Annotated in this window: 53 protein-coding genes and 1 tRNA gene (2 of these 54 running past the window's edge); 20 read left to right on the top strand and 34 right to left on the bottom strand. The window is 48.9% G+C overall.

Annotated features, from left to right (window positions below):
- Positions 1–637 carry the beginning of a S9 family peptidase gene (locus tag HWI92_RS18585; RefSeq protein ID WP_204658059.1) on the bottom strand. The gene continues 1547 nt to the left of window position 1, outside the view, so only the first 637 of its 2184 coding nucleotides appear in the window; its start codon is at positions 635–637; its stop codon lies beyond the left edge, outside the window.
- A 45-nt stretch (positions 638–682) separates the two neighbouring features.
- Complete coding sequence (locus HWI92_RS18580) at positions 683–2083, bottom strand: energy transducer TonB (RefSeq protein ID WP_204658057.1); 1401 nt, start codon at positions 2081–2083, stop codon at positions 683–685.
- Positions 2084–2171: 88 nt separating this feature from the next.
- On the opposite strand from HWI92_RS18580, the gene HWI92_RS18575 reads away from it, so the two are divergent.
- From HWI92_RS18575 to HWI92_RS18565, 3 genes are read left to right on the top strand one after another with little or no spacing between them, the layout of a single operon-like run.
- Positions 2172–3035 carry a UDP-2,3-diacylglucosamine diphosphatase gene (locus HWI92_RS18575; protein WP_204658055.1) on the top strand — a complete coding sequence of 288 codons (864 nt, stop codon included), beginning with the start codon at positions 2172–2174 and terminating at the stop codon, positions 3033–3035.
- Between the two features lies 1 nt (position 3036).
- Complete coding sequence (locus HWI92_RS18570) at positions 3037–4161, top strand: glycosyltransferase family protein (RefSeq protein WP_204658053.1); 1125 nt, start codon at positions 3037–3039, stop codon at positions 4159–4161.
- 53 nt (positions 4162–4214) lie between these two features.
- Positions 4215–4718, top strand: coding sequence for a DUF6265 family protein (locus HWI92_RS18565; RefSeq protein WP_204658050.1), 504 nt, complete (start codon positions 4215–4217; stop codon positions 4716–4718).
- 54 nt (positions 4719–4772) lie between these two features.
- Here HWI92_RS18565 and HWI92_RS18560 read toward each other — a convergent pair whose 3' ends face one another.
- The 7 genes from HWI92_RS18560 to HWI92_RS18530 all read right to left on the bottom strand — a co-directional run bounded on the left by HWI92_RS18560 (position 4773) and on the right by HWI92_RS18530 (position 12755).
- Entirely contained in the window at positions 4773–5219 is a 447-nt protein-coding gene (locus HWI92_RS18560) for a DMT family transporter (RefSeq protein ID WP_204658048.1), read from the bottom strand.
- On the bottom strand, positions 5216–5521 hold the full coding sequence (nuoK, locus tag HWI92_RS18555; RefSeq protein WP_310589485.1) for an NADH-quinone oxidoreductase subunit NuoK: 306 nt from the start codon (positions 5519–5521) through the stop codon (positions 5216–5218). Before nuoK (HWI92_RS18555) ends, HWI92_RS18560 begins: the two co-directional genes overlap by 4 nt.
- Entirely contained in the window at positions 5518–6039 is a 522-nt protein-coding gene (locus HWI92_RS18550) for an NADH-quinone oxidoreductase subunit J family protein (RefSeq protein ID WP_204658046.1), read from the bottom strand. The genes nuoK (HWI92_RS18555) and HWI92_RS18550 overlap by 4 nt, the downstream gene beginning before the upstream one ends.
- Position 6040: 1 nt before the next feature.
- The gene (locus HWI92_RS18545) at positions 6041–7414 is read right to left on the bottom strand and encodes a 4Fe-4S binding protein (RefSeq protein ID WP_229248289.1); all 1374 of its coding nucleotides are present in this window, start codon (positions 7412–7414) and stop codon (positions 6041–6043) included.
- Positions 7415–7508: 94 nt separating this feature from the next.
- On the bottom strand, positions 7509–8774 hold the full coding sequence (locus tag HWI92_RS18540) for a glycosyltransferase family 4 protein (RefSeq protein WP_204658044.1): 1266 nt from the start codon (positions 8772–8774) through the stop codon (positions 7509–7511).
- Positions 8731–10662, bottom strand: coding sequence for a heparinase II/III domain-containing protein (locus HWI92_RS18535; protein ID WP_204658042.1), 1932 nt, complete (start codon positions 10660–10662; stop codon positions 8731–8733). Before HWI92_RS18535 ends, HWI92_RS18540 begins: the two co-directional genes overlap by 44 nt.
- A complete protein-coding gene (locus HWI92_RS18530; protein ID WP_204658040.1) occupies positions 10659–12755 on the bottom strand; it encodes a bi-domain-containing oxidoreductase in 2097 nt (698 codons plus the stop codon). The genes HWI92_RS18535 and HWI92_RS18530 overlap by 4 nt, the downstream gene beginning before the upstream one ends.
- A gap of 155 nt (positions 12756–12910) precedes the next feature.
- On the opposite strand from HWI92_RS18530, the gene HWI92_RS18525 reads away from it, so the two are divergent.
- Both HWI92_RS18525 and HWI92_RS18520 read left to right on the top strand, forming a co-directional pair.
- The gene (locus tag HWI92_RS18525) at positions 12911–14068 is read left to right on the top strand and encodes a Gfo/Idh/MocA family protein (protein WP_204658038.1); all 1158 of its coding nucleotides are present in this window, start codon (positions 12911–12913) and stop codon (positions 14066–14068) included.
- Between the two features lie 12 nt (positions 14069–14080).
- Positions 14081–14992 carry a sugar phosphate isomerase/epimerase family protein gene (locus tag HWI92_RS18520; RefSeq protein WP_204658036.1) on the top strand — a complete coding sequence of 304 codons (912 nt, stop codon included), beginning with the start codon at positions 14081–14083 and terminating at the stop codon, positions 14990–14992.
- Here HWI92_RS18520 and HWI92_RS18515 read toward each other — a convergent pair.
- Together HWI92_RS18515 and HWI92_RS18510 are read right to left on the bottom strand one after the other, a co-directional pair.
- A complete protein-coding gene (locus HWI92_RS18515; protein WP_204658034.1) occupies positions 14983–15570 on the bottom strand; it encodes a hypothetical protein in 588 nt (195 codons plus the stop codon). The genes HWI92_RS18520 and HWI92_RS18515 overlap by 10 nt on opposite strands.
- Before the next feature lie 17 nt (positions 15571–15587).
- A complete protein-coding gene (locus tag HWI92_RS18510) occupies positions 15588–16391 on the bottom strand; it encodes a hypothetical protein (protein WP_229248287.1) in 804 nt (267 codons plus the stop codon).
- 117 nt (positions 16392–16508) lie between these two features.
- On the opposite strand from HWI92_RS18510, the gene ubiE reads away from it, so the two are divergent.
- The 3 genes from ubiE to HWI92_RS18495 all read left to right on the top strand — a co-directional run bounded on the left by ubiE (position 16509) and on the right by HWI92_RS18495 (position 18096).
- Positions 16509–17231 carry a bifunctional demethylmenaquinone methyltransferase/2-methoxy-6-polyprenyl-1,4-benzoquinol methylase UbiE gene (ubiE, locus tag HWI92_RS18505; protein ID WP_204658032.1) on the top strand — a complete coding sequence of 241 codons (723 nt, stop codon included), beginning with the start codon at positions 16509–16511 and terminating at the stop codon, positions 17229–17231.
- Positions 17204–17911, top strand: a complete 708-nt coding sequence (gene porT / locus HWI92_RS18500) for a type IX secretion/gliding motility protein PorT/SprT (protein WP_445447110.1) — start codon at positions 17204–17206, stop codon at positions 17909–17911. The genes ubiE and porT overlap by 28 nt, the downstream gene beginning before the upstream one ends.
- A 110-nt stretch (positions 17912–18021) precedes the next feature.
- A tRNA-Val gene (locus HWI92_RS18495) sits at positions 18022–18096 on the top strand.
- Between the two features lie 224 nt (positions 18097–18320).
- Here HWI92_RS18495 and HWI92_RS18490 read toward each other — a convergent pair.
- Both HWI92_RS18490 and msrA read right to left on the bottom strand, forming a co-directional pair.
- Complete coding sequence (locus HWI92_RS18490; protein WP_204658028.1) at positions 18321–18833, bottom strand: hypothetical protein; 513 nt, start codon at positions 18831–18833, stop codon at positions 18321–18323.
- Between the two features lie 138 nt (positions 18834–18971).
- Positions 18972–19565 carry a peptide-methionine (S)-S-oxide reductase MsrA gene (msrA, locus tag HWI92_RS18485; protein ID WP_229248280.1) on the bottom strand — a complete coding sequence of 198 codons (594 nt, stop codon included), beginning with the start codon at positions 19563–19565 and terminating at the stop codon, positions 18972–18974.
- A gap of 233 nt (positions 19566–19798) precedes the next feature.
- Between msrA and HWI92_RS18480 the strand changes: the two genes are divergently transcribed.
- A complete protein-coding gene (locus HWI92_RS18480) occupies positions 19799–20356 on the top strand; it encodes a CopD family protein (protein ID WP_204658024.1) in 558 nt (185 codons plus the stop codon).
- A 13-nt stretch (positions 20357–20369) separates the two neighbouring features.
- Here the strand turns inward: HWI92_RS18480 and HWI92_RS18475 are convergent, their stop codons facing one another.
- Together HWI92_RS18475 and HWI92_RS18470 are read right to left on the bottom strand one after the other, a co-directional pair.
- The gene (locus HWI92_RS18475; protein WP_229248278.1) at positions 20370–21566 is read right to left on the bottom strand and encodes a BamA/TamA family outer membrane protein; all 1197 of its coding nucleotides are present in this window, start codon (positions 21564–21566) and stop codon (positions 20370–20372) included.
- A gap of 118 nt (positions 21567–21684) precedes the next feature.
- A complete protein-coding gene (locus HWI92_RS18470) occupies positions 21685–22896 on the bottom strand; it encodes an NADP-dependent isocitrate dehydrogenase (RefSeq protein WP_204658022.1) in 1212 nt (403 codons plus the stop codon).
- 147 nt (positions 22897–23043) lie between these two features.
- On the opposite strand from HWI92_RS18470, the gene HWI92_RS18465 reads away from it, so the two are divergent.
- Positions 23044–23625 (top strand): 5-formyltetrahydrofolate cyclo-ligase, encoded by a 582-nt coding sequence (locus tag HWI92_RS18465; RefSeq protein ID WP_204658020.1) that lies wholly within the window; start codon positions 23044–23046, stop codon positions 23623–23625.
- 138 nt (positions 23626–23763) lie between these two features.
- A complete protein-coding gene (locus HWI92_RS18460) occupies positions 23764–24780 on the top strand; it encodes an aspartate-semialdehyde dehydrogenase (protein WP_204658018.1) in 1017 nt (338 codons plus the stop codon).
- A gap of 57 nt (positions 24781–24837) precedes the next feature.
- On the opposite strand, the gene HWI92_RS18455 is transcribed toward HWI92_RS18460, so the two are convergent.
- Together HWI92_RS18455 and HWI92_RS18450 are read right to left on the bottom strand one after the other, a co-directional pair.
- On the bottom strand, positions 24838–26055 hold the full coding sequence (locus HWI92_RS18455; protein ID WP_204658016.1) for an NADH-quinone oxidoreductase subunit D: 1218 nt from the start codon (positions 26053–26055) through the stop codon (positions 24838–24840).
- Between the two features lie 3 nt (positions 26056–26058).
- A complete protein-coding gene (locus HWI92_RS18450) occupies positions 26059–27579 on the bottom strand; it encodes a glycoside hydrolase family 10-like protein (RefSeq protein ID WP_229248276.1) in 1521 nt (506 codons plus the stop codon).
- A gap of 375 nt (positions 27580–27954) precedes the next feature.
- Between HWI92_RS18450 and HWI92_RS18445 the strand changes: the two genes are divergently transcribed.
- Positions 27955–29769, top strand: coding sequence for a glycosyltransferase (locus HWI92_RS18445; RefSeq protein ID WP_204658012.1), 1815 nt, complete (start codon positions 27955–27957; stop codon positions 29767–29769).
- A 257-nt stretch (positions 29770–30026) separates the two neighbouring features.
- Here HWI92_RS18445 and recQ read toward each other — a convergent pair whose 3' ends face one another.
- From recQ to HWI92_RS18425, 4 genes are read right to left on the bottom strand one after another with little or no spacing between them, the layout of a single operon-like run.
- Entirely contained in the window at positions 30027–32180 is a 2154-nt protein-coding gene (gene recQ / locus HWI92_RS18440; protein WP_204658010.1) for a DNA helicase RecQ, read from the bottom strand.
- Between the two features lie 48 nt (positions 32181–32228).
- Complete coding sequence (locus HWI92_RS18435) at positions 32229–34325, bottom strand: ComEA family DNA-binding protein (protein ID WP_204658008.1); 2097 nt, start codon at positions 34323–34325, stop codon at positions 32229–32231.
- A 24-nt stretch (positions 34326–34349) separates the two neighbouring features.
- On the bottom strand, positions 34350–35213 hold the full coding sequence (gene nadC / locus HWI92_RS18430) for a carboxylating nicotinate-nucleotide diphosphorylase (RefSeq protein WP_204658006.1): 864 nt from the start codon (positions 35211–35213) through the stop codon (positions 34350–34352).
- A 28-nt stretch (positions 35214–35241) separates the two neighbouring features.
- A complete protein-coding gene (locus HWI92_RS18425) occupies positions 35242–36954 on the bottom strand; it encodes a capsule assembly Wzi family protein (RefSeq protein WP_229248274.1) in 1713 nt (570 codons plus the stop codon).
- A 168-nt stretch (positions 36955–37122) separates the two neighbouring features.
- Between HWI92_RS18425 and upp the strand changes: the two genes are divergently transcribed.
- From upp to HWI92_RS18405, 4 genes are all read left to right on the top strand, one after another.
- Complete coding sequence (gene upp, locus HWI92_RS18420; protein ID WP_204658004.1) at positions 37123–37767, top strand: uracil phosphoribosyltransferase; 645 nt, start codon at positions 37123–37125, stop codon at positions 37765–37767.
- A gap of 77 nt (positions 37768–37844) precedes the next feature.
- Positions 37845–38912: a mannose-1-phosphate guanylyltransferase gene (locus tag HWI92_RS18415; protein WP_204658002.1), complete on the top strand. Its 1068-nt coding sequence runs from the start codon at positions 37845–37847 to the stop codon at positions 38910–38912.
- A 45-nt stretch (positions 38913–38957) separates the two neighbouring features.
- Positions 38958–39200 carry a hypothetical protein gene (locus HWI92_RS18410; protein WP_204658000.1) on the top strand — a complete coding sequence of 81 codons (243 nt, stop codon included), beginning with the start codon at positions 38958–38960 and terminating at the stop codon, positions 39198–39200.
- A complete protein-coding gene (locus tag HWI92_RS18405) occupies positions 39185–39466 on the top strand; it encodes a type II toxin-antitoxin system RelE/ParE family toxin (protein WP_204657998.1) in 282 nt (93 codons plus the stop codon). The genes HWI92_RS18410 and HWI92_RS18405 overlap by 16 nt, the downstream gene beginning before the upstream one ends.
- Here HWI92_RS18405 and recF read toward each other — a convergent pair whose 3' ends face one another.
- Positions 39467–40561: a DNA replication/repair protein RecF gene (gene recF, locus HWI92_RS18400; RefSeq protein ID WP_204657996.1), complete on the bottom strand. Its 1095-nt coding sequence runs from the start codon at positions 40559–40561 to the stop codon at positions 39467–39469.
- 125 nt (positions 40562–40686) lie between these two features.
- Here recF and pdhA point away from each other — a divergent pair, with 125 nt between their 5' ends.
- Together pdhA and tatC are read left to right on the top strand one after the other, a co-directional pair.
- Positions 40687–41718 (top strand): pyruvate dehydrogenase (acetyl-transferring) E1 component subunit alpha, encoded by a 1032-nt coding sequence (gene pdhA / locus HWI92_RS18395; RefSeq protein ID WP_204657994.1) that lies wholly within the window; start codon positions 40687–40689, stop codon positions 41716–41718.
- 131 nt (positions 41719–41849) lie between these two features.
- Entirely contained in the window at positions 41850–42719 is an 870-nt protein-coding gene (gene tatC, locus HWI92_RS18390; protein WP_204657992.1) for a twin-arginine translocase subunit TatC, read from the top strand.
- A 3-nt stretch (positions 42720–42722) separates the two neighbouring features.
- On the opposite strand, the gene HWI92_RS18385 is transcribed toward tatC, so the two are convergent.
- From HWI92_RS18385 to HWI92_RS18365, 5 genes are all read right to left on the bottom strand, one after another.
- Positions 42723–43823: an aminotransferase class I/II-fold pyridoxal phosphate-dependent enzyme gene (locus tag HWI92_RS18385; protein ID WP_204657990.1), complete on the bottom strand. Its 1101-nt coding sequence runs from the start codon at positions 43821–43823 to the stop codon at positions 42723–42725.
- Positions 43820–44845: a dipeptide epimerase gene (locus HWI92_RS18380; protein WP_204657988.1), complete on the bottom strand. Its 1026-nt coding sequence runs from the start codon at positions 44843–44845 to the stop codon at positions 43820–43822. Before HWI92_RS18380 ends, HWI92_RS18385 begins: the two co-directional genes overlap by 4 nt.
- Positions 44846–44853: 8 nt before the next feature.
- Complete coding sequence (locus HWI92_RS18375) at positions 44854–45729, bottom strand: NAD kinase (RefSeq protein WP_204657986.1); 876 nt, start codon at positions 45727–45729, stop codon at positions 44854–44856.
- Positions 45730–45821: 92 nt separating this feature from the next.
- Complete coding sequence (locus HWI92_RS18370) at positions 45822–46493, bottom strand: CBS domain-containing protein (RefSeq protein WP_204657984.1); 672 nt, start codon at positions 46491–46493, stop codon at positions 45822–45824.
- Positions 46494–46596: 103 nt separating this feature from the next.
- A complete protein-coding gene (locus HWI92_RS18365) occupies positions 46597–47370 on the bottom strand; it encodes an alpha/beta fold hydrolase (RefSeq protein WP_204657982.1) in 774 nt (257 codons plus the stop codon).
- A gap of 412 nt (positions 47371–47782) precedes the next feature.
- On the opposite strand from HWI92_RS18365, the gene HWI92_RS18360 reads away from it, so the two are divergent.
- Positions 47783–48697, top strand: a complete 915-nt coding sequence (locus HWI92_RS18360; RefSeq protein ID WP_204657980.1) for an alpha/beta hydrolase — start codon at positions 47783–47785, stop codon at positions 48695–48697.
- Here HWI92_RS18360 and HWI92_RS18355 read toward each other — a convergent pair.
- The 6 genes from HWI92_RS18355 to HWI92_RS18330 form a co-directional block, all read right to left on the bottom strand.
- A complete protein-coding gene (locus HWI92_RS18355; RefSeq protein WP_204657978.1) occupies positions 48694–49770 on the bottom strand; it encodes a polysaccharide biosynthesis protein in 1077 nt (358 codons plus the stop codon). The genes HWI92_RS18360 and HWI92_RS18355 overlap by 4 nt on opposite strands.
- Before the next feature lie 102 nt (positions 49771–49872).
- A complete protein-coding gene (locus HWI92_RS18350; protein WP_204657976.1) occupies positions 49873–51270 on the bottom strand; it encodes an NADH-quinone oxidoreductase subunit N in 1398 nt (465 codons plus the stop codon).
- Between the two features lie 48 nt (positions 51271–51318).
- Entirely contained in the window at positions 51319–52767 is a 1449-nt protein-coding gene (locus tag HWI92_RS18345) for a complex I subunit 4 family protein (RefSeq protein ID WP_204657974.1), read from the bottom strand.
- A gap of 51 nt (positions 52768–52818) precedes the next feature.
- Entirely contained in the window at positions 52819–54735 is a 1917-nt protein-coding gene (gene nuoL / locus HWI92_RS18340; RefSeq protein WP_204657972.1) for an NADH-quinone oxidoreductase subunit L, read from the bottom strand.
- Between the two features lie 58 nt (positions 54736–54793).
- Positions 54794–55147 carry an NADH-quinone oxidoreductase subunit NuoK gene (gene nuoK / locus HWI92_RS18335; protein WP_229248264.1) on the bottom strand — a complete coding sequence of 118 codons (354 nt, stop codon included), beginning with the start codon at positions 55145–55147 and terminating at the stop codon, positions 54794–54796.
- 103 nt (positions 55148–55250) lie between these two features.
- Complete coding sequence (locus tag HWI92_RS18330) at positions 55251–56060, bottom strand: 3'-5' exonuclease (protein WP_204657970.1); 810 nt, start codon at positions 56058–56060, stop codon at positions 55251–55253.
- Between the two features lie 272 nt (positions 56061–56332).
- On the opposite strand from HWI92_RS18330, the gene HWI92_RS18325 reads away from it, so the two are divergent.
- Positions 56333–56938, top strand: a complete 606-nt coding sequence (locus HWI92_RS18325) for an outer membrane beta-barrel protein (RefSeq protein WP_204657968.1) — start codon at positions 56333–56335, stop codon at positions 56936–56938.
- Positions 56939–57057: 119 nt separating this feature from the next.
- Here the strand turns inward: HWI92_RS18325 and glpK are convergent, their stop codons facing one another.
- Positions 57058–57671: the end of a glycerol kinase GlpK gene (gene glpK / locus HWI92_RS18320; protein ID WP_204657966.1), read on the bottom strand. 883 nt of this gene lie beyond the right edge of the window; 614 of the gene's 1497 nt are visible here — the last part of the coding sequence; its start codon lies beyond the right edge, outside the window; the stop codon is at positions 57058–57060.

Below are 57671 nucleotides of genomic sequence, written 5' to 3'. Positions count from 1 at the left end.
CGGTGGTATTGATCATCAAAAAGTTTCGGATTTTGCGGGCGTCGATCTGCCAGTAAGCAACGGCCTTGCTGTCGTCGCTCCACCGAAATCCGTCGCGGCAGTCGAATTCTTCTTCATACGCCCAGTCAAAGGTACCATTGATCACCCGGTCGGTGCCATCGGTAGTCAGCTGCCTGATGTTACCGCCCTGAATATCTTCCACGTACACGTTATGCTTGCTTACATACGCTACTTTACTGCCGTCCGGTGAAAATTTGGCAAACATCAGGGAGGATGCCGGAAGCGTTTTTCCTACCTGCCGCAGTGTTTTTGCATTGATATCATATACCCAGTAATCGCCTCGCGTCTCGTACCGCCATACTCTTTTTGTATTGGTATAAATCAAAAACTTATCGCCTGCCTTGCTGACCGTGTAACTTTTAACGGGCAATGCAGCCGATGCACCTTCGGGCGTAAGCTGTGCTTTTGACAAGATGATTTTTTCCTGATTGGTGGGTAAGGTCACCTCTACAATTTCTCCCTCCACCGCATCGCGGTAGCCGGTTCCGTCCGGCAGCCATTGAAAAGTATCGGGGATCTGAGCAAATGCATTGCAGGAAAATATAAGCAGAAAAAGAGTTCTGAGAATGTGCTTCATGCGGTATTCCAGGTAAGTTGGTAAGACAACTAAGGTAAGGGGAATTTATTCCAGGTAAAAATTGATCGGTATATTGAACTTTACATTTACCTTCCGGCCTCGCTGCCAGCCTGGTTCCCAGTGGCCGCTCATGGCAGTTACAACGCGGAGCGCCTCTTTATCCATGCTTTCATGAAGGCCCTGGATCAGGGCGACGTCGCCGATCGTTCCGTCAGAACGTACCACAAAGGTGGTAAATACCTGTCCGCTGATGTTTTGTTTGGCGGCATCTTTCGGGTATTTAACATTTTTCGCGATGAATTTGTACATGGCAGGAAAGCCTCCTTTATACTGGGGCATAACCTCAACTTCATCATATGCAATGACTTTATCTTTCAGAAAGGTTTTGCCCCATTCGAGCTTGCCTGCATTGTACTCTTCCTCAAACCGGCTGCTGTCCGCAGACGTACCTTTCCAAATGCCCTCTCTAAGTCCGCTTTTGAGTAGTCCGTACTCCTTGTTATCCGGTGTTAAATAACCATTTCCCTTCGTTACAAGCTGGTTTCCAGCTTTATCGTATACTTCCCAGATGTAGCTGATATTGGGTTTTTTCAGCATAACTGGCTTTTCTTCAAACGTCGCAAGCTGACCATTTCCATACCAGGTATATTCCTTGTTTAGCTCTTTGCCGTAAATCTTGAGGCTTTTTAAAGCGCCATTCAGGTGGTAATCTTTCATGAAAACCGCTTTATCATCGGGATCCATCTGTACCAACGAGACCAATGCTCCATTCAATTGCTTTTTGATAATCTGGTAAACACGGGCTTTTTGCGGAGGCAGATTTGCACTGAATTCAAGTGTTTGTACAGAGTCTTTTATCCCTTCGTTCTCGAACTGCGTCATACTCCCGGTAATCTGTAAAGGTACTTGCGTCACATCGACCCACCGGTTCTCTTCCTTCTTCTGAAAAACCACATTTCCGCTCAAAAAGCCGAAGTCATCCACCGGAATGCTTCTGCGGATGGTAGCACTCTCCACAGCGGATCTGATTCCGTGGCGGTAATAGGTAACAATGCTGTGGCTGGCAGCTGAAAACCCTTCGGGCGAATCGCATTTGAAAACTACCGGTACTACCACCTCCTGACGCACTTTCCGGCTATCGAGCATAGCCGGCTTCCATGCTTTGTAAAGCCGCAGAACCCTGATCGCCTCGGCATTGCATAATGAGTCCAGTCCTTCTTTCACACGAATTCCGGTAGCGCTTCCATCCGGCTCCACAACCGCCAGGAGCGTCACGGTTCCATCCGTGGGTTTGACCGGCAGCCTGAGATTGGAGGCAATAAATAACTCAAGCAGCTGCGCTCCGCCTGCCGGTTGGGCGGGTTGGGTTACTTCGGCGGATTGATGGATTTTTTGAGCAAAAGATGGGATACTGATCAGAGAGAGGAAAAATAACAAATTTTTCATACAGAGGATTTTGATTACTCAAAGTTACTTAACCTATTAATAACCTGCCAGTAACATGCAGTTAATATCAAATGAGAAAATTTGTAACATGGCAGACACAACACATTTCCGGACTATCATCATTTCTGACCTACACTTGGGAGCGGGGGGATCAAAGGCAGAAGAAGTGACGAATTTTTTGAAAAGTTACTCGTGTAAGAAACTGATCCTGAATGGAGACATCATTGATGCATGGCAGCTGAAAAAGTATGGTGTCTGGAAAAGAAAACACACGATGTTTTTCAAACGTGTGCTGAAAATGATTGAAGAACATAAAACAAAAGTTATTTACCTGCGTGGCAACCACGACGATTTCCTCGATCAGATCATTCCGCTGAGGCTCGGCAAACATTTTCAGATCAGGAAAGATTATATCCTCAACTCCGGCTCGCAGCGGTTTTATGTGACACACGGCGATGTTTTTGACTCCATTACCACACACCTCAAGTGGCTCGCCTACCTGGGCGATATCGGATATACGTTCCTTTTGTGGCTCAACAAATTTTACAACCGCTACCGCGCATGGCGGGGATTGCCGTACTACTCGCTGTCTCAGCGGATCAAGCAATCGGTAAAAATGGCGGTCAACTATATGTCCGACTTTGAGGAAAAACTAACCGAGCTGGCCCGCTCGCGCGACTGCGATGGCGTTATATGCGGACATATCCATCACCCGGCCATCCGCGAAATCAACGGGATCATGTACATGAATTCGGGCGACTGGGTAGAGACGCTGAGTGCACTGGTAGAGGATTTCGAGGGCAACTGGAGTCTGCTGCACTACGATCAGCAGGCGCATGAAGGAAAGCCGGCAAAGACCGCAGATCCGAAAGGCATTGTAGAGCATTTTCCGACGATCGAGAAGCAGGTTGCATTTACAGGATTGCCAGGCAGGAACCCGCGATTTTTATAAGATGAAGATCATATTTATGGTGCAGGGCGAAGGGCGCGGGCACCTTACCCAGGCGATTTCACTGGGGCAGATGCTGCGTGAGGCGGGCCACCAGGTGGCCGCCGCCCTGGTAGGTACCTCGCCCGGGCGCCAGATCCCGGCATTTTTCGACGAGCAGATCAATGCTCCGGTCTACCATTTTCATGCTCCCAATATCATTTACCATGCCGGCGGGAGTGGAATGAACGTGCAGAAAACCATCAGCACGCACCTGGCAGGCTTGCCGCGGCACCTCAAAAGTCTGCGCTGCATTCACAAGACGATCCGGGACATCAGGCCCGATCTGATCGTGAGCTTTTATGAAACTTATGGAGGGTTGTACAACATCCTGTACCGCTCACGCATCCCGATGGTTTGCATTGCACATCAGTACCTGCTGTTGCATCCCAGGTTTGTTTTTCCTGAAAAAAGCGGGTTTGACCGGTTTTTGATCAATCTTAACTCACGCTCCACATCCTGGCTGGCCACCAGGCGGCTGGCGCTTTCTTTTCGTGAAATACCTTCACGCCCCGACCTCAGGATTATGGTCGTGCCTCCGCTGCTCAGAAAGGAAGTGCAGGAACTCAAGCCGGTACAGGGTGATTTCCTGCTGGTATATATGACACACCACAGCCTCAGCCGACAGATCATGGACTGGCACCAGGCAAACCCTGATCAGGAACTGCATTGTTTCTGGGACAACCCGGATGCACCTGAGGTATTTCAGACAAATGAAAAGCTCACTTTTCACAGGATCAACAGTGAAAAGTACCTGCGCCTGCTGGCTTCCTGCAAGGCATTGGTCACTACGGCTGGTTTTGAGTCGGTGTGTGAGGCGATGTACCTGGGCAAGCCGGTGATGATGGTGCCGGTTCCCAACCATTTCGAGCAGGAGTGCAATGCGCTTGATGGGGTAATTTCGGGCGCAGGCATTACCTCCCGCCATTTCGACCTGTCGCTCATACTCGAATACCTCCCAAGGCATACAGACCACTCCGCACGGTTTAAGGAATGGTACCGGCGCGGTACGGCCATGTTCCTGCATGAGATTACTGCCGGGGCACAATCTGCAGAGTCTGAACAGGAAATTCGGTCTGCGGCCGGGTAAAATCCATTGTATTTGATTTATCTTGCCGCACTAAACCAAAACCTGATTCAATTATGACCGTTATGAGTACTGCAAGATCATTCATGATCCCTGTGCTGTTTGTTGTTTCCATGTTTTCTGCCCAGGCGCAAAGCAAAGGTTCCCTCAAAGACGTGAGCTTTCTGGAAGGCCACTGGCAGGGAACGTACAATGGCGGCCCGATTGAGGCTTCCTGGACTGCGCCTGCCGGCAACAACATCATGGGTTACATTCGTATGATCAAGGACGACAAGCCTGCATTGTATGAAGTTTTTGCTTTTGAAGAAACAGAAAAAGGACCTGTTGCCATGGTCAAGCACTTTAAGCCGGGGCTGATTGCCGTGGAAGAAAAGGAAGTATCGGACCGCTACAATTTCATTGAAACAAAAAAGAACCAGACGCTTTTTGAGAAAGATGATGCCTCTGTCCGCATCATTTATGAAAGAAGGGCTGCTGATCAGCTGGTGATCCAGAGAGGTAAGCAGGAAAACGGCAAATGGGCTTTTGTAGATCTTTTTATTTTCAAGAAAGTACCCTGAAAATTAACTATTGCTTATTGCAAGAAAAGCAGCCTGATTGTTCAGGCTGCTTTTTTAGTTTGTCAAAATCAGGTAAACACCGGCTACCAGCAATGCTGCACCTGCTATTCTGGGCATGGTGATAGGGTGTACGGCAAACCCCTGAAAGCCATAATGATCGATGGTAATGGCAGCAATCATTTGTCCGGCCACCACCAGGCACAGCATGTTTGCCGGCCCGATCCTGCGGATAATGAAAATTACCGTCATCACATAAAATGCGCCAAAAACTCCTCCCATAAAGTGGTTCCAGGGAATTTGCCTTACGTCGCTCCAGGCCGGAACCGGATTTTTGTTGAAGCATGCAAAAGCCAGTACCAGCACGACCAGGCCCACAAAGAAAGAAGTTACAGCCGCCAGGATCGGGTTGTTGAGTGACTCGCGTAATTGCGCATTCACGCCCGACTGTACTGTGTTGCTGATACCAATCAGAAAGGCAAGAAACAGGAAAAGCCAGTTCATTTTTTCAAATCGTTTACTTCATCGGGATCGACTGTGTTGTACCGGCCGTAAACGCGCAGGATAATGGCCAGTGCGACGGTGACTTCGGCAGCAGCTACAACAATAACAAACAGGGCAAAAAGCTGTCCGCTGAGTTTTTCAGGATCATGCCGGCTGAATGCGACCAGGTTGATGTTTACTGCATTCAGCATCAGCTCAATGCCCAGCAAAATACCAATAAAATGACGCTTGGTAATCGCTATGGCCAGTCCTGTGCAAAACAGGGCCGCGGCGACGATCAGGTAATGATGCAATGGGATCATGGTTGTACCGGATTGCGGTGGACGGCCAGGTATGCGGCGCCCACCAGGGCAACCAGCAGGAGTATACCCGCTACTTCAAATGGCAGTAAATGGCTGGTCATGAGCTCTACGCCAATGGTTTTGATGGTCGAACGACTGATCATCTCCTCGCCGCTCATCAGAAAGTCGGCCTGGAATATGATCTTCAGCAAACCGAAAAATAGCAAGCTCCCTATGATTGCACCCCAGGCAGTCCGGCCTGTGGCCACTTCTACGCGGTTGTGTGCCGTCGGATCATGGGAGACAAGCTTGCGGGTAAGCATAATTCCAAAGATCAGCAGTACCAGTACCCCGCCGACATAGATCATGATCTGCGCCACACCCAGGAAATCTGCACCGGCAAGTATATACAAAGCTGCTACTCCCAGGAAAGCCAAGAAAAGCGCAAATGCGCCATATACGAGGTTTTTTGAAAAAAGGATAAACAATCCTGCAAGCACGGCAATGGCCGCAAACACGTAAAAAGCTAGCTGCTCCATATTATTCGTCCTTCGGCTTGGGTTTCATATTGGGTTTGAAGATGGGCTTGGGACGGCTTTCGGCTGTCGGCTGTGGGCTATCGGCTTTCGGCTCCTGGCTTTCGCCGGGTTTTTGTGCAGGTGCTTCTTTTTCGTCTTCTGCTTTTGGCTCCGCATCCGCTTTTGGCTTCATGGTGGGTTTGAAGACGGGTTTGGGGCGGCTTTCGGCTTTCGGCTGTTGGCTATCGGCTTTCGGCTCCGGGTTATCGGCGGGTTGCTGTGCAGGTGCTGTTTTCTCGTCTTCTGCTTTTGGCTCCGCGTCCGTTTTTGGCTTCATGGTGGGTTTGAAGACGGGTTTGGGACGGCTTTCGGCTGTCGGCTGTGGGCTTTCGGCTTTCGGCTCCGGGCTATCGGCGGGTTGCTGTGCAGGTGCTTCTTTTTCGTCTTCTGCTTTTGGCTCCGCATCCGCTTTGGGCTTCATGGTGGGTTTGAAGACGGGTTTGGGGCGGGTTTCGGCTGTCGGCTGCGGGCTTTCGGCGGTTGGCTCGGATGGATTTTCAGCAGCAGTTACAGGAGGTATAACCGGTTTTTTGGGTACAAATGCCGGCCTTACAGATTTTTGTGCTTCTGTTTCGCTGGTTATTTCGGATACAGGCGCGTCAGCCTTCAGTTTGATTGTCGGTTTGAAAGCAGGCTTTGCAGGTTTTGGAGCTTCTGTACTGTCCGTTGCTTCTGTTTCGGAATCTGTGTTTTTTGGTTTGATTGTTGGTTTAAATGCAGGTTTTGCAGCAGTAGTACCGGCACTTTCTGATATGGGAGCCGCTTTGGCTGCGGTTTTTGCAGCTTCTTTTTCCTTCTGAAACTGTTCCAGAAGCGCGCGCTTTTCATCAGCCTCTTCAGCCGTCAGATTACTGTAATTATACACCATATCCCTGACGTCAAATTCACTGTAATCAAACGTCTTGGTCATGGTCAGGCATTCGGTAGGACATACCGTCGTACAAAGGCCGCAGTAGCAGCATTTAGCCATATCAATGTCAAACCGGGCAGCGTAAAGCCGGATCGGGGAGCCGTCGGAAGCCTTGCCTACTTCCTCAACAGCACGGATCGGCTCAATTTCTATACAATCCACCGGGCACACTTTCACGCATTTATCGCACACAATGCAGTCGTCAATTTCATTGTGCAGGCGGTAACGCCCATTGTCCGGGATCGGAATAGTTTCAAGGGGGTACTGGATGGTTACAATACCGTCGTGCTCGTCAAAGAAGCGTTCGGAACGGATATCGGTTACTTTCCTCCGGTTGCGGGCCTGCCACAGGTGCCGCAGGGTCAGCCTCATGCCAGCCATCGTCGTGCTGATCCCCTCGGATATATTTTTGAAGTATGTAGACAAATCTTTTAATCTTAAGACTTTACAACAGCATAAGCCTATTGCAAAGATAGAGTTAACAGGTAATTTCCGGTCAATCAGCCTGATCAAAGTGCTTTTACCTGTTTAAAAAACCACCTGCCCGTACTTTGGGTTCATTGCTGCTGACTACATTTTCCAGGTGTTCCAGGTAAGTTTCAGCCAGCCTGGTGCGGTTGTAATGTTGCCGCGCAAAGTCATAACCGTTTTCGCCCATCTGCACTAGTAAAGCAGGGTTTTGCATGCAGAATCGAACCTTGTCCGCAATGTCCGCCGCATGCTCGGGTTCTGCATAAATACCCGCCCCGGCTTCCTCGGCAAGTTGCCTTGAAATGCCGTCAATAATCATTAGCACTGGTTTTTTACAGGAGAAATAATCAAAGGTTTTGTTACTGTAAATGGTCTTGAAAATCTCCTTTTTTGCCAGGGCTGCTACGCCCATATTAGCTGCCAATATGTAACGAAAAACCTTCGGTCTGCTCATAGGAGGCAGGAAAACCATGTTTGCAATGCAATGATCCCGGCAGTAATTCACCAATGCGGCTTTTTGCCTGCCATCGCCGATCAGCACAAAAAGTACGCTGGTGTGTTGGAGTAAAGCAGCTGCGTCTGCCAGCTGAACCAGCTGATTGGCAGGGCCATGCGCGCCTGCATACACGATCACGAAGCGCCCGCAGAAGCCATGCTGCGCTCTGAATTGTTCCCGGTTGAAGGTTTCAGCCACCTGATCCGCCAGCCCGAAATCCGCCGCATTGGGAACACAGATTATCTTTTCAGGGGAAATACCTTTACCGATCAGGTTCAGCCTGAATGCAGGGGTGAGTACATTGATGAGTGCTGCTTTTTTGAGGACATACTTTTCGAGCATGCACGCCAGGCGGATCAGCAAAGGATTTTTCACAACACCCATAGCGATCGCAGATTCCGGCCAGAGATCACGGATTTCAAATACGAGCGGAAGTTTTTTCAAAAAACAAAAGGCCAGTCCAGGTAATGCAACTGACAATGGAGGCGAAGTGGCCAGCACAAGGTCGAACTGGTCCGGCAGTTGACGCAATGCATGCATGGACGTCCCAACGAATGTGAAAAATCCGAGCAGCCGGCCGAAAAATCCTTTATCCCAAAATGCTGTCGCCCCGCAGCAAACTACGTGGATGCCATCGGAATTTACATACTGATGTTCGCACTCACTCCTGGCGCTGCTTTCCTGCATGTAATGTAAATCACCTGTGATTACGGTTAATTGGTGACCCGCCTGTACCCATAACCTGCCCATTTCGTTCCAGCGGGGCCCACCGCCCTCACCGTCCTGCAAAAAGTATTGGTGGATCAGCAGTATGTGCATGCTTGATGGTATTGTGAATGATATATGTTTTTAAGAACCCGCCTGCTGTTCTGAAAATAATCCGCTCTGCGGGTACCTTCCGGCCATACGTTCCGGAGTACCAGCCTGACATATGGCAAAGTGGGACAGGCGCTTCGTTTTGATCAAAGCATTCCAACTGAAAATCACCCGCAAAACCTTCACCCGGGTTCCAGATCTGCTCTAAAATAAAGTCAGGCGGCCCATGTTCAATGGTATCCTCTACCATATACAGACGGCCTGGCTGCATAATGGTCACTTTTCGATGATGTTTAATCCAGTCACCACTTTCACGAAATCCTTCGTACCAGCCCTGCAATACCGGACAATCATTTTCTGTACTGATTTTTACACCTGCATTTTTAATCCAATGCAGCCAGATAAAGCGCGATTTTTTCTGCATCTGATTCAGCCCGCCGATTATCACGGTATTGTGGGAGGCGGTTCCGGCGAAGTACTTCACTTCATGCTCGGGCGCGTGATAGGAATAAGTGCCGCCATCGCGGAGAATGTTTTTACCATTTACCCACACGTCCAGATGCAGGTTATCAGCCTGATGCGGGCGATGCCGGTATTGCATTGAGTGCATGCAGGTAAGTGTATTTTCATTTTTCACGGCCAGAAAGTGAGGAGTCACCAGCATGGACGACAACCTTGCAGGATGGCGGGCTGGTTGGAGCCCCAGCCAATGCGCCTCTTCTTCCCAGCCCGTATTTTCCGGGTAACTGCATTTGAGTTCAAGTATAGCGGCCAGCGTACCGAGCTGCGGGCGGTAGTTGCGGTAATGGCAGTCTGTAAGCGGAAAAAACAATGCGCCGTCATTTGGACCATAATTGGGCAGCCAGCCCGAAACAGGATCCTGCATATGCTCCAAAAAACGAAAAGCTTGCCGGGCTTTCCGGCAGGTCTGCGGGGAGAGCACTTCCGTATGCAACGCTGCCAGCCGGAGTACCCAGTTTAGTAGCTGAATCACAATGCGGTAATAGTTTGCAGAATGCTGGATGTATGCACCATCCACGTCGATCTGAAATGCGATTTCCTGTTCAAACAACTTTTTTCCGGCGGTCTTCCATTCTTCTGCTTCTTCAAAAAACGGGAAGAGCATGCCTGTGATAAACAGGGCAGCGGTCTCCGTCAGGGTGTGATTGTTGCGCACTGCAATGCGGGAAAACGAAATATTGTCGCGCACGTGCCGCATCTGATCGTAAATACTTGCCAGAACTTTGTCCAGAACCAGCTGGCTGAGCGCCGTCGAATGCCTGTAATAGAACAATGCAAACGTCCAGTTGAGTACCCGCAATGAAATCTCCTGGCTGCACATCCAGTTTGGGCCGCGGTTTACAGGATTTTGGGTAATCCAGTCCGTTATGAGTTCCAGCACCAGGCCCGACTGATCTTCCTGAAAATGATAATCATAGCGGATGAGGTCATACAGGAAGGTAAACCGGGATTTTTCCCAAACCATCTTGATATCACCCTGCTGTAATGAAAAGTCGGGGATTTTTGTCCAATGCAGCTCAGGATCAAAGGTATATCCGTTCAGCGGATGCGTATGCCAGCCAGGCGACCGATGCCACATCGCATTGAAGTAGGGAAATTCGCCTGACAAGATGCGGCAATGCTTTTCCTTCAATGCGGTTTTGGTAGGATCCGGTGTCAGCAGCAGATGTTTTCCATTAAAAAAGAAGGGTATGGATGCGTGCTGCCAGATATCCAGGTTGATGAATGAGCGCCTCATGGTCCGGGCTGGAAACCGCAGCCGCAGTATGCCCGACTGGCGTTGGACATAATACCAGACCCTAAAAATGCAGTACCGCAAACCCATATCCCGGGAAAGCCGCACCCATCCTGCGATTTCCGTGTACTTCATGGGAGGTCAATCCAGGAGGCTGATTGCCAGCTTTCTGCAATGCTTAAAGTAGCCAAAGCACCATTGAAAAGCTCTTCGGCGGAGATGAGAGGTTGCCCGCCTTCGCGTACCAGCCGGGCCAGGCCGGCAAATTGTGCGGCATGTCCTTTATCCTGCGCGCTGCTGTACTTCGAAAAATGTGGAAAACCATATCCGGTAAGTGTCCGGAAGTTGTCCAGCACGAGCGTACGGCCAAGGCTGTGGGCCTCCATGCGCTCCTTGGAATAAGCTTTGTGCCCACCCGTAATGTACTGGATAACCGTAGCAGAGCCATTGGCATGCCGCAGCATGACACTGGCTTCTTCATTGGAAGAAAGCTGGGAACAAATGCGGGTGACCAGACTGCCTGTGAGGCATATGGCAAGATCAATAAAGTGGCAGGCTTCGCCCAGAATCCGGCCGCCTCCCGTTTCAGGATCATTTACCCAGGAGCCGGCATTAATACTGCCTGCATTGATGCTGATGCTGAGGTGCATTCGTGCTCCGCCAAGTAATGCTTTCATTCTGATCACATGCTCCGAAAACCGCCTGTTGAAGCCCACATGCAGCAATAAGCCCTGTGTCCCTGCCTGGTTCCGGATGGAAACCAGCGTGTCATATTCCTGCCGGGTAAGTACCAGCGGTTTTTCAACGTAAACGTGCTTTCCGGCTTGCAGCGCCTCGCCGGTGAGGGAAGCGTGCAGGTGATGGCGGGTAGCAATGCATATCAGCTGAATGTCCGGATCGGCGAGCAGGTGGCGGTAATCGGTAGTGCGTATGGGAATGTTGTATTTGTCTGCCAGCATAGCCGCAGAAATACCGGCCGCACTGGCAATGCCTCTGACAGGGATGTTTTTCAGAAGAGGTAAAAGATTACCTTTTACAAACTGCCCGGCACCAATGATGCCTGCACTTCCTTTTGCAGGCCTTGTACTGACATGCGGCATCCGTACAATAGTATTGGTTTCTATCTGTTGCGGATAGTCGAACAGTACTGCTATGGTATCAGGGTTGTTAAGACTGGCATACGCCTGCGGGTGATCCGACAGGGAAAAAATGTGGGAAAGTAGCGGCTTTACCTGTAATGTACCTTGCGAAAGTATTTTCAAAATCGTTTGAAAATTGCGGTTGGCGGTCCACCTGACAAAGGGCAGTGGGTAGTCTGTGCCATGCTGCTCGTAGTGGAGGTCGTACCTGCCAGGTCCATAGGAGCACGAAACCTGGAAGGACAGCTCTTTTTCATAAAAATCAGGACGGCTGAGGTGCATGCCTGCGGTACCTGCCAGGATAATGCGCCCGCGTTTTCGCGAAAGTCGTGCAGCCTGTGCAAGTACAGCATGAGAGCGGGAAGAAGTTGCAACAATCACCCCGTCGGCGCCGTGGCCGCCTGTGAGATCCTGTATGAAGTCCGATGCACTGGTATGATCAGGATGAATGCAGGTTATACCAAGCGTACGGGCCAGGTGAAGCTTGGCTTCGTTCAGTTCCAGACCAATCACCTGGCAACCATTCCGGATCAACAATTGCGCGGTAAGCAGGCCCACCAGCCCCAGGCCGATCACAACGATGGTTTCTCCCAGAGATGGGTTCAGCAGCCGGATACTTTGCAGACCTATGGACGCAGGAACCGTAAATACAGCATCTTCGTCAGGAACCTGGTCGGGAATGAGGGCTGCAAGATTTTGATGAACACAAACGATCTCGGCATGCGGACCATTACTTACAACCCTGCTGCCCACCTGAAATCCGGTTACCTCCTGACCTACCGCCAGTACTGTACCTGCATTGCAGTACCCAAGGGGCAGCACCTCCTGCATTTTACCTTGTACGGCCTTCCAGGCGGGAACAAGGCCATCGGCACGGACTTTATCAAGTACCTGTCTGACCTTTTCAGGCTGCTGCCATGCTCTTTGCAGGAGTCCGGCGTGGCCAAACTGTGCGAGCATCCTTTCAGTGCCGGTAGATACGAGTGATTTGCGGGTTTGAATAAGCAGGCAGCCTTTGCGAACCTGCGGCGCGGGAATATTGTGTACGGAAATGTCGCCGGTACGAAGCTGCTGGAGAAGTTGCTGCATTGCAAAAAATAGTGTGTGTGACTCTCCGCAATTTGGATAGTTTTACGAAAACTACAATTCTCAACTGCAAAAATACCCCTCCTGCCACATACAGGAAAGAGGATATAAACCCGCTGGATGCGGCTTTTAAAAGCATTTACCTTTTTGAATTAAATATGAAGGACCAACTGAACATCGGCATTATCGGATACAAATTCATGGGCAGGGCACACAGCAATGGCTGGCGGCAGGCACCGCTTTTCTTTGACATACCTGCTACGCCCGTGCTGAAAGCTGCCTGTGGCCGGCACGAGCCTTATGTACGCGCATTTGCCGACAAATGGGGCTGGGAGGAAGTGGAAACAGACTGGAAAAAACTCGTTTCCCGACCCGATATTGACATTGTGGATATTGCGCTACCGCAGAACCTGCATTATGAGATTGCATTGGCTGCGGCAAAAGAGGGTAAACATATTTTTTGTGAAAAACCGCTCTCCATGACCAGCCGGCAAGCCGAAGAAATGCTGAAAGTATGTGAGGACAATGGCGTAACACATTACCTGAACCATAATTACCGGCGTACTCCCGCGGTCGCATATATCAGGAAAATGGTGGATAGCGGCCAGCTCGGCCGGATTTTCCACTGGCGCTGCGCTTACCAGCAGGACTGGATCGTAGACCCCGATTTTCCGCTTACCTGGCAGCTCAGACAGGATGTGGCGCAGGCTGGTCCGCAGTGGGACCTCAACTCGCATGCCGTGGACCTGGCCCATTTTCTGGTGGGGGATATCGAAACAGTTACGTCTATGATCACCAGCTTTATCGGGGAACGCCCCGTGGCAGACGAAACGGCTTCGGGTAGTCTTTCGGCTCAGGCGCAAGGCACCGGGAAGGAAAAAGTTACCGTGGAAGATGCAGCGTTGATGATCGTCAAGTTTAAAAACGGAGCGATCGGCTCGTTTGAGGCGACGCGCTTTGCAACCGGACGTAAGAATCACCTGACGTTTGAGCTATATGGAAGCAAGGGAAGTATCCTCTTTAACATGGAGCGGATGAACGAATTTCAGTACTACTCGCTGGACGACCAGGCCGGGCAGCAGGGTTTCAGGACGATCCTGGCTACCGAGCCGGAGCATCCTTATGCGGGCAACTGGTGGCCGGCGGGGCACATCATTGGCTATGAACATGCATTTGTACATGCCGTGGCGGACTTTATAAAGGGAGTTGCTGCCGGTACCCCCGTAAAGCCCGACTTTGAGGATGGTCTGAAAATCATGCAGGTGCTGGAAGCCGGGCTCGAATCGGCAGAAGCAGGGCGGCAGGTTACCATTTAACCCATCAGGAAAATGAAAAAGTATGATCTGTTCCGGATTGCAGCCTGTACTGTGCTGCTGACCATGCTGCTGTACGCAGAAGAGCTTTTTGCCCAAAGGAAAACAAAGGATATCTACGCACGCGACAACCTGATAGCGTGGTGCATTGTGCCCTTTGATATTAAAAACAGGAACCCGGAGGAGCGCTGCCAGATGCTCGACAGGCTGGGCATTAAGATGCTGGCTTACGACTGGCGTGAGCAGCATATCCCTACTTTTGATGAAGAAATACAAACGTTAAAAAAGCACAAAATCACCCTGCAGGCCTTCTGGCTGTACTCGGGACCCAATCCTGAAAATGACAAGAACTTCCATACGATCCTTGATGTGCTGAAAAGAAACCACGTCAAAACACAGATCTGGTGCATGATAGGCGGTATCAAGGATATGGATGCGATGACCCAGCAGGAAAAGGTGAATGCGGTAGCCCGGCCCATAGCTTACATTGCCGGCAAAGCGGCCGAAATTGGTTGTACGGTAGGTTTGTACAACCATGGCGGGTGGTATGGCGAACCCGAAAACCAGCTGGAAGTGATCAGCTACCTGAAAAGACCTAACATCGGGATCGTATATAACTTCCATCATGCGGAGGAGCACATCGACCGCTTTCCCGAGTTTTTCCCGAAAATACTACCTCACCTGATGGCCCTGAACCTTGCCGGACTGAAAAAAGGAAATCCCGTGAAGGTAGTGCCGATCGGGCAGGGGGATGCCGAGCGGGAGATGATGAAAATTGTACGCAGCAGCACCTATCGGGGACCCGTGGGGATCATCAATGAAGATACTGCCCCCGACGCCGAAGTAGGCCTGACAATGAATATGGAGGGACTGAAAAAAGTTTTAAAGGACCTCGGAGATGAAAATGCATTGAAAACCTACAAATAACTTCCAAAAATCCGCTGATCGGTGATATCAGGACGGGCCAGGTCCAGAAATTCGCAGAACCTCCGCGCCTGCTCCTCCTGAAATGTGAGGTCGATCGTGTGGTCGTACTCTTCGGCATACACATCTTCAAAATCGGTGATAATGTAGCGCAGCATGCGGATTCCTTTGCTGCGGAGTGCAGGCAGGTAAAAATTCTGGTGGCTTTGCAGGTAGCTGCCCGGCGTATAGCGGGCAGTTGTTTTAATGTCTGCGGCCATCATTTTCCCGATCACATCCACGTAGCCGTACAGCAGGATATTTTCGAGCTGGTACTCGCAGTACACCTGTGTTTTTACCATAGGGCGCGGCAGCAGGGCGCGTACTTTGGCCAGGATACGGTAATCGTAATCTTCTTCCCCGATGCCCTTGATGGCGGCATCCTCAAAAGATGTACCCTTGATCTGGGCCTCTGTGGGCGTACTTGGAAGCCGGTTGATCCTTGCAACAAGCTCCTCCTGCGTGATCAGGCCTTTTTCAAAGCGATCATAGGTGTTGAGCAATGTAGGATAAAGCCGGTATTTGGGATCGGCAGAAAGCATGTTAAACCATTTTTTACTTAAAACTGAAAACCCAGCCCGGCCGATATGTAACTGAACTTGTCATTGGGCGTGTCGCTGTACGATTCGCTTTCTTCCGGGTTGCTGAGCCGCATCCCTGAGGTCGCGTCGGCCTTATCGGTGCGGATGAAATAAAAGCGAAAGTCAAAGATAAGCTTCCAATGGTTTAAAAAATGGTATTCGGAACAAATGCCCAGCGGAAGAATGCCCTCGTGGGTATTGCGGATTCCGGGCGCACCCCGGGGCTTGCCCCAGCGTAAAAAGAGCGGATTGCGTGCACTTAGCTTGCTGCCTGTAAAACGCAGCATCCGGCCGTCGGTCAGGTCAAATGCATTGGCATTGAAAATCATCAATCCTAATCCTGCGTAGGCATTGAGATGCAGGTCGCCGGGCTCAAAGTGGCTGAACTGCCGGGTGAGGTCCCATTGTGCATGCAGCTCAAAAGTGTTATAGGTGTTGATAAAATACGTATTGAAAAAAGAAGCTTCCTGCCCGCCCAGCTTTCCGGCCGTATATTCAAATTTCAGCGCCCAGTTTTTATTGACCCACCGGCCTGCACCTACGCCGGCCATCCCGTGCATATCCTGCTCGTACAGCTCGCCGTAAAACTGCGTAAGCCCTGCCCGGAGCACAAGGAAGTTTGGCTGCTTTTCTTTCCGGTTATAGCTCTTCAGCCCGCTGATACCATTGGACGACCAGCGCCTGGCGGATGGAGCCTGGGCATTTATACGATGCAGGAAAAAATAAAGCACGAGCGTGAGCAGCAGCCGGACCATGATATTGCGTGTAAACCTGTGTTGCATTTAGACGCGGTACTACGGGTTTGGTCAGCACGATTTCTCTTGTTTTGGAAAAAAGCATTGGACTGATGCAAACAAATAAGCCTTAGCTTTGTTCTGTTGAAGTTATCAGGAAGCAACATGAGCGTAGTACCATATAAAGACAAGGAGGGCAGCAAGCGGGAGCAGGTAGCCGAAATGTTTGATAATATTTCTCCCAAATACGACCTGCTCAACCATTTGCTGAGTGCCGGAGTGGATATCTACTGGCGCAAAAAGGCGATCGGCTATCTGAAAAAACAAAAGCCCAAAGTCATCCTGGATATTGCTACAGGTACCGGCGACTTTGCCATTGAGGCGCTTGCCTTGAAGCCCGAAAAGATCATAGGTGTCGATATTTCAGAGGGAATGCTCGCAATTGGTCGGGAAAAAGTGGCCAAACTGGGCAAGCAGGACATTATTACGCTCCAAAGCGGCGACTCGGAAAACCTGACTTTTGCAGACAATTATTTTGACGCGATCATCGTTTCGTTTGGAGTACGCAATTTTCAGAATCTGCTTGCGGGGCTTACCGAGATGAACCGCGTGATGAAACCTAATGGTACCTGCGTGGTGGTGGAGTTTTCCAAGCCGCGTTCGTTTCCTTTCAAGCAGTTTTATAATTTTTATTTCAAGTACATATTACCGTTGATCGGAAAGACCGTTTCCAGGGACAGCGCGGCTTACACTTACCTGCCGGAGTCGGTTCAGGCTTTCCCTGACGGCGAGGCATTTTTGGAAATTTATAAAAGAGCAGGTTTCGTCAATACCAAATGCATATCACTTACCTTCGGAATTTGTTCAGTCTACATCGGGCAAAAATAGTGGGCCTGCTGGCGCTGTTACTGGCAGTACAGGAAGTCAGCGCGCAGGGTATCGGCTACCGGCGCCGCCATCTTGAATTCTACGACGACAAGCCTATCCACTACGGCATTCTTTTCGCTGTGCCGTTTACCAGGTTTAATATCAAACACAACGAAGACTTTGTTCCCAAAGATTCTGCGTTTGTGATCGAGTCACCAACCAATGCGGCCTTTCGCATGGGATTCGTGGTGAATGCATTCCTGAATGATCGTTTTGACCTTCGGACTACGCCTTCGGTATCCCTTTACGAACGCCATGTCAAGTACCGCTACCCGGGAGGTACAGACCTGATTGAAAAAAGGGAATCTACCTGGATAGAAGTGCCTTTGCTGCTCAAATACAAGTCTGTGCGGCGGGTAAATTCAAGAATGTACATGCTCGCGGGTGTGACTTTCGGGGTGGAGACGAATGTAAAAAGGAACCGGGGCGGGGGAACCGGCCGGCTGGATACGAAGTCCAATGATTTTTCGATTGACTACGGAGTAGGGTATGAGCAGTTTTTCGAGTTCTTCAAGTTTGCCCCGGAGCTGCGGTTTTCGCATGGTATTGCCAATGTTTTCCAGCCTTCTAAAAACTCGGCGGGTATGGGCATCGGCAAACTAACTACGCACACCGTAACATTGTACCTGAATTTTGAATAAAGTGCTCCTGATCGTCAGCTGATTAAAAAATAGTTGAAAAATTTTACACACGAATAGTTGCATAAATAAACCACGTCGCACATATTTGCACTCCCAAACGACGGGAAAAAGGGAGTTTAGCTCAGTTGGTTCAGAGCATCTGCCTTACAAGCAGAGGGTCGGGGGTTCGAATCCCTCAACTCCCACGGAATACAAAAGGCGCTGATTTCAGCGCCTTTTTTTGTGGCTTGATTTCTTGATCGGCTTTACCCTGGAATGTATGCATTGCCGCCGCAAATGATGCCGGTACACTAGCCGGGAGCATTGCAGAAAGAAAGAAAGTTTATTTACTTGAAAATGCCCTAACGCAAAGAGGCCGATCCGGATTTCCGGATCGGCCTCTTTGCGTTATCTCGTAAATTAAAACTTGTCAGAACTTGAATGAAAGACCAGCTTTTACCGGAATCATGTTAGTTCCTCCCGCTAATTCAAGGAATACACCCATTGCAGGCTTAAAATAATATTTCGCTCCTGCAAAAACACCAGCAACAACTGCTGAATTGGTGTAGTACTCGTTGCCATCAATGTTAAAACCTAGTGCAGGTCCTGCATAGAGGTCAAGTTGTTCGATTGTCAAAAAATGTTTACCGTAGTGATAAGAACCTCTTGCAGCGATGGGGACGGAAACATAGTTACTGCTTGGTCCTACCAGATAGGAATAGTTGTAGAAGCGAAAATCAGCTTGTGCACCTACACTTATAAAGTCGTGAACTCCATATTCAAATGAGCCACCAATGGCAATCCCGCCGCCGTAAAATCCATAACCGCCGCCGCCAATGCCCACGTTGAGAATTTTGTCTCCTTTTTCAAACTGAGCAAAAGCCTTTTCAGAAGCCATGCTCAGCACGGACGCAACGAAAAGCATTAATAGAGTCTTTTTCATCGTAATAGATAATTAAATGTTAAAAAGTAATGGCACAAATTAAAGCCATTATCAAATCGCTTCAAAACTTGTGCCATCGCTTAGTTATTTTACGGGATCTGCTTTGATTAAGCGGAAACCCCGTTTTTATCTATCAGCCTAGATGTTTTTACGGAGCTTCTCTTTAAACACCTTCCTGAACTTATCCAGTTTGGGCGCTATCACGAATGCGCAGTACCCCTGGTCCGGATTGTTTGCAAAGTAGTTTTGGTGGTAATCCTCAGCCGGATAAAACTTTTCCGCTTTGGAAATTTCAGTTACAATCGGCTTCCCGTAAGCACCTGATTTGTCCAGCTCAGTTTTCGCTTCTTCGGCTGCTTTTTTCTGCTCATCATTATGGTAAAAGATTACCGAGCGGTACTGCGTGCCCACATCATTTCCCTGACGGTTCAGCGAAGTTGGGTCGTGGCTGCGGAAAAAAGCTTCAAGCAGGTCGGTATAACTAACCACTTTGGGGTCGTAAGTCACTTCCACGCACTCGGCATGGCCTGTGCTGCCTGTACACACTGCCTTATAGTCGGGATTGGCTACATGGCCACCCGAGTAACCTGATATCACTTTTTTAACTCCGTCCAAAGATTCCATTACTGCCTCCGTACACCAGAAGCATCCGGTGCCGAAAGTAGCCACTTCGGTATTGGCAGTATCCACATTATTCTCGTCCAGGGCAGTTGCTGCGGTTTCTTTGTTCATATTTTTTCGCTGTTTTTTGTCGGTCTGCGCGCATGATATCACAACCATGCAGCACAAAAATATTAACGTTAATATAGGGATGGTGGTTCTCATCTTGTTTTTGGGATTGATACCTGGTTAACGATTTCCGGGGCGGGAAAGTTTATAGCCCTCGTTTTATAGAAATTTACGAAATTGACGCCCAAAAAGATGACGCCTGCCGGCAGTACATAGCCGGGCGCCATATTGCTACCATGACCTACCTACATTTCAAAGCACTCCATATCATCTTTGTCGTCAGCTGGTTTGCCGGGCTGTTCTACATGCCGCGGCTGTTTGTATACCATACCGAGGCCGGTGAAAAGCCGGAAGTTGAGCGTCAGGTGCTGTTTGTACAGTTTACCAAAATGGAAAAATTGCTCTGGAATGCAATCATGACTCCTGCCTGCTGGCTTGCTCTGCTTGCGGGCATTGCAATGGTTTACCTCAATCCTTCCTGGCTTGATCAGGGATGGATGCAGCTCAAATTGATCTTTGTCGCGGGACTGATCGGGTATCACCTTTTTACCCGCAAAATACTGCTCGAAATACGCGCCGGGAAGTTCCGGTTTTCGTCCTTTCAGCTCCGCCTCTTCAATGAGGTAGCAACCATCTTCCTGTTTTCCATCGTTTTTCTGGTGGTTTTAAAAAATACAGTGGACTGGCTGTGGGGAGTATTGGGGCTGATCATTTTTGCAATCGTGATTATGTCCGCAGTACGCATTGTCAAAAAAGTACGTGCCGGAAAGTCGGTGGGGAGCCCGTCTGAGTAGTGATTTTCAGGGATTAAAAAACTTCTCCGAGATTAACAAAAAGTCCGCGGGAACCATGCAGTCCGAAACCGTAGTCGATAGCTACATTGGCGCGGGAAGTTTTGTTGACTTTCACCCGCAAGCCCAATCCTCCGGCAGGGGATATCTTTCTGAAATCATTTGAAGGCCAGGCCGACACGCTTTGTGCATTGGCAAACACGACGGCGCCCAGCAGACCATTTCTTGTTAATGCAAACCGGTATTCCGATTCAAGATACAGCAGTTTCGGGCTCCGGAACCGACCCTGAATATAGCCGCGGCCGATGTTATTGGATGGATCCCAGCCGGTACTTGGCAGGTCAAGGTAGGGGGGCTTTCCGTGCAGCGTCAGCCAGTTGTAGTTCCAGATCGCCAGTGTGTTACGGCTGCCTGCGGGCAGGTTGAAGTACTTGCGTATATCCACAATCAGCGATTGCCAGTTGGTCGAGCTTTTCAGCAGTGTCACATTATGCCGGTATTGTGCATTGGCAAAAAAACCTTCAATCGGGTTAATGGAGTTTTTACGGTTGTCATAGGAAATTGTGGCGATTGGCCCGGCAGACACGGAGCGCGGCAGCAGCCCGTACCTGGTAAGATCCGCATTCTCTGCCGCCTGTTTTACATTCCATCGTACATCATAGAAGAACCCCAGTCCGGCAAAAAGTGATTTTCCTACTTTTTTCAGCACCGACTGGTGAAGCCGCAAATGCGAGTTGTTCAGCTGTACCGCATCGGTCAGTTCGGTATATGGCCCCAAGCCGTAAGTATCTTGCGGATATTTGAAAAAACGCCAGTCCACCACAAAATTCACGTTGTTGCTGCGCGTCCAGATGTTGGCCTGCAGCGGGATGGTCATCTGCTTGTACTGGGTGTATATAAAGTTAGTGGTAATGCTGGAAATGTTGGTTCTCTCGGGATTGCTGGTGTAAAAAGCTGTATTAACATTAATGGAACCAACCAGCCCCGACGAAAGGGTATAACCGGCCGCCGGCACAATCGAAAACAGCATCTTGCCACTGCGAATTTTCTCGGGCTTTTTGATGGTATCATCCGGACTTTTCTTTTTGAGTCCTTTCAGCACATCCATGATGTCCTTGTCCGGGTGCGCAGCCGCTGAATCGGCATTTTGAACCCCGGTTTGTGCGTACGAGCAGGATGGTACCACAAGCAGGCAAATCATTGCAAACAGCAATGATGCGGCTTTTGAGGCTGTACAATGTTGGATCAAGATCAATGTAAACAGGGCGAAAACAAAAAGCTGTCGGCCCCAGTAAGGAACCGACAGCTTTATATTAAAATATTATTCCTGCTTACGCCAATGCCGCTTTCAGGTTCGTATCGATTACTTCGAGGAACTCTTCTGTGTACAGGTAGTGATCACCGTGCTTCACATCGTTTCCGTAAATACCCACTGCAAGGTCTTTGGTCATCTTGCCGCTTTCTACCGTTTCAATACATACTTTTTCAAGTGCATGGCTGAAATCGATCAGTGGCTGATTGCCGTCGAGCTTGCCGCGGAATGCCAGACCGCGTGTCCATGCAAAGATGGATGCAATCGGGTTGGTAGATGTAGGCCGGCCTTTCTGATGCTCACGGTAGTGACGTGTCACGGTTCCGTGCGCTGCCTCTGCTTCCATGGTTTTGCCGTCCGGCGTTACCAGTACCGAAGTCATCAGACCCAATGAACCGAAACCTTGTGCTACGGTATCAGATTGTACGTCACCGTCATAATTTTTGCAAGCCCATACAAAGTTACCTTCCCATTTCAATGCAGAAGCCACCATGTCATCGATCAGACGGTGCTCATAATGCACTTTACCTGCATATTCCTGCTCGTATACTTCCTGAAAGATATCCTTGAAGCGGCCGTCGTATTTTTTAAGGATCGTATTTTTGGTAGACAAATAAAGCGGCCAGCCTTTGTCCAAAGCTACATTGAAGCAAGCACGTGCAAATCCGCGAATTGACTCATCAATGTTGTACATCGCCATTGCTACGCCGGCACCTTTGTACTGATATACTTCATGCTCAATCACTTGTCCATCTTCACCTTCAAACTTGATGGTCAGCTTACCTTTGCCAGGTACCACGAAGTCGGTAGCACGGTACTGGTCGCCAAATGCGTGACGGCCTACAATGATAGGTGCAGTCCAGTTGGTAACCAGGCGCGGAACATTGCTCATGACAATCGGCTCGCGGAAAACAGTTCCATCCAGGATGTTCCGGATTGTACCGTTTGGCGATTTCCACATTTGTTTCAGGTTGAATTCTTTAACGCGATCTTCATCCGGAGTGATGGTCGCACATTTGATCCCCACACCATATTCCCTGATGGCATTAGCTGCATCAACTGTTACCTGGTCATTGGTCTGGTCCCTGTACTCTACACCAAGGTCGTAATATTTAATATCCACGTCCAGGTAGGGAAGGATCAGCTTTTCTTTGATAAATTTCCAGATGATCCGGGTCATTTCATCACCATCCAGCTCAACGACAGGATTGTCAACTTTAATTTTGTCCATTGTCTTAACGCTATTCTTAAAGTTAAAGATTTTGAATTCAGACCGTGAAAGTACAAACAATAGGTTTATAAAGGCGAAAAAAGAGAGATTAAGTCGAACTTTGCGCACAAAAAAACCTGGCTTATTCCGGGTCTCCTGCCTGCCTTTATGATGACCAAATCAGCACTCCGGCGTACCTATCTAAACAAGAGGAAAAACCTCGATCCGGGCAGCATTCAGCAGCTTACACAAGCAATTTCAGCCAATCTGACCAGGTTTTTACGGAATAAATCTTTTACTACTGTCCATATTTTCCTGACGCAGGCCCGCAACAGTGAGGTCGATACCCTGAAGATTATTGATGCATTGCGTGATGCTTTCAGTAACCTGCGTGTTGCTGCGCCGTTTGTGGTACCCGGTACCAGGGATATGCTGCATTTCAGCATTAGTCCCGGTTCAAAGTTTATTCCCAATGCATGGCAAATCCCGGAACCAGACCCTGCCGCAGAATTACAGGTACTGCCCGAAGAAATTGACGTGGTGATTATTCCGATGCTGGCTTTTGACAAGCAGGGTTTTCGTGTAGGTTACGGCGGTGGGTTTTACGATCATTTTCTGCCGCATTGCCGGCCCGAAACATGGAAAATCGGACTGTCATTTTTCGGGCCGGTGGACAAAATAGCAGATCTGGACAATTTCGATGTGCCCATGAATGCGTGCATTACCCCTGACGGGATCTTTCAATGGTAGTACCTGCGTTTTTAGCTGTTTCAGAAAGGTTTAAAGGTCAGGGCGGGTGTTCATAGTGAAAATCGTCTTAAATTTGCAGCGCTTTTTATCTGAAAGAGCATATTGTTTATTTATCCATTTTAAAATTTCAATGCAAGAATGAAAATCGCAGTAGTAGGCGCTACCGGTCTGGTGGGCGGCGAAATCCTCAAAGTGCTCGAAGAGCGTAATTTCCCGGTGACGGAATTGTTGGCTGTCGCATCAGAAAGGTCTGTTGGTAAGGAAGTTACATTCAAGGGTAAACAGGTCAAGGTGATCGGTTTTGAGGAAGCGATTGCAGTCAGGCCCGAAATCGCCATCTTTTCTGCCGGAGGCAGCACTTCGCTTGCATTGGCTCCCAAGTTTGCCGAAGCAGGTATTACCGTAGTAGATAACTCTTCTGCATGGAGAATGGACGCTACGAAAAAACTCGTAGTACCTGAGATTAATGCATCCGAGCTTACAAGAGAGGATAAGATTATCGCCAATCCCAACTGTTCAACGATCCAGATGGTGGTGGTGCTCAATCCTTTGCACCAGAAATATAAAATCAAAAGGGTGGTGGTATCGACTTACCAGTCGGTAACCGGCACCGGCAAGGCGGCTGTCGACCAGCTGTTTGCAGAGCGTTCCGGAGATCACAGCAAAGATAAGGTGTACCCGCACCAGATCGACCTAAACGTATTGCCGCACATCGACGTTTTCCTGGACAATGGTTATACCAAAGAGGAAATGAAGATGACCAATGAAACCAAGAAGATCATGAGCGACGACAGCATTGCGGTAACTGCAACTACTGTCCGCATCCCGACGATCGGCGGTCACTCAGAGGCGGTGAATATTGAATTTGAAAATGAATTTGACCTGGATGAGGTACGTCAGATCCTGAGCAGCACGGAAGGTGTGGTATTGCAGGATGATCCTAAAAATGCTGTATATCCCATGCCGCTTACCGCACATGGAAAAGACGAGACCTTCGTAGGACGTATCCGCCGCGATGAATCACAGCCTAAGACTTTGAACCTGTGGATCGTAGCAGATAACCTTCGTAAAGGTGCCGCTACCAATGCCGTGCAGATCGCCGAGTATCTTGCCAAACATGACCTGGTAGGTACACCGGAGCAAGTACAGGCATAGTAACAATACAGAAAAGGTTTTCAGGGAGGCTGTCCGGTCAGGGCAGCCTCTTTTTTATTACCGGTCTACCTCGCCCATAACAATGTCAATGGAGCCGATGATGGCTACCAGGTCGGCCAGGAGCATTCCGCGGGAGATCTCACCAATGACGGACAGGTTACTGAAGGAGCACGATCTTGCCCGGCAACGCACAGGCACATCCGAGCGGCCGTCGGTACGGAAGTAGAAGCCCAGCTCTCCTTTGGGCGTTTCGCCCCGGACGTAGAAATCCATTGCTTTGGGCCGGATTTTCTTGGGTACCACTGCCTGAGGATCAAAGTCGCGGGTACGTTTGTGATCACTGGTCAGGCGGGCCAGACATTGTTCGATCATTTTCACACTTTCCCGGCATTCAACCACCCGCACCCAGGTACGGTCCCAGCAGTCGCCGGTCGTACCCATTTTCCCCTCGCCGATCGGTACTTCAAAATCTAGTTCGGGATATACGGAGTACCCATCGACTCTGCGAAGGTCATAGCGCAGGCCGGAGCCGCGCAGCATCGGGCCGGAGCAGCCATAGTTGATTGCCACAGGTAGTGGCAGGATACCCACATTGGCCGTCCGCTGAATGAATATCTTATTTTCAACCACCAGCTCCTGTAGTTCCTGCAGCTTAGGTTTAAGGTATTTTACAAATTCAAGGCACTGCTCCTCGAAGCCTACCGGCAAGTCGTAAAACAATCCGCCGATCCATATATAATTGTAGAGCATCCGTGCCCCGCAAACCCATTCGAGCAGGCGGAGTATCTGCTCGCGGTCGCGCATCATCCACAAAAAGGGCGTGTAGGCGCCAATATCCATGGCATACGTACCAATTGCTACAAAGTGGGAAGCCAGGCGGTTGAGCTCGGCCACCAGCACCCGGATGTATTCAATGCGTTTCGGAATTTCATTTTCAATACCCAGCATCCGCTCCACACCCATTACATAGGCGTGCTCGCAGTTCATGGCACCCAGGTAATCAAGCCGGTCCACGTACGGGATTACCTGATTAAAGGGCAGACTTTCTGCGTGTTTTTCAAAGCACCGGTGCAGATAGCCCAGGTGCGGCACCACATCCAGTACCATTTCACCATCGGTAAGTACTTCCAGGCGCAATACACCGTGGGTAGAAGGATGTTGCGGGCCCATATTGAGCACCATTTCCTCTGTCCGGAGGTTTTCAGCTTTGTATTTGGAAGGTACCGAAACGGTCAGGTACTCGGGTTTATATTCGTATTGTATCGGGTTTGCCATGGGTCAGAATCTTACCAGTTTTTGATCAAACACCTCAATCCGCAAAGGACCTATAGGTCGGCCTTCGTTGTGAAGCCGGTCTACGGCAGTAATGTAGTAAACATACTTTTTACCGCTTTCAATGTTGTTGTCAACAAATTTTTCACCCTCATAACACATGCCGATAATGCGCCGGGGATCGTAGGCTGTGGGTTTTTCATCGGGCGGGAACCGGTAAATGACATAGTACCAGGCACCGTCCCCATCGGCTGCCGCATCGGGCTTGTCCCAGGTCAGTTCAATGGAAAGGTTGCTCATCAGCGTAGCTTTCAGACTTTTAGGAGCAAGCGGCGGAATATGGTCTTTCCATGGCATAGCCGGTACCAGTGCCGGGTATTTGAAAAAATCACGTCTGAGCGAATCCACAAAGCCCAGGCTATTTCCTTTCAGAGAGCGGGAGCTGAAAAATATGGCTCCCTCAGACTCAATTTCCCGGAAGTAGCGTACCTGGTTCGGGATCTCAGCAGGGTTGGACCAGTGGCTGTCGCGGTCTTTATAACCTACCCGGTACGCGCCCATGCCGATGTACAGATGCCGGCCGTAGCTGTTTTCTTTCCACCAATCGACAAGATTGCGATAAGGTACTCTGGAAAAACCCGATGAAAAGTACACCTGCGGTGCAATGTAATCGATCCATCCTTCCTTGATCCATTTGCGGCTGTCGGCAAAAAGGTCGTCATAGGAGGCCAGCGCGCCGTACGTTTTGGAGCCTTCCGCATCCCTGTCTTTATTGCGCCACACGCCAAAAGGACTGATCCCGAATTTCAGCCTGGGATTCAGCTCGGTTAATGCGTCATGAATTTGTTTTACAAGCAAATCCACATTGTGCCTGCGCCAGTCTGCCTTGCTGGTGTAACCTTCCCCGTATTTCCGGAACGAAGCATCGTCCTGGATTACCTGCCCGGGAGTAGCATAGGGATAGAAATAGTCATCAAAATGAATACCGTCCACATCGTAGTTGCGGGCCACATTCACAGTCATATCGGTGATAAATTGTCTTACCTCGGGAATGCCGAAGTCAAACAGCTTATAACCATCGTAGGTTAGGATCCATTCGGGATGAAGCCGGCTGATGTTCTCAGCGGAAACGCTTGTGGATGATTTGTGGACGAGGCGGTTGAGGTTGAGCCAGGCGTGAAATTCGAGACCGCGCTTGTGGGCTTCCTTTACCATAAAGTCGAGCGGATCCCACATGGGTTCAGGCTGCTTTCCCTGCCTGCCGGTAAGCCACTCCGACCAGGGTTCGGGGCTTTTGGCATAAAATGCATCGCCTGCCGCGCGCACCTGCACGAAGACGGCATTCATACCTACTTTTTTATGAAAATCCAGCAGGTTTGAAAATTCCTGCTGCTGCTCTCCGGGTATAAGATTTTTACTGCTTGGCCAATCAATGTTGTCAACTGTGGCTATCCATACAGCCCTGAATTCTCGTTTTGGGGGAAAATCGGGTTCGGGTTCCGCATCTTGAGCAATGCAACTTTCCATAACGAACGTGATGAACATTATGGAAAGCACAAGTAATTTAAATTTTTTCACTATCTGACCAATGCAAAATGTTAATCCAATCAAAGTAACGTAATTTGGAACAAAGTTAGCCGAGAACCCCCGTAAAATCGCGGAACAGAAGTAGTTTACCTTTTATCCCGAAAATACATCCGCAGGAGCACTTCTTGACTTTCTTATATTTCTGTTTTACAGGATCAGGAAAATGGTCCTGCGTGCTGAAAATGGCATTTGGAGTTGTATTTATTGTGAAATATATTTCTGCATATTTATTGTGTAATTACAAGGAAATTTGGGACTGAAAGTGCCAGTTTATCCCTGATAATTATTGCTTAACGTTTAAAACTGTATCCCGTATTGGAACCTTTCGTAAAAACCACAAAGAAGAACGTCCTGTTTGAAGTTGCGTGGGAAGTTTGTAATCAGGTTGGAGGAATTTATACTGTTATCAGGACCAAGGTTCCCGCTATGGTCGAAAAGTGGGATGAAAATTACTTTCTGCTGGGACCATATTTCGAGAAAAAAGCATCATCCGAATTTGAGGTGATCCATGACCTCGATGATACCCCTTCCGGGCGCGTTGTCAAAAGGATGCGGGAGATGGGTTACCATGTTTATTACGGCTACTGGCTTGTAACAGGTAAGCCCCGCGTGATTCTGTTTGATGTGGACAGCATTATGCCGGAGCTGGATGTGATCAAGTACAACCTCTGGGAACGCAGCCGCATCCCGACCATCAACGTGGAGCATCTTGTCAACCAGACTTTATGCTTCGGCGAAATGGTACGGATCTTCCTGAAAGAGTATGCAGAAGAAAATGCCCGCAGAGAAGAAATATATGCCCAGTTCCACGAATGGATGGCCAGCAGCGGGGTTCCCGACCTGAAAAGGGAAAATGTGAAGATCGCCATGACATTCACCACCCATGCTACCATGCTGGGGCGCTACCTGGCGCAGAATGTTACCGGGTTTTACAGCAAACTGCCGTTTTTCGACTGGGAACAGGAAGCCAAAAATTACGGGATCATTGCCCAGTGCTCCATTGAAAGGCAGGCGGCACTCAACGCGCATGTGCTCACTACCGTGAGCGATGTTACGGCCCGTGAATGTGAGGTTTTCCTGGGACGGATGCCAGACCTGGTGACACCCAACGGACTTAATGTGGTACGTTTTCAGGCAGTGCACGAATTCCAGAACCTGCATTTAAAACATAAGGAACGCATTCACGAGTTTGTGCTTGGGCACTTTTTTCCCAGCTACTCTTTTGATCTTGATAAAACACTTTATTTCTTCACTTCGGGGCGTTATGAGTATATCAACAAAGGTTACGACCTGACGCTCGAAGCGCTTGCAAGGCTCAACTGGAAAATGGTGCAGGCCAATATGGACATGACGGTTGTGATGTTCATTGTAACCAAGCAGCCTTACACTTCCGTAAACCCGGAGGTACTGCAATCCCGGGCCGTGCTCAATGAGCTGCAGGAAACTACCCGCGCCATTGAAAAGGAAGTGGGTGAAAAGCTGTTCCTGGCTGCTGCGTCCGGAGCAGACCATAAAATGCCCGATCTTAATGACTTTGTGGATGAATACTGGCGGCTGAGGCTGCGGAGGACTATACAAAGCTGGAAAACGGATAAGCTGCCCGCTTTTGTAACCCACGATCTGAAGCAGGAAGACGGTATCACCGATTTTTGTAAACGTGCCAACCTCATGAACAATGAGCGTGACCGCGTCAAGATTGTATACCATCCCGATTTTATCGCATCTACCAATCCGCTCTTCGGGCTTGACTATGGCCAGTTTGTTCGGGGCTGCCATTTGGGTGTTTTTCCAAGTTACTACGAGCCCTGGGGTTACACGCCGCTTGAATGTGTGGTAAGAGGCGTGCCTACGGTCACCAGCGATCTTTCAGGTTTTGGGGACTACATCATGCAGATCATGCGCGATTATGAAAACCGGGGCATTTATGTAATCAACCGCAAGTCACAGACTTTCTCACAGGCTGCTGACCAGCTGGCAGACATCCTGTTCAAATTCGTAAAAATGCAGCGCCGTGACCGTATCATGCAGCGCAACCGGGTCGAAAACATTTCCGATGTTTTCGACTGGATGAACCTGCGATCCTACTACGACACCGCCCACGATTTGGCAGCGAAAAGAAGAAAGCCGTAGTAAAGAATTTTGAATGACTGAATGATTGAATGAATTAGTGAATGCTGGTGGACCAAGGGTTTATTTGTTAGCCTAAGCTCACCAACCTTTGTCACCCCGAGCGGAGTCGAAGGGCGAGGTCGCCGGAAACCCCTTCGACTCCGCTCAGGGTGACAAAGGAGGTTAAACTCCCACCAGGCAAATTATAACATTCACTAACTAACTCACTCATTCACTAACTCAAAATTCAATCATTCGGTCATTCGGTCATTCAATCATTAAAACCTCGCCCTCTCCTCCCTGATCGCCATCGCCAGCCTGATCTGTCCATAGTCATACTTCCCATCCAGAGTTTCGAAGAGCGGCTTCATAGGATCATTTGGGCCCATTTGCAACTCCTCTGCCGCATCAATAATCTGCTTGTAATCACTTTTAAGCATCAGATTTTGCAGATTGATTGCCTTTCCTTCTTCTTTTAGCTTAATCAAATGCGAGATAATCGTTACCGGACTTAGTTTGCGCCTTTCTGCAATTTCCTGTAAGTCGTAGCCCTGCTCATACAGCTCCCAGGTGTCGGAGTAAGTAAGTCCTTTCACAATGCGGGTACCGGGTTGTGTGTTTGTTCTTGCAAATGACAGGATCTCATTGATAAAAGTCTCTCCGTACCTTCTGAATTTCTCCGCACCTACGCCCGAAATGGCTTTCATCTGTGATTCGGAAATCGGCTTTTTCTGTGCCATTTCGGAAAGTGTTGCATCACTGAATACCGCATAGGGTGGTATGCCCAGCGAGTCGGCAAGTTGCTTGCGCAGGATACGCAGCTGTTCAAACAACGCATCACGGATGATCTCCGTCTTGGGTTTTTCTTTCGGCAGCAATGCTTCTTCCCGGGCCTTGCGCTCTTCCAGCGGGATAAAACGGACCAGCTCCACCTTTCGCTCCCCTTTGAGCACCTGCCTGCTGACGGCATTGAGCTTAAAGGTATGGGCCTCGTCGTAGGCAATGTCCATAAATCCGCTGTTCAAAAGCTGGCTGATGTACTCGGCCCATTCTTCTCCTTTGAGATCATGCCCTACTCCGAAAGTAGGCAGACGGTCATAGCCATGCTGGATGACATTACGGTTACGGCTGCCGCGCAGTATATCGATCAGCATTCCCATGGCAATTTTCTGGTCGGTGCGTGTGATGGCTGAAAGTGCCTTTTGTGCGAGGATCGTTGCATCAAACCGGGTACGCGGATTATGGCAAACGTCACAATTCCCGCAATCGCGGTCTACGGCCTCATTAAAGTAGCTCAGCAGGATCCTGCGCCGACAAATATCCGCCTCAGCATATTGTTTCATCCGTTTCAGCTTGGCATGCAGCAGCTCCTTCTGCGTATCGGACTGGTCGGAATTGTTGATCATGTCCTGCCGCGTAATAATATCGGTATAGCTGTAAAAAAGCAGGGTATCGGCAGGTTCACCATCGCGGCCCGCCCGCCCGATCTCCTGGTAAAAGCTCTCCACATTGGACGGCAGGTTATAATGGATTACCCAGCGCACATTGGATTTATCAATCCCCATCCCAAATGCAATGGTGGCGACGATGATCTGGATATTGTCTGCCTGAAACTGCTCCTGGATCCGCGAACGTGTTTCTGCGGGTAGTCCGGCATGGTAACATTCCGCCTTAAAGCCCGCCGCTTTCAGGCTTGCGGCTACGGTTTCGGTTCCCTTTCTGCTGAGGCAATAAATAATACCAGGCTCGTCGGGGTGCTTGCCCAGAAAGCTCTGGATCTGCTGTACGCGTTTTCTTCCGGGGAGTACGGTCAATGTAAGATTCGGCCTGTCGAAGCTGGAAATGAACGTTTCGGCATCGCCCAGCTGCAATTGGCGCAGGATATCACGGCGGGTGACCATGTCAGCAGTGGCAGTGAGCGCAATGATGGGTACGTTTGGAAAACGTGTTTTCAGATGATTCAGCTGCCGGTACTCAGGTCTGAAGTCGTGACCCCAGGACGAAATACAGTGCGACTCATCCACCGCAAACAGACTAACATCCCATTCTCTTAAAAAATCAAAAGTATTGCCTGAAAAAAGACGCTCGGGAGCAATATAGAGTAGTTTCAGCTCACCCATTTTAGCCCGCCACATGATACTGTCCTGCTCGGCCCCGGTCAGTGTGGAGTTGAGGTAAGCCGCACTGATACCATTGGAAGTAAGTGCCTCCACCTGGTCTTTCATGAGCGCAATCAAAGGCGAAATGACAATCGTAAGCCCTTTCCGGATGACTGCCGGGATCTGATAGCATACCGACTTCCCGCCACCCGTAGGCATGAGTACCAGGCAATCCTGGTTGGCCATCACGGTATCGATGATCTCAGCCTGTAAGGGCCGGAAGTGATCATAGCCGAAGTATTGCTTTAAAGCTTTTAATTTCTGATCGGGCATTTTATAAAAAATAAATTTGCTGAATAAGCAGCCTGCAAAAATAGCAGTTCATAGTTGATAGATAATCTGTGCTTTGATCTCGCTCTTCCTCTTTCCGATTATTTCATTCAGACCTGAACTGATCTTGTCGAGGTGAGCAAACCGTGTTTGTGACCAGCGGAGCCAGCATTTTACATTTTTTGTCAGGTTATAACGCGCCATCAGGTAATAACGAAATCCTTTGTCATAGTATGCCGGAATCGCAAATGCATACAGCACATCTTTTTCATACATGTACTGGCGGCTGTCATAGTTGTCCGTATGAAAGTAGGCCATTCTTAGGCTGAGCTCTGTTGCATGCAGGTGCAAACCAATATCCTGTGCTGCTGCAAAGCCTTCTGACTTTCCGGCCAATCGAACACTGCCAGCCTGAACCCTGGTGCGGAAAGCCACTTTCATAGGTACCTCATATTCCATGTTGCAGGTAAATGTATTTCGCACGGCAGCCAGGAGGTGGTTTTCAGGTGCTTTGTCCGGCGGGTTCTGCATTTTGGTTTTCCTGTGAAAAGATGCAAATGCATTAAATCGCTTGCTGGGTTTCCATAGTGCATGCACCATGTAGTCATGGCCGCACGAAGGTGCATCGGCCTGGAAGCGGGGCGAAGGAAAGCGAAACTGGTCGAAGAAAAGGCTCAGCTGCCACTGTCGTGCCGGCATGTACCGCAATGCTGCGTACCCGCCGGATTCATTTACCGGACGTGAACCTTCAGCAAATGAATTCCCGTAAAAAGAATGAAAGTCTTTGTCATAATGCCTCAACAGCAAAGTAACGTCCACCATGCGGCCAATGCTCGCAATGACTCCGGCCAGCAAGCCCAGGCCACCACTGCCCGACCACCCTGCCTCACCCGAGAAATGCAGGTTCCGGTACCGGTAATCGCCATGTATGCCTGCAGTCAGGTTGCGCTTGCCTGTAAATTCATACTGATTGTAAAGCGTTTGCTTCTTTTGAAGCGGAAGCCCGTAAGCAGTATGCAGCAGGGTCATTCCCAGCTGTCCATGCTGCCCGAGCGGATGGAGCAAATGCACACCAGCGTTGTATTCGGTCAGGTTATTATGTTTGGCAAGTTCGGTAGGGGTACGATGGTAACCTGTTACGGGCAGGGAAGTAATTACCTTTTTTCCTGCATCGTCAGGCGCTTCGTCTTCGGTGCCATCGCGGTGTAATGCGGAGTAAAAAGTAGTGACCTGTGCTTTTTTGCCCAAAGCTATTGTTGCTGCTATTCCTCTGAAAAAGTTACTTTCCATGCCCGAGGTATAGGGTTTGAGCCCCAGCGTGCTGCGGTAGGTAGTGCGGATCACCTCTGTTCCTTTGCCCAATGAAAAACCCGCTGCCAGCACCATTCCCTGTCCGGCCTGCACCTGGAAGTCGCCCAGGATAAGATTTTTGAGCCACTTTCGATTTTGCAGCTGAAAGTGAAAGGAAGTAAAGTCAAAAACAAAGATCTGGCGGCGTGCATTCCAGTACATCCACTTTTCACCCGGATCCTTATCCATTGTAAATCCCAGGCTGTAAGCTCCCGACCGCGCATACCGGTACCTGAGGAATGCACCCGCAGGCGGGCCCGCATATCGCGACTTCGACTGGGCAGTCGGAGGCATAAATCCTTTGGCTTTTTCAATATCCCGTGAACCCCGGACCATCAGAAAGTGCTGGGTAGGCTTTGCCAGGGATTCCCGAAAAGGCATCTGCCTGGAAGAAACCGTTACAAATGGAAGCAGCCGGTAAATAGTGGTCAGGCTAAAACCGGGAACAGCCTGCAATTCGTAAAGCGAAAGCAGGGGCCCGGCGGTCAGTTTGTAATCGAAAAACGCATTGAGCTGCGCCTCGGAAAGGATGAATGTGGCAGCGAGCTCGTCGCGGCTGGCGGTATTCAGGTCGAGAGGGCTGCCATAAAGCTGTACCAGCGACTCATAAAGAGCGGAGTAGTCGGTGTCCTCGGAGGGGGCAGGCAGGATGTCCTGCAAAAAACGGTTTATATCCAGCTCCCGGCATGGCGGCTCCTGACCGTGGCAATGCAGGCCGGAGAGCCACCCTGCAATGCAAAGCAGGCCTGCGAACAGATAGTGTTTCGGAGCATATGCGGGTGGGTATGTTTCTGGCATATGCTCCTGGTTTTTGTTTAAAGTTTAAAAGGCTTTCAGACTCAGGTCCAGGCTGCGCGCCTGGTGGGTAAGTGCCCCGCTGGAAATGCCTGACACGCCGGTCTCGGCCACGGCCCGCAATGTTTTCTCAGTAATATTCCCTGACGCTTCGGTTTCGTATCGTCCATTGATCCTGCGTACCGCTTCGCGCATGTCGTCCAGCGAGAAGTTGTCCAGCATAATGATGTCCACATTCCCTATGGCGAGTACCTGGTCCACCTCGCCCAGGTTCCGCGTTTCAATCTCAATTTTCAGCGGCTTGCCTGTTGTCTGCAGGTACGCCCGTGCGCTGCTGATCGCCTGGGCAATGCCCCCTGCGTAATCCACATGGTTGTCTTTGAGCATGATCATATCATACAGCCCCATGCGATGGTTCACAGCTCCCCCGATTTTTACCGCCATTTTTTCAAACACCCTGAAATTCGGTGTTGTTTTCCGGGTATCGAGCAGCTTTACGGGCAAGTCGCTGATCAGGTTGACCATTTGCCTTGTATAAGTTGCAATGCCGCTCATACGCTGCATAATGTTCAGTACAAGCCGCTCCGATTTCAGGATCAGCCTTGCGCTTCCTTCCACGGTAAGTACCACGTCACCAGTTTTGACGGGCGTACCGTCAGAAAGTAACAAATCGATTTTCAAAGGGGGATCATCGTAAAACGCGGCGGTTTCTTCGAAGATCGTCCGTGCTACCTGCACGCCGGCCAGTATCCCGTCCTGCTTGACAAGGAGCCGCGCACGTTTGGTGGCATTTTCGGGCACCGCCGACAGTGAAGAATGGTCGCCATCGCCTATATCTTCCTGCAAGGCAAGGCGAATGAGGTCATGAAGGTCATGCGGATCGGTTTCCATAAAATTCCAGGGACTTCGTGTTGATTGATCAGTACGTCTGCTGCCGGAAGGCCATATTGTACCGGATTGCAAAAGAAAAAATATTCGACTGGGTTGCGAGTTTCACATCGGGAGAAGTGACCTTCCTGTTCAGGTAGCGGGCATCGAGGAACAAATTATGTGCCAGTGAATAGGAGAGCCGCAGGTCGTAAAAGGCCGTGGAGGCTTTGGTACCCTGTCCGGTTTTCTGGTTGATCTCGCCATCCCGCCCAATGTTGCGCGTTTCATAGCTTTTTGAAATATCCCCTCCAAAGTTCAGGTTGGAGTTGAAGGGATCTTTACCCTGGTCAGCCATCATGATCGTTCCGTAAAAAGAGAAGCGGGACGAAAATTTGTAACGCACAATTCCCAGGTATTCACGAAAATTGGCACCCAGTGGATGCGCCAGCGCCTGCCCGTAATGCTCATAATTCCGGCCACTGTCCTTATGCGAGTAGGTATATGGCCTGACCATATTGTATTCCGCCTGCAAATCCAGATTTGGAATGCCAAATGCATCCACATATTTGGCTCCTATCTGCGCGCTGTACTTGTTTCGCCACGACTTGCTTCCGTTAAAAAGATCTTTGGACAGAAATTCGTCGAGCATAAACTGGCCATACACAGCAACATTCCGGACCGGCAGCCAGCGCATGTCAAAACCCAGCAATGCATTGTCCTGACTGCCGATATAGGATTCTACGTATCTGTAAAAAATAATAGGGTTCAGATAATTCAGATCGTAGCCGCCGCCTACTGAGTCCCGGTTAAAAACTTCGGCTTCGAAAATACCCAGGTTAAGCTTGTCCGTGATATTGACGCTCAAATGGTGGATGGCTGCAAACTTTTTCCCCCGTAAACCTTCCCGCCATGCATTATCAGCAGAATTGATCATGCTGGTCCAAAGGTTGGTGTAGTGGAAGCGGCCTAGCTGGGTGTCAGCCCTCAAGAAAAGGTACGGACTGCTATTGTTAGACAAAATCAGCGAGCGATACCCGCTGCCGAAAACATTGTAATCGTGCCCGAAGCGAACATTGATGGCTTTCATAGGCCGGAAAGTAATGTAGCCTCTGGCAGTAAGAAAGTCTACGCCTTGATTCCGGGTGTTCTTGGCGAGACCTTCTCCGGGAAAGCTGTATGTTTCTTTAAAATTATTGACATAACCTGGAAAACGTCCCTGACTATCTGTTACATAGGTATAAAAACCCAGTTTTTCATTGATCATTCCACGGATTTCGACGCCACGGCTGGTAAACCACAGGTTTGAGGCGGTACCGGAACTGTCGTCCTGTCCGATGAAATTGGTTGTGACAAAGTTGAAGTGAAGATCAAAGTCTTTGTTGTGAATGCTGTACAGGTCCGCCGCATGTCCGAAGAACTTCCTGCGCCTGCCCGCAGGCGGATCCTTAAACCAGCCGAGCCTCGCAAGCCTGTTATATTGTGCCGAGTCGGTCGAAACCATATTGCTCGTCCATTCCCAGCTGTCTTCCCGGAGGTAATCAATGGTTTCCCAGTCGCGGCTCGTCAGGTTCACTGTCCCTTCTTTAAGGATAGAGTCTGTCAAAGCAACAATGGCCTTTCTCTCAAAAGGTTTGACATTGGAATGAAATCCTTCGGTAAGTTTCCCGCGCTTTATTTCGAGCCTGTCGATCAGGTGATAATAGTCGTCGTTGAAGGGGACAAATGAGCTTTGCGCATGTACGGACGACAAAGCAACCAGCAAGAGAACCCAGATTTTACATGGCAGGACAATTCCTTGGTACATAGACGGGAAAAATCTATCGTTCACACCAGTTGATCTTTTGCGGGCAATTTTTCGTATAAGTGTTCCAAATTACGTCAATGAATTTGTATTATCTTGCATGAAGTAGTCTAAAAAACTGTCTGACCTATGTTTTTACTGTCGCAGAAACCCTCCATTGCAGACCATTATATTGCCGAGCTGAGGGACGTAAATATCCAGAAAGACAGGCTAAGGTTCAGGCGGAATATGGAGCGGATCGGGGAACTGCTGGCTTATGAGCTTTCAAAAACGCTCACCTACCGTACAGAACAAACAGAAACACCCCTCGGCCAGGCAACTTCCCGCCAGCTCCTGCAGCCTGTTGTACTGGCAACCATCCTGCGCGCGGGCCTTCCATTGCACGAAGGATTTCTGAATATGTTCGACAAGGCTGACAATGCTTTTATAGGCGCATACCGCGGGCACCACATCAATGATGAGGATGAGTTTGAGGTAGAAATGGATTACATCACCAGCCCGGACCTCACCGGCAAGATCCTGATCCTCATCGACCCTATGCTGGCCACCGGACGTTCTCTCGAAAAAGTCTACCATGCATTGCTGCGCTTCGGCATTCCCGCCCAAACGCATATTGCCGCAGTGATCGCCAGTCCGGAGGGAGTTGCATTTTTACAGAAAAGAATACCGCAATGCCGCCTGTGGCTCGGGTCTGTGGATACCCGCCTGAATGAGCAGTACTACATTGTGCCGGGTATCGGGGATGCGGGTGATCTTGCATTTGGTGAAAAGTAGGGCTTGGGCAGAAGTAATTCTTTATGCTTAGCTTTGGGCAATTTTATATTGGATTATTAATCAATTGCCTTGAAGTAATGCAGGATACATACGTGATTATCATGGCCGGGGGTGTAGGAACACGATTTTGGCCATTCAGCAGGACCGACTTTCCAAAGCAGTTTCATGACGTGCTGGGTACCGGCAAAACCCTTTTGCAGCAAACTGTGGAAAGGTTCGAAGGCGTTTGCCCCATTGAAAATATTTACATTGTTACCAGTGCAGAGTACAAAGACCTGGTGAAACAGCAGGTACCTGCACTCGCCGACGAGCAGATCCTTCTGGAACCGCACCGCCGGAATACGGCTCCCTGCATTGCATATGCCTGCTACAAAATCGCTTCCCGGAATCCGGATGCCAATGTAGTGGTGGCGCCCGCCGATCATATTATTCTTAAAGAGGACGTTTTCAGGGATACGATCAAGGTGGCGCTGGGTGCTACCCGCAACGAAGACATCCTGATTACGCTCGGCATTCAGCCAACCAGGCCCGATACCGGCTATGGTTATATCCAGTACATTCCGGATAAGCTGACAGTCAAAAAAGTAAAATCATTTACTGAAAAACCAGAACTCTCGCTGGCCATACAGTTTCTTGAAAGTGGCGATTTCGTTTGGAATGCGGGGATTTTTGTATGGAACATTCATGCATTTAAAAAAGCACTGGGTTTATTCCAGCCGGATATCGCCGAGATTTTCCAGGAAGGTGACGGACATTATTACCTGCATACCGAAGAGCAGTTTGTGCAGCGCGCGTACCAGCATTGCGGCAGCATTTCCATTGACAATGGTATTATGGAAAAAGCCGATAACGTACACGTTGTGCTGAGTAACTTCGGATGGTCAGACCTCGGTACCTGGAAGTCGCTGTACGAGGTTTCGGAAAAAGATGAGCATCAGAATGTCACAGACGGCAACTTGCTGCTGTACAATACTACCAACTCAATCATCAAAACTCCCAAAGACAAGCTCGTGGTTGTCAATGGGCTCGACGGCTTCATTGTCGCAGAGTACGACGGGGTATTGATGATTTGCAAGAAAGAAGATGAACAAAAAGTAAAAGAGTTCGTTGCAGAGGCTAAAGAGGTGAATTTGAAATACGTTTAGATTTGATAAATTTGTTTGATCACGCGCTTAATTTAAAATTCAACTATGTCTACGCTGGAATTAAGAACGGAAGTGCTTCGGCTCGTCAATGAAGTGGATGCGGATAGAATAGAGGATTTGCTTTCCTCCATCAGGGCATTTGTTGCAGAAGAGCAAGGCCACGATCTTCAAACCGATACTCCTGAAATCAGGGCAGCACTAAATGAATCGCTGCGTCAGGTTTCAAAAGGAGAACTGTTTTCCAATAAGGATGTAATTAAAGAATCGCGGGAGTGGCTTTCAAAGTAAAATGGACTGCCATAGCAAAGGAAAATTACAGGGAGGCATTATCATACATTTACGATGAATGGGGCGGGCAGGTAGCAGAACGTTTTACAGAAGAACTTGAAGCTAAAATAGAGGTGCTCGTTAAATTTCCATATCTGGGAAGGCAACATTCCTCACTTCCGGCTGTAAGGCAGCTGGTAGTGAGGAAAAAACAAGTGCTGTTTTATACTGTGGTAGATGCCGACATCATCATTTTGAACCTGCTTAATACCAGTCGGAAAAGATAATCAGCCTATCTTTTTTTCAATATCAAAAAAACGAACGTCCGCCTTGACGTGTTCCAGGATTTTACGGGAGCGCTCGGGGCGGGCGTCTGTGATAAAAACCTGTCCTAAAAATCCGGTATCAATGAGCTCGATCAGCTTCTGAATGCGCCGGTCGTCAAGCTTGTCAAAAATATCATCCAGCAAAAGCATAGGCGTTTTTTCAGTTTCCTCTTTCAGCAGTTCAAACTGTGCCAGTTTTAAAGCAATCAAAAAGGACTTCTGCTGCCCCTGCGACCCGAATTTTCTGAGGGTCACCCCATCAATCTCAAAAATAAATTCATCCTTGTGCACGCCTTTTCCGGTACGCTGCGCATGGAGGTCACGACTGCGGTTTTTACGAAAGTCGGCGGGGAAACTTTCAGATGCTACCTCACTCTCATAAATTACCTCCACATCTTCCCGCCCATTACTCAGAAAGCGGTAAAATTTTTGAAATAAAGGCAAAAACCGGCCCATAAAGGCAGTCCGGTGGGCATGGATGCGAAGGGATAAAATGATCAGCGGATCATTGTAGGTTTCGAGCAGGTCTTCGTCCAGGTAGTTGCGCTCAGCAAAATGTTTAAGAAGACCATTCCGCTGGTTGAGTATCTTGTTATAATGAAGTAAATCAGTCAGGTAGCCCGAAACAGCCTGGGCAAGCACCCCATCAAAAAACCGCCTGCGTTCCTCGCTGCCTTCGCGGATAATATCCGTATCATTGGGCTCGATCAGGACGAGCGGAAACAAGCCGATATGGTCACTCAGGCGCTCGTAGGGCTTTTTGTCGGCCATGAAGATCTTGCGCTGCCCGCGCTGCAGGCTGCAAGTCACCTGCGTATGCCGCCCCTCTTCGTTAAATACCCCGTCGATGACAAAAAAGTCATTGGAATGCCGGATACCGAGCGCATCCTGGTTGTGAAAAGCACTTTTTGTAAGTGTCAGGAAGTAAATTGCGTCGAGCAGGTTGGTCTTGCCACTGCCGTTTTCACCGACCAGGCAGTTCACATGTTTTCCGAAATTGAGGGCTTTCTCTTCATAGCTTTTAAAGTATGTGAGATGGAGCTTTTCTAGCCACATGAACTTCTTTGTTATTTACTTTATGCTTATTTTCGCAGATCAATGCAAGTTCGGCAACAAACGGACTTTCTTCAAACCGCTAACTTTAAGACAAAGTTCTGTCTTTATAAACGAGAACCCAATAGATGGCTACCGTTACTGAAAAAAAGGAAAATTCCGCACCCAATCCATTGCAGCACGATAAGGAACGCTATCTGTTCTGGTTCGAGAACATGCTGCTGCAAAGGCGTTTTGAGGAAAAAGCAGGCCAGCTTTATGGTCAGCAGAAAATCCGGGGATTCTGCCACCTGTACATTGGCCAGGAGGCGTGTTCATCGGGTGCTGTAACTGCCCTGAAAGAGGGTGACAAGTATATTACCGCTTACCGGGACCACGGCATTCCCCTGGCACTGGGTACTTCTCCCAATGCGATCATGGCGGAGCTCTATGGCAAAAAGACGGGTACCACCAAGGGGAAAGGCGGTTCGATGCACATTTTTGATAAAGAAAAAGGATTTGTGGGCGGCCACGGTATCGTAGGCGGCCAGATTCCACTGGGAGCTGGTATTGCTTTCGCTGAGAAATACAACAAAACCGACAACCTGTGTATCTGCTACTTCGGTGACGGTGCGATCCGTCAGGGATCGTTCCACGAAACACTGAACATGGCCATGAGCTGGAAGCTGCCGGTTATTTTCGTGGTTGAGAACAACGGTTATGCCATGGGTACTTCGGTAGCCCGTACTTCCAATGTGACGGACCTTTACACTTTGGGTGAGGCTTATGATATTCCTTCCGAGCCGGTTGACGGCATGAGCGTGGAAGCCATTCACGAAGCAGTATCCCGTGCAGCGGAGCGCGCCCGGAAAGGCGAGGGACCTACTTTCCTCGAATTCAGAACGTACCGGTATCGCGGACATTCCATGTCTGATCCTCAGAAGTACCGCTCCAAAGAAGAAGTAGAAGAATACAAGCACCGCGACCCGATTGAACAAGTTCGTGCGGTGATTCTTGATAATAAGCTTGCGACTGAGGAGGAACTTGATAGTATTGACAAAAAAATAAAGGATATTGTGGCTCAGTCAGTGCAGTTTGCTGAAGAGTCGGAATTTCCGGATCCAAAAGAAGCCTACACCGACGTTTATGCGGAGAGCGACTATCCTTTTGTAATGGATTAAAAATAAAAGAACCTTTTTCAAGAAACCCGCCGGAGTATTTCGACGGGTTTTTTAAGTAAATTCGACCCTGGCGAGATCGCGATTTCCGTTCTGCGGGCAAACAACAGAAGTTTTAGTCATTAAAAATCAATATGTCTTTGGATCAGGACTTTGACAATCAAGAAGAGGATGATGGTACCGAAATGTCCTTTATCGGGCATTTGGAAGAATTAAGATGGCATATTATCAGAGCAGTGTCATCGATTCTGGTATTTGCGATCCTGGCTTTTGTCTACATCGAGGAAATTTACCATTATGTCATTATCGCTCCCTCCCGTCCCGACTTCTGGACTTACCAGATGCTGTGCAAGCTGGCTGATAAGGTAGGGTATGAAGAGCTTTGCATTAAAGCATTGAATTTCAAGTTGCAGACAATCGGGGTAGGCGATCAGTTTACGATGAGTATGACATCATCTGTCATAGCAGGTCTGATCTTTGCTTTTCCGTATGCGTTCTGGGAAATATGGCGGTTTATAAAACCAGGTTTGCGCGAAGCTGAGCGTAAGTCAGCGCGGGGCGCAGTGTTTTACGTAACCTTCCTGTTTTTTACGGGTGTACTTTTCGGGTATTATGTGGTTACTCCGCTGGCCATCAACTTTCTGGCCAACTACACGCTCGATCCTTCGATCATCAACGAGTTTAGCCTTACATCGTACATTTCGCTTGTGGCAACCCTTACCCTCGCATGCGGGGTCGCATTCCAGCTTCCTATTGTTGTATTTGTACTGGCAAAAGTCGGCTTCCTTACTCCGAGCTTCATGAGGGAATACCGCAAGCATGCCATGATCGTCATTCTGATTATTGCTGCGGTAATTACACCATCTCCCGATATATACAGCCAGATTATCGTGGCCATTCCATTGTTTATGCTGTACGAGGTCAGTATCCTTGTGGCAGGTAAAGTAGAGCGCGAAAAGCTGGCCGAAGAGCGGAGACTTGCCAAACTGGGCGACGACGAGTAAGGGTCAGTTTTTAAGATAAAGCGTACAGACCTCAGCCAGCCGGCTGAGGTCTTCTTTTTGGTGCAAAGCGGTGATGACAATGCGGGTAACCGGCAGGTCATCAGGTTTGGGGTACGGAAAACACGACGCCATGATACCCTGTGAAAGTAAAAAGCCGAAAAGCCGGGAGTCGGTGCTGCAGAGGACAGGATAATTGCTGGCCGATGTAAAAAGCCCTGCTACGCTGAAGATGCTGTGAAAGTAAGCGACATTTTCGAGCAGCTGGTTGTGCATCGTGCTGTACAGATCATGGGAAAGCATTTTTTCCAATGCGAAAATAAATGCAGGAGCAGCGGGTGATGCACCTGCAAAAAAAGGTGAATGACGGAGTGCCTGGATCATTAATCTGCTGCCCGAGATTACACCTGCCGGTATGCCCATCGCCTTGTTCAGAGAGGACACAATGAGTGCATTGGATTGCAATGCCTCCGGAATATCCCGGTAAATTCCCTTTCCACCCGCTCCCAATACCCCCAGGCTATGTGACTCGTCAATGATCAGAATCACTCTGGAAGGATCTTTTATTTGTGAAAAAACCGAGAAGTCGAAAGTCTGGACAAATGGAGAGCCTATTGCATCTGTACACACAATATGCATGGTATTATCATCCTCTGCATCATTAATCTGCAAGATGCTTTGGGCAGCCCAATCCCGCCAGGAAATAAGTACGGGAGTATAGTCTTCACCCTGAATCGCCGGATGAGCACCGGGTGCATAATAGTATCTGAGTTCAGCACTGTGATTGTTCAACCTCGCCAGATGCTTTATTTCTTTCATCACCAGTTGTCCGGCCCACATTCCTGACGATACGAGTAATGTGCCAGACACGCCCATGAAGCCAGCCAGGCGTTCTTCTGCTTCCTGGTATACACCTAGCTGCAGACTGCTGTTCCGGGAGCTTCCGTAATGTGTTCCATACTGTTCAATACCCTTTAAAATAAACCTACGAAGCGCTTCGTTGTGTCCTGCTCCCAAATAATCTGTTCCACTGAACCACAGAAATTGCTGCCCGTCATCGGTTATCAGGTTACGGCCGGGGAGTGAAAATGTTCGTGAAGTTATCAAAGAATATGATGATCTTTGAGGCGGGCACCTGTACCATTTTCAGAGGCGTAGATAACTTTTCCATAATCAAAGGTGACGCCCGTAGCCGGATCATTCCGAATCAGGAGTGAGCCGTCCATATCAACATAGTCCAGCAATGGAAGTAAGTGTGCAATCGCCGATATCCCAACGCTTGACTCAGTCATACATCCTACCATTGTTTTCATCCCCAATGCTTTTGCTTTCTCAATCATGCGTAAAGCAGGAGTGATGCCACCACATTTGGTAAGCTTTATATTAACGCCATGAAAAAGCTTGTGGCAGCTGGCAACATCTTCCTCTGTAATGCAGCTCTCATCGGTAATGACCGGCAGGGCACTTTTAAGATATACCTGCTTCATGCCATCAACGTCATTTGCAGGAAGCGGCTGCTCTATAAAAGCGACGTTTAATTTGGCCAGCTCATGTGAATATTGGATTGTCTGCTCGGCTGTCCAGGCACAATTTGCATCCACTCTGAACACTGCATCCGTATGCCGGCGCAGCTCACGAACAATACGAAGATCTTCGTTGGTGCCCAGTTTGATTTTATAGATGGGCCAGGGCAGCTCCTGCATCTTCAAAACCATCTTATCTACGGTATCAATACCGATAGTAAAGTTAGTGAGCGGGTTGCGGGAGATATCGAGATTCCAGCTCTGGTATAGCTTTTCCTGTTTTTTTCTTGCAAAATAATCGTGAGCAGCTTCATCAAGCGCGCATTGTGCAAAAGGATTGGAACCAAGCGCATCATGCACTTTAAACCATAATTCTTTCGCAGAATGATACGCTCCACTTTCAACCACAGGTTTTACTGCTGTGAGCGCAGCTTCCATATTGGCAATGGTCATGCCGTAGTATGGATTGGAAGTTGCCTCGCCCAAACCACTCAAAGTACCATCGGTAAGCTCTACAATAAGCGTTTGCTGCACATCACGGGAGTCGTGCGCGATGGTAAAGGTATGTTTCAGTTCAAGGTTAAAGGTGTGTATGATCAGCTGCATAGGAACAATTAGTTACGCATATCAAGCCCCCAGGAAAGTTTTGACCTTAATGTATTGAGAAAACTATCGTCCAGCATCTTAATGAGCCGGGCAGTAAACCCTGCCTTTTTGACGGTCAGATGCGTGTTTTCGTCTACAATCCGTGACCGGGCATCCAGGGATACCAGGAAGTTGCTGCTGCGGCTCTTTACTTCCAGCCTGATCACCGCGGTATCTTCTACTACCAGCGGCCGCACATTGAGGTTATGCGGACTGATGGGGGTTACAATAAAATTTTGAGAGTGCGGTACCAGTACCGGCCCGCCACAGCTGAGCGAGTAGCCGGTAGAGCCGGTAGGAGTGGACACAATCAGGCCGTCGGCCCAGTAGGAGTTCAGGAATTCCTGATTCAGGTACGTGTGTACTGTGATCATGGAAGAAGTGTCTGTTTTGGTGATGGTAAAGTCATTAAGTCCGAAGTTGAGCCCGTCGAAAAGGTCAATATTAGACTCAACTGCGACAAGCGTCCGTTCATCAATGCGGAACTCGTCATTTTCAAGCGCTATGATCATATCTGAAATGCGCTCCGGAGGTACCGTGGCCAGAAAACCAAGTCGCCCTACGTTGATCCCGATTGCTGGAATACGGCGCCTACCCACATGTGAAATTGTTTCGAGCAGGGTACCATCGCCCCCCATACTCACCATCAGGCGTGCCTCAAAAAGTTCTTCGGGCGAGCCGTACACCAGATTAGAGTAATGAGGGATGCCATTTTTATCCAGAAAATCCCGGAAGGGTTTGGAGAGTTGTACTTCAATGTTGCGCCGCAGCAGCTCATTGAACATGTTTTCAATGAACGGACGGGCGGACTCATTAAAGTTGCGTCCGTGAATGGCTATTTTCATGGAAGAAAAAGTATGTCAAGCGGTTTCTCCCGAAATATAAGGACAAATGTGCCGGTTTAAAAAACAGAAAAGAGAAGGCCAGAAAGGAAAATCTATGTGGCAAGGTATCGCAAAAGCATATCAAGGCGCTCCTGATCCACACTCTCGATGGGATCATTAGCATGCGCTTCGATGATCTCGTAACCAAACCGTTCGAGGGTTGCGATGGTAGGCGTTATATGCGTACGATTAAGTTTGAGCGTCAGCCGTGCCTCATTGGCAGGATCATAGCTTTCGCCGGAAGAGTAGTAACTGCTCAGGACCTTAATTCCATTGGATTCGATAAGCCGGCTGATTTCTGATAATGAATAATTGCGTTCTGCAATTTTCAGTACAATCACCGCGCCTTTTTCCTGAACTCCCAGCTGATTGACAAAATGCTCGATCAGATCGGCAACCAGAATGCTGCCTGCAAAAGTCCGGTCATCGCGAACAACCGGGATCACCAGCAATCCAAACTGGTTGACGAGCCGAAGCAACTCATACGGATGCTGGTCTTCCGTCGCAAAAATGTCGTGATGCTGAATGATAATCCTCGACAGCGGCTCGGAATTATCGGGTACATCAAACAAGATGTCTTCCGAAACAATACCCTGATAAGCACCTGCATTGGCCACTGCCAGCTGTTTCACGCCAAATTCGTCCATCCAGTCCAATGCCGTACTTACCGTATCGGTAAGTTTCAGTATGGGTACCATGGGATTTATCAGGGAAGCAGCGAGCATTAATCAGAAGGTCATTTTTTCGAATCTATTAAAAAACCGTTTATCATTCAACTTTCGTTCCAAAAGAAATAATACAAATGGAACATCAAACCGGCTTAACGGTTTAAACAGCCGGTACAGAAATGTGTTTTTCAAGGAAACTTTCCAGCACAGCATTAAATTCCCCGGGGTGTTCCATCATCGGGGCATGGCAGCATTTATCAATAAAATGCAGTTCCGAGCCTGAAATGAGCCGGTTGAACTCGTACCCGACATGAGGTGGGGTAATGGTATCGTTCAATCCCCACACCAGCAGGGTAGGTACGTTAATTTTGTGCAGCTCTTTCGCCAGATTATGGCGCTGGGCCGACTTGGCTATACCCACAATGCTCATGCACTTGGGAATGCTGGATGTGGTTTCAAAAACCTCGTCCACCAGATCTTTGGTTGCTACTGCCGGATCGTAGAAAGTGTATGCCACGCGCTCGCGAATGTAATCGTAGCTGCCGCGCTTGGGAAATGAGCCACCCATCGAGTTTTCGAAAAGGCCCGAGCTGCCTGTAAGTACCAGGCGGTTGACATTATCCTGGTTTTTCAAGGTGTACAGTAAGCCGATATGTCCGCCAAGTGAGTTACCAATCACGGTAACATGTGTCAGATTTTTAAAAACGACAAAATCCTCCACAAACTGCAGTAGTGCTTCCAGGTTGGCTTGCCTGGCTGGAAGTTCGTAGATCGGTAAAAGCGGAATAATGGTTCTGAAACGACCTGAGAAATGTTCGATGATGCCGTCCCAGTTGCTCAATGCTCCGAAAAGGCCATGCAATAGCAGCAATGTTTCGCCTTTTCCCTCGTCGATAAACTGAAACTGCCCTTCTGCACGGACTGTATACTTCATTCGTAGATGTGGATTTAATTGCGTTCAACAGCAGTCTGATCGCTGATATACTTATTACATATAACGGATTAAAGAAACTACTGCAAGATTCGCATATGATACAAAACTAGCTATTTTTTCCTTGGCTTGTGGCTGTAAAATAACAAACCTGGTTTTATTTTCTTGTAAATATTATATTAATAATGCCGGAAAACGAACTTAAACATTGAATCATTCAATTCGCCTGACGTGCGTGGCCTGACTTGCCTGCGCTGGGAGGGGGTAAAAGTTTCAGGTAATATACTTAGTAAACCGGCTGTCGGTATTGTACACGCTCTGCGTTCCGGCAGTATTTTCTCAAGTTCAAGTCTAAGTGAAATTTACATGGAATTTACCATCTGTTGATTAGAAAAATATTAAAACATTCCTTCTGATGAAAATCAAATCCGGTTCGGTACTGCTGTTTCTGGCGGCTATTCTAAGTACAGGCTTTCACAAAACCCTTGCGCAGCAGGCAATAGCACTCTATCCTGGCGCAATCCCCAATTCCATCGCTGCTGACAACCAGGAGACCAACAAAGACCAGATAGCCCGCAATGTTTCCAGGCCTACCCTGACAGTTTTTCTTCCCGAAAAACCCAATGCTACCCGGACAGCCGTAATTGTTTGTCCTGGGGGGGGCTATGGGGTTCTTGTCATGGACCGTGAAGGTTACCAGGTTGCCAGGCAGCTCAATGCCCTGGGCATTGCTGCTTTTGTCCTCAAATACCGGCTTCCTGAGGATAAGATCATGAAGAATAAATCGGTAGGGCCTCTTCAGGATGCCCAGCAGGCTATAAAAACAGTGCGAGAGCGCGCAGCAGAATGGAAAATTGATCCGCAGAAGATCGGTATCATGGGTTTTTCTGCAGGCGGGCATCTTGCCGCTACCGCCGGCACTCACTTTGACAGTACATTCATTGACAATCCTCAAAAAACCAGCCTGCGTCCCGATTTTATGATCCTGGTTTATCCCGTGATCAGTATGGGTGGCTCAATGGGACACAAGGGGTCAGCGGCTAATCTGCTGGGCAATGCACCGGCAGAGAAGCTTGTGCAGTACTTTTCGAATGAGTTGCAGGTAAATACCCGCACTCCGACGGCCTTTCTTACGCATGCAGGTGACGATACGGTTGTTCCTGTATCCAACAGTCTCGGATTTTATGATGCTTTGCAAAAAAATAATGTCCCCGCCGACCTGCACATTTATTCCAAAGGCGAGCATGGTTACCTGAAAACCCCTCAGTTTGGCGAGTGGTTTGAGCAATGCCGGCTTTGGATGATTACCAACGATTTGCTGGCGCGCTAGCTGAGCTGTAATTTTTTGATCAGGGTTTTTACGAAAAAGATAAGTTCCTGATCGGTTAAGGTCTGCAAGGCTTGTTCCACTTGCCTTGCAATCACAGTTGCGCCGGCTGCGGGAGCAGGACTTGTGAATACGCTTACTTCACCGGAATTTGCGGTTTTCCTTTGTTCAAATATATGCCACAGGTCTTCGCGCAGTTTTTCACCGGGTTGCAGGCCAAAGTAATGCATTGAAATATCTGCTGGTTTGATGCCGCAAAGGACTGCAAACTTTGCAGCGAGATCTCTGATGCGGACCGGGGCACCCATTTCTGCTATAAGTATTTCTCCGGTTTTACCTATACCTGCCGCTTCCAGCACAGTTTGAAAGGCTTCATGAAAAGTCATAAAATACCTGCATACTTCCGGGTGGGTGATGGTCATAGGCCGGCCTTCCCGAATTTGCTGCAGGAATCTTGGAATACACGATCCAGCCGAACCCAGTACGTTGCCGAAGCGCGTAATCACAAATATTGTTTCAGGATTTTCCCTGCTGACTGCCAGCAGGTACAGCTCCGCCAGCCGCTTGGTACTGCCCATTATGCCGGACGGATTTACTGCTTTGTCCGTCGATATAAAAACAAATTTACCCACCCTGAATTGTAATGAAACCTGCACCAGCACGTGAGTGCCGAGCACATTGGTGCGCAGGGCTTCATAGGGCTGATTTTGCATCATCGTCACATGCTTGTAAGCCGCAGCATGAAAAATAATGTCCGGCACCTGCTGCTGAAAAATACGCCGCATACCTGTCAGATCGGTAATGTCGGCTACAAAGTGGAGGATTGACGTTAGCGAAACCTGCACATGAGGCTTTTGGATGAGCTCACATAATGCAGTTTCCGCCTGATCGACCAGAATGAGCATCTTCGGGCATAAGTCAAGAATATGCTTCACGAGTTCCTGCCCGATGGAGCCTGCGGCACCTGTCAGCAGGATCGTTTTGCCTGAAATTGCATGGTATGCATGTGTGAGGTCGTACTGCTGCTCCTGGCGTCCGAGCAGCTTTTCAGGATCAGGATATAAGTTATGCTGCATTGAAAATGTCCGTGCGTTCCTGATTAAGACGGCACATCCATTCATTGGTCACAAAAAAAAGGAGCCGTTTTTGCAGCTCCTTCTTTATTATGAAATATCAGCTCATATCAACCCGTCAAATATACCTGGTGCCAGACCAAAAAGAATGGTCAGGAAGGTTGCCAGGAGCAGGATAACCTGGTAAAAAGGCGCAATGCGGATTTTGATCAGATCACCTTCTTTCAGGTAGGAAGAAACAATTACCCGGAAGTAATAATAAATACCGACGGTCGACATTAATACCGCAATCACCGTAATCCAGACAATTCCACGTTCGGCAGCGCTGGTAAAAATGAAGAATTTACCCCAGAAACCGGCAGTAAGCGGGATTCCTGCGAGTGAAAGCATGGACACGGTCAGTACAAAGGCAAGCAGCGGGTTTTGTTTGGCCAGACCATTAAACGCCTCGTAACGTTCGTTGGGCAAACCTCCGGATGCTTTTTCCTTTGATACGAGCATCAGTACCGCAAAGGCGCAGATGGTAGAAAGTGAATAGGCCAGTGAGTAAAAGATAACAGCATTGGCAGAAGGTTTTGTCAGTGCCGTAAGTGCAATCAGCAGGTACCCGGCATGAGAGATACCGGAGTAGGCCAGCATCCTTTTGAAGCTATCCTGGCTGCTCGCACCAATGTTGCCGACAAGCAGCGTAAGTACCGCAATGATCGCAATCACAATCCACCAGAATCCATAAGCATTGGCAAACGACGAGCTCAGCAGGCGGAGTAAAGTAGCAAATCCTGCCGTTTTAACTACCGTGGACATGAAAGCTGTAAAGATGGTCGGGGCGCCTTCGTACACGTCCGGTGTCCAGAAGTGAAAGGGAGCTGCCGAAACTTTGAAAAGCATACCGATCAGCAGCAGCAGCATGCCTGCATAAAGCAGGTACGATTGCGTACCGCCAGGCATATTGGAAACGAAACCCTGGATCTGACTAACCTTAAAGGTACCCGTAGCACCATAAAGCAGGGTCATTCCAAAAAGCATGATACCCGTCGCAAATGCACCCATGAGAAAATATTTGAGTGCTGCCTCATTGGACCTGAGATTACGCTTGTTGCTGCCCGTGAGAATGTACATGGCCACCGAGAGAATTTCCACCCCGATAAAAAGCATGATCAGGTGTTCAAAACCGACCATCATCAATGCACCTACCAGCGAAAACAGCATGAGCGCATAATATTCCGCCGGCTCTGATTCCGCATTGTCCTGAAAGCCTCCCGAAATGGCCACGATCATGAATGCAGAAAGTAGGATAATACCATTGAAAGCGAGTGTCAGGTTGTCTACCCGCAGCATGTCGTAAAAGTACAGGAGCGGGCCCTTGTTCCACTCAACAAAGTTGCTGGCCAGTGAAATAACCAGAAACAGCAAAGTGGCAGGAAGGAGGATGTTCCGGGATTTCGAAAAACCCAGAAAGAGGGTCGCGACGCCAAGAACGGACAGCAGGATAATGGGATACATATACTTATATTAATGTTTGTCGTTGGTCAACCCGGCTTGTGCCTGATCTCAGTTGGTAACAATCTGCAAAAGCTGATTTACTGCGGGCTCTGTCAGTTTGAGAAAGGTATTCGGGTAAATTCCGATCCAGAAAACCATGATGATCAAAGGCAGTAATACCGCCCGCTCGCCTGCTGTCAGGTCATGAAAACCTTCTACCAGCTTGCCTTTCGGACCGAACATCGATTTTTGGAACAACCTGAGCATATACACAGAGCCGAGAATAATCGTGAGCCCAGCGATCGCAGCCAGTTTTCCATTGAATTCAAAAACACCCGAGAGCAACAGGAATTCACCTACAAAGCCGTTGGTCAGCGGCAGTGCCACGCTGCCCAGCAGCAGGATCATAAAGTATACGCTCAGATGCGGGCTGGTTTGTGATATACCGCCGAGCTGGTCAAGGTAGCGGGTTTTGGTGCGGGAGTAAATCAGGTCAGAGATATAAAAGAGCCCGATCACGTTGATACCATGCGCCAGCATCTGAATCAATGCTCCCTGCAAGCCGTTCAATGAGGTGGAAAATACGCCGGCGGCCATCAATCCTACGTGAGCAAAAGATGAATAGGCGATCAGACGCTTCATATCATTCTGCTGGATAGCGATAATGGAACCATAGATAATCCCGATGATGGACAGTATCATCGCAAGCATACCCCAGTTTTGCATTCCAAGCGGAACAATGGGAAGAAGCAGTCTGATAAGTCCGTATACCCCCATTTTCAGCATAATACCGGATAGCAGCATAGTTGCCGGAGTAGGCGACTCGGTGTAAGTATCGGGTTGCCAGGTATGAAAAGGAAACAAGGGCATTTTAATCGCAAATGCAATAAAGAATGCCCAGAAGATGAACCCCTGCTGACCTGCAGAAAGATTAAGGTTGTAAAATGCAGTGATGTCGGACGTGTGGGTACCCGGCGTCTGGTAGTAAAGGTAAACCAGTGCCACGAGCATGAAGAGACTACCAAAGATGGTATAGATAAAGAACTTCAGAGTCACTTTCAGCCTGTTTTCTCCACCCCATACTGCGGCCAGGAAGTAGACGGGAATGAGTGCGGCTTCAAAAAACAGGTAAAACAGGAATGCATCAGTTGCTGTAAAAACACCGATCAATGCGGCTTCCATAAACAGGATCAGCGAGTAAAAAGAGCCTGGTTTGCGGTAATCGTGACGGAAAGCCGAAAGCATGATCAGGGGTGTCAGAAAAGTGGTAAGCAGCACAAGGATCAGGCTGATACCATCTATGCCTCCTGCAAAATTGATCCCCAGTGATCGGATCCAGGCATATTTATATGCGAACTGTGTCCCGGCGGCCGGATCAAATTGCAGCCAGACAGCCACAGCAGCGCCCAAGGCAGCCAGGCTACCCACCAGGGCAAGCTGCCGTGCCATGCGTTCGCCTGCCATCAAAGTGACAATTCCTGCTGCAATCGGTAAAAGTATCAGAATGAGAGTGAGCATAATTTGGGGTCAACAGTCCGCGATCAGTAATGACGGGGTTTATAATAATGCTTAAAGCAAAAGTTTCCAGAAAAGAATCAGGACAATGCCGATTACCATAGCGAATACATAGTCGCTGGTAGAGCCCGTCTGCGACTTTTTAAGCCAGCCCGAAAGCAGCTGAATGAGCCGCACGCCCATCTGAACAAACAGGTCTACAAAGAATTCTCCGAAGCTGTACAGGATATTGGACAGGCTTTTGATTGATTTTACAAAAATCGTATCGTACAGCTCATCCACATAGTATTTGTTATAAACCAGCTTCTGCAAGCCGGATTTTCCTGCACTGTCGGGAGCGGGTACCGCACTTTTCGAAACATACATGACATAGGCAGCGACTGCTGCGACCAGCGCCACGGCAACCGAAATGCCCATCAGCAGGTATTCTTCGGAATGGGAAAGAGCCGTGGCTTCGAACGCAGCAGGATTAACCTGACGCGCACCGTCGTACAGCGGACTCATGAACTCGGCCAGGCGATGCGTACCATGCAGGGCTTCGGGTACCCCGATAAAGCCTCCTATTGCGGACAGTATAGCAAGTACGACCAGCGGGAGTGTCATGCTAACCGGTGATTCGTGCAGGTGATGTTCCTGTTCATGAGTACCCCGGAAAGTGCCAAAGAAAGTCAGGAAAAGAAGCCTGAACATATAGAATGAGGTCATCAGGGAGCCTGCTACTCCAATCACCCACAGGATTTTGTTGTGTTCAAAAACGTGGGCAAGAATTTCGTCTTTGGAGAAAAACCCTGCAAAAGGCGGTAACCCTGCAATGGCCCAGGTCCCAATGAAGAAAGTAATGAAAGTGACCGGCAGTTTTTTACGCAGCCCACCCATAAAGCGGATATCCTGCTCGTCGGACATGGCGTGGATCACACTACCTGCACCAAGGAAAAGCAGGGCTTTGAAAAATGCGTGGGTGATCACGTGAAACATGGAAGCCGAGTACGCCATGGCACCCAGACCCATAAACATGTAGCCCAACTGACTAACTGTCGAGTAAGCCAGCACTTTTTTAATGTCATTCTGCAAAAGACCGATCGAGGCCGCAAACAATGCAGTAGCTCCGCCGATAATGCCCACGATTTCGAGCGTTTCAGGCGCGAGCGAGTACAGGATGTTGGAGCGGATCACCATATAAATACCCGCAGTCACCATGGTTGCTGCGTGGATCAGGGCAGATACCGGAGTAGGACCTGCCATCGCGTCCGGCAGCCAGGTATACAGGGGAATCTGGGCAGATTTTCCCATGGCTCCTACAAAAAGAAGCAGTGTAATGCCAACAATCAGGGGATCGCCCACCTGGAAGCTCCCTGCCTTGCTGAACACCTCACTATACTCCACCGAGCCGAATGTACCGATGATCATGAAGATGCCGAGCAGAAAACCCAGGTCACCTACACGGTTCATAATGAATGCCTTCCGTGCAGCATTGTTGTAATTTGTGTTTTTATTCCAGAATCCGATCAGAAGATAGGAGCAAAGTCCCACACCTTCCCAGCCGATGAACATGATCACATAGTTGGACCCGAGTACCAGCAGCAGCATGAAAAACAAAAACAGGTTGAGGTAAGCGAAGAATTTACCAAAACCTGCATCATGGTGCATATATCCGATAGAATAAACGTGAATCAGCGACCCGACCCCCGTAATGATCATCAACATCAGCAGCGAAAGCTGGTCGACCTGGAAGGAAAAGGGAATGTGCAGGTCACCTACCGTAATCCAGTCAAAAAGGGGCACGATAACAGGCTCGCTGCCCGATGCTACAAATGCATTAAAGGTAATGAGCGAAAGTGCAAAACTGGCCACAACCGCCAGCGTGCCGATCACACCCACCGCACCTTTCGGGATATTGGGGAACCCGAGTCCGTTGATCAGAAAGCCGGCAAGCGGCAGGAGCGGAATCAGGATAAGTAATGATGGAGACATATCAGATTGTAATCTTTAATTTCAAATCGGTCGGAGCGTTGTGCAGGCAGGATAGTTCCTACCACTTCAGCTTGTTGAGGAAGCCGACGTCCGTATTACGGGTATTGCGGTAAATCATTACAATAATCGCCAGGCCCACAGCCACTTCTGCCGCAGCTACTGCCATAATAAAAAACACGAAAACCTGACCGGAGGGATCAGATCGGTAAGAAGAAAAAGCAATCAGGAGTAAGTTGGCCGCATTGAGCATCAGCTCCACGGACATAAATATAATGATGGCATTGCGGCGGGTAAGTACACCAATGATACCAATCACAAAAAGCAGGGTACTAAGGATGAGATAGCTTTGAAGGGGAATATTCTGAATAACCGCGGGTATGTCGACTTCCGGGATATTAGGATTAGGAATCATAGCAGGGTTACCTTGTTGGATATTCGGTTAAAATAGTCAAAAATTGATTTTTGGCAAAAATAGATATAAATACCGCTTGCTCAAATCTGCCCCGTACTTTCTCTCAGCGCTGCGTCAATGTCCTCAATTTGATTTCCGTAAGCTTTCTTTTGGTATCCAGTGGAAACTCTCCCTTCATCATCCAGTCAAAAAACGAGGGTTCGCTTTTCAGGATATCCACCACGCGTTTTCCATTGTGTTTTCCAAAATTAAAAACCTCCTCACCCTTGTCGTTATAGGCCATTCTGCCCGCAAAATCAACCACCTTGGATGCCGTGAGCTCATGCAGCGCAGCAACGTCATTTTTGACCGGTTCGATCTCTTTGCCGTGACCATCGATCATGACCATACCCTCGTACCGGGCAATCTGTCCCTGTAAAACCTCGAAGGTGGCAATGGTATCAGCCTCAGCACTGTGCGCATTTTCAAGTGTTTTCCCGCAGTAGAATTTATAGGCTGCTGCCAGGTTCCGGGGCTCCATCATGTGGTAGATACGCTGGGTATCAACAGTTTTCCTGTTTTTCAGGTCAAATTCAACACCTGCCCGCAGGAATTCCTCTACGAGCATGGGAATATCAAAACGGTTGCTGTTAAAACCGGCCAGGTCACAGCCTTCAAGAAACTGGGTGAGATTTTTGGCAATGCTCTTAAATGTGGGGGCATCCTTTACATCCTCGTCGTAAATGCCGTGGATCAGACTGGTTTCCAGCGGAATGGGCATTTCGGGATTAATGCGGCGGGTACGGATCTCGCTTTCTCCGTTGGGCAGTGCTTTTACAACGGATATCTCTACAATACGGTCCCGGACAATATTGGTGCCGGTAGTTTCCAGGTCAAAAAAAGCCAGTGGCTTTTTCAGGCGGAGGGTATGCATAGACGTACGCTGATTATCAAATTCACGTCGCGAAGTTAAGGTGAAACAAACGTAGGCGCAAGGCTAGTCATAGTTTATACTCATTCCAAAAACGCGGGGCAGGAGGGGCTGGTGTAGTCAGGTATTGTCAGGTGTGGTCATTTGTTGTTTTGTAGTGTGTTGAATTTGCCGGTGGGTAGGCGGGGCGAGCCGGAGGATAATGATTTTGATGGAAGTTGTTGATGTGTTCTAGCTTGATGCGATCATTTTTATTCATCAAAATATAAATCGGTATGAAGGGAATTACATCTTTTTGGATTCAGGCTGTGATTTTGTTTGTTTTGGCGGGTTGTTCAGCGATGGGTCAGGGCGTAAGGTTTGGAGTCAAAGGTGGAGTGAATGTTTCTGATTTTTATGTCAGGACGAATGCGTACAATGGTGCTTTAAAGAATGTCTGGAAGCCACTGGTACTTTCTAATATAGGCGTTGCTGCAGAGAAAAGGTTTAGTACCTTACTAGGGCTTCAAGGCGAGGTATTGTATACAATTAACGGGAGCAATCTTCAATTCTCGAAATCCTACGCGCATTTCCTGTCCATCCCTATAGTATTGAATATTCGGCCTGCAAAATGGCTTGTTTTAGAAGTTGGGCCGCAGGGAAGTTTTATTTACAAGTCAAAAAAATCGGTGTTGTTTATAAATACTGACTTTGACCTTTCTGCCGTAATCGGCTGCCGCATTCAGGCGTCGTCTTCATTGGATATTGGCCTTCGGTTCGTACAAGGCATAGCACCCCTTGGTCTATTTTCAATCGCCGAAAACAACGGCAACATTAAGAATGTCCATGACTTTTATAATAGGAACTTGCAGTTGTCGGCGAGTTACTGGTTTGGTAAATAGGAGAATAGTCGTGGTAATTTTATAGTCAGGTGTAGTCAGGTATTGTTTTATAAAATCCATATTGCAACAATGACCACACCTGACCACACCTGACCATACCTGACCATACCTCACATTCCTTAAACCCAATCATAAGATTTCGTAACCGCCTTTTGCCAGCCTTTGTGCAGGTTTGTGCGTTGGGGCTCTTCCATTTGCGGGTTCCAGGTGTGGGCTACAGACCAGTTTTGTTTGAGCTCGTCGATGTTTTGCCAGTAGCCTACGGCCAGACCCGCTGCGTAGGCTGCGCCCAAGGCAGTAGTTTCGGCAATGGTAGGCGCCACAACCTGGGTGTTCAGGATATCCGCCTGAAATTGCATGAGCAGCTGGTTTTGTACCATACCGCCATCCACACGCAGGGAGGCAAGCGTAATGCCGGAATCTTGTTCCATGGCCCGTACCACATCGAGGGTCTGGTAGGCAGTTGCTTCGAGTACTGCCCTGGCAATGTGACCTTTGTTGACGTAGCGCGTCAGGCCCGCAATAACGCCCCGGGCATCATTACGCCAGTAAGGTGCGTACAATCCTGAAAATGCGGGTACGAAATACGCACCTCCATTGTCCTGAACGGTTCTGGCGAGGGTTTCAATATCACTGCTTTTGTCGATCAAACCAAGGTTGTCGCGGACCCACTGAACCAGCGCGCCTGTCACGGCCACACTTCCTTCCAGAGCATATTGTACAGGCTGTCCTG

This window comes from Dyadobacter sandarakinus (genome assembly GCF_016894445.1).
Classification (GTDB): Bacteria; Bacteroidota; Bacteroidia; order Cytophagales; family Spirosomataceae; genus Dyadobacter; species Dyadobacter sandarakinus.
The sequence above is the reverse complement of the archived record's forward strand: the minus strand, read 5'-3'. Positions and strand labels throughout refer to the sequence as shown.

Excerpts from the sequence above, each read along its gene's own strand:
- HWI92_RS18580 (WP_204658057.1), bottom strand. The coding sequence starts at position 2,083 with ATGAAAAATTTGTTATTTTTCCTCTCTCTGATCAGTATCCCATCTTTT.
- HWI92_RS18575 (WP_204658055.1), top strand. The coding sequence starts at position 2,172 with ATGGCAGACACAACACATTTCCGGACTATCATCATTTCTGACCTACAC.
- HWI92_RS18570 (WP_204658053.1), top strand. The coding sequence starts at position 3,037 with ATGAAGATCATATTTATGGTGCAGGGCGAAGGGCGCGGGCACCTTACC.
- HWI92_RS18565 (WP_204658050.1), top strand. The coding sequence starts at position 4,215 with ATGACCGTTATGAGTACTGCAAGATCATTCATGATCCCTGTGCTGTTT.
- HWI92_RS18560 (WP_204658048.1), bottom strand. The coding sequence starts at position 5,219 with ATGAACTGGCTTTTCCTGTTTCTTGCCTTTCTGATTGGTATCAGCAAC.
- nuoK (WP_310589485.1), bottom strand. The coding sequence starts at position 5,521 with ATGATCCCATTGCATCATTACCTGATCGTCGCCGCGGCCCTGTTTTGC.
- HWI92_RS18550 (WP_204658046.1), bottom strand. The coding sequence starts at position 6,039 with ATGGAGCAGCTAGCTTTTTACGTGTTTGCGGCCATTGCCGTGCTTGCA.
- HWI92_RS18540 (WP_204658044.1), bottom strand. The coding sequence starts at position 8,774 with ATGCACATACTGCTGATCCACCAATACTTTTTGCAGGACGGTGAGGGC.
- HWI92_RS18535 (WP_204658042.1), bottom strand. The coding sequence starts at position 10,662 with ATGAAGTACACGGAAATCGCAGGATGGGTGCGGCTTTCCCGGGATATG.
- HWI92_RS18530 (WP_204658040.1), bottom strand. The coding sequence starts at position 12,755 with ATGCAGCAACTTCTCCAGCAGCTTCGTACCGGCGACATTTCCGTACAC.
- HWI92_RS18525 (WP_204658038.1), top strand. The coding sequence starts at position 12,911 with ATGAAGGACCAACTGAACATCGGCATTATCGGATACAAATTCATGGGC.
- HWI92_RS18520 (WP_204658036.1), top strand. The coding sequence starts at position 14,081 with ATGAAAAAGTATGATCTGTTCCGGATTGCAGCCTGTACTGTGCTGCTG.
- HWI92_RS18515 (WP_204658034.1), bottom strand. The coding sequence starts at position 15,570 with ATGCTTTCTGCCGATCCCAAATACCGGCTTTATCCTACATTGCTCAAC.
- HWI92_RS18510 (WP_229248287.1), bottom strand. The coding sequence starts at position 16,391 with ATGCAACACAGGTTTACACGCAATATCATGGTCCGGCTGCTGCTCACG.
- ubiE (WP_204658032.1), top strand. The coding sequence starts at position 16,509 with ATGAGCGTAGTACCATATAAAGACAAGGAGGGCAGCAAGCGGGAGCAG.
- HWI92_RS18490 (WP_204658028.1), bottom strand. The coding sequence starts at position 18,833 with ATGAAAAAGACTCTATTAATGCTTTTCGTTGCGTCCGTGCTGAGCATG.
- msrA (WP_229248280.1), bottom strand. The coding sequence starts at position 19,565 with ATGAACAAAGAAACCGCAGCAACTGCCCTGGACGAGAATAATGTGGAT.
- HWI92_RS18480 (WP_204658024.1), top strand. The coding sequence starts at position 19,799 with ATGACCTACCTACATTTCAAAGCACTCCATATCATCTTTGTCGTCAGC.
- HWI92_RS18470 (WP_204658022.1), bottom strand. The coding sequence starts at position 22,896 with ATGGACAAAATTAAAGTTGACAATCCTGTCGTTGAGCTGGATGGTGAT.
- HWI92_RS18465 (WP_204658020.1), top strand. The coding sequence starts at position 23,044 with ATGATGACCAAATCAGCACTCCGGCGTACCTATCTAAACAAGAGGAAA.
- HWI92_RS18460 (WP_204658018.1), top strand. The coding sequence starts at position 23,764 with ATGAAAATCGCAGTAGTAGGCGCTACCGGTCTGGTGGGCGGCGAAATC.
- HWI92_RS18455 (WP_204658016.1), bottom strand. The coding sequence starts at position 26,055 with ATGGCAAACCCGATACAATACGAATATAAACCCGAGTACCTGACCGTT.
- HWI92_RS18450 (WP_229248276.1), bottom strand. The coding sequence starts at position 27,579 with ATGGAAAGTTGCATTGCTCAAGATGCGGAACCCGAACCCGATTTTCCC.
- recQ (WP_204658010.1), bottom strand. The coding sequence starts at position 32,180 with ATGCCCGATCAGAAATTAAAAGCTTTAAAGCAATACTTCGGCTATGAT.
- HWI92_RS18435 (WP_204658008.1), bottom strand. The coding sequence starts at position 34,325 with ATGCCAGAAACATACCCACCCGCATATGCTCCGAAACACTATCTGTTC.
- nadC (WP_204658006.1), bottom strand. The coding sequence starts at position 35,213 with ATGGAAACCGATCCGCATGACCTTCATGACCTCATTCGCCTTGCCTTG.
- upp (WP_204658004.1), top strand. The coding sequence starts at position 37,123 with ATGTTTTTACTGTCGCAGAAACCCTCCATTGCAGACCATTATATTGCC.
- HWI92_RS18415 (WP_204658002.1), top strand. The coding sequence starts at position 37,845 with ATGCAGGATACATACGTGATTATCATGGCCGGGGGTGTAGGAACACGA.
- HWI92_RS18410 (WP_204658000.1), top strand. The coding sequence starts at position 38,958 with ATGTCTACGCTGGAATTAAGAACGGAAGTGCTTCGGCTCGTCAATGAA.
- recF (WP_204657996.1), bottom strand. The coding sequence starts at position 40,561 with ATGTGGCTAGAAAAGCTCCATCTCACATACTTTAAAAGCTATGAAGAG.
- pdhA (WP_204657994.1), top strand. The coding sequence starts at position 40,687 with ATGGCTACCGTTACTGAAAAAAAGGAAAATTCCGCACCCAATCCATTG.
- tatC (WP_204657992.1), top strand. The coding sequence starts at position 41,850 with ATGTCTTTGGATCAGGACTTTGACAATCAAGAAGAGGATGATGGTACC.
- HWI92_RS18380 (WP_204657988.1), bottom strand. The coding sequence starts at position 44,845 with ATGCAGCTGATCATACACACCTTTAACCTTGAACTGAAACATACCTTT.
- HWI92_RS18375 (WP_204657986.1), bottom strand. The coding sequence starts at position 45,729 with ATGAAAATAGCCATTCACGGACGCAACTTTAATGAGTCCGCCCGTCCG.
- HWI92_RS18370 (WP_204657984.1), bottom strand. The coding sequence starts at position 46,493 with ATGCTCGCTGCTTCCCTGATAAATCCCATGGTACCCATACTGAAACTT.
- HWI92_RS18365 (WP_204657982.1), bottom strand. The coding sequence starts at position 47,370 with ATGAAGTATACAGTCCGTGCAGAAGGGCAGTTTCAGTTTATCGACGAG.
- HWI92_RS18360 (WP_204657980.1), top strand. The coding sequence starts at position 47,783 with ATGAAAATCAAATCCGGTTCGGTACTGCTGTTTCTGGCGGCTATTCTA.
- HWI92_RS18355 (WP_204657978.1), bottom strand. The coding sequence starts at position 49,770 with ATGCAGCATAACTTATATCCTGATCCTGAAAAGCTGCTCGGACGCCAG.
- HWI92_RS18350 (WP_204657976.1), bottom strand. The coding sequence starts at position 51,270 with ATGTATCCCATTATCCTGCTGTCCGTTCTTGGCGTCGCGACCCTCTTT.
- HWI92_RS18345 (WP_204657974.1), bottom strand. The coding sequence starts at position 52,767 with ATGCTCACTCTCATTCTGATACTTTTACCGATTGCAGCAGGAATTGTC.
- nuoL (WP_204657972.1), bottom strand. The coding sequence starts at position 54,735 with ATGTCTCCATCATTACTTATCCTGATTCCGCTCCTGCCGCTTGCCGGC.
- nuoK (WP_229248264.1), bottom strand. The coding sequence starts at position 55,147 with ATGATTCCTAATCCTAATATCCCGGAAGTCGACATACCCGCGGTTATT.
- HWI92_RS18330 (WP_204657970.1), bottom strand. The coding sequence starts at position 56,060 with ATGCATACCCTCCGCCTGAAAAAGCCACTGGCTTTTTTTGACCTGGAA.
- HWI92_RS18325 (WP_204657968.1), top strand. The coding sequence starts at position 56,333 with ATGAAGGGAATTACATCTTTTTGGATTCAGGCTGTGATTTTGTTTGTT.